Here is a 56,898-nt window from a genome sequence, read left to right on the forward strand (position 1 = left end):
CGTCACCCGGCCCTCCTCGGCCCGCTCACGGGCCGGTCCGCCCCGCGGCGGGCCGACCCATCCCCGAACAACCGGCGTCCCCCGCGGGAGGTGCCCGCGGGGGAGAGCCGTCACTCAGACATTCTTCACTTACACAGCTCCGTGCGTCACGATCCCGGGCCGTTCGCCGGGTCGATCTCCCGGAGCAGACCCGTGGTGACGTCGAAGACGAAGCCCCGTACGTCGCCGGTGTGCAGCAGGAACGGTGAAGTACGTACCCGCTCCATCGACTGTCGCACGTCCTGGTCGGCGTCCCTGAAGGACTCGACGGCCCACGACGGGCGCTGGCCGACCTCCAGCTCCAGTTCGTGCCGGAAGTCCTCGGTCAGATTCAGCAGGCCGCAGCCGGTGTGGTGGATCAGCACGACGGCGCGCGTACCCAGGGCGCGCTGGCTGATGGTCAGCGAGCGGATGACGTCGTCGGTGACCACGCCGCCGGCGTTGCGGATGGTGTGGCAGTCGCCGAGTTCGAGGCCGAGGGCGGCGTGGAGGTCCAGCCGGGCGTCCATACAGGCGACGACGGCGACCTTCAGCACCGGCCGGGCGTCCATTCCCGGGTCGGTGAACTCGGCTGCGTAACGCTGGTTGGCTGCGACGAGGCGGTCGATGACCGGCCCTTCGGAGGAAGACGATGGCATGCCTATGACCGTAACCGCCCCGTCCGGGTCCGGCTCGGAGGGGGGCAGGGCAAAGCCGGTCAACGCGCACGGTGTGTGAGGTAACCCACACGGGTGGTGCGTGGCCCCCGTGCGGGTGGAACCGGCCGCCGGGATCCGCGGCACGCCTGTGCGGGGAATGCGGCCGGGACGCGCCTGACCAGTTGGTTGACCGGGGGGACGAGTGGGCTAAAGTGACGCGAAGCGGGAGCCGGGCAAGCGCCGGGCTCCCCCTGTCGAACCCCAGAATCCCATGTGCGCGGGCGCGCGTACGGCCGCGTACGGCCCGGCCTCCTCCCGCTCCCGGCCGGCCGGTGCCCCTTCCCCGGCGCCGGCCGCCGGTCTTCCCCTTCAAGAGCGGGCGGGGACCAGGCCGTACGGGCCCGCTCAAGGAGAGTCCAGTGAGCACCAACGAGCGGCACGTCCCGGTCATGCTCGGACGCTGTCTGGACCTGCTCGCCCCCGCCCTGCGCGAGCCCGGCGCCACCGTCGTGGACTGCACCCTCGGGCTGGGCGGGCACAGCGAGGCGATGCTGTCGGAGTTCCCGGACGTCCGGCTGGTCGGCCTGGACCGGGACCCGGCCGCGCTGGAACTGGCCGGCGAGCGCCTGGCCCGCTTCGGCGACCGGGCCACCCTGGTGCACGCCGTCTACGACGAACTGCCCGAGGTGCTGGGGCGGCTCGGCGTGCCGCGCGTCCAGGGGGTCCTGTTCGACCTCGGTGTGTCCTCCATGCAGCTCGACGAGGCCGAGCGCGGTTTCGCGTACTCCAGGGACGCGCCGCTGGACATGCGGATGGACCAGAGCAGGGGCGTCGGCGCCGCGGAGGTCCTCAACACCTACCCGCCCGGCGAGCTGGTGCGCATCCTGCGCGCCTACGGCGAGGAGAAGCAGGCCAGGCGGATCGTCTCCGCGATCGTGCGCGAGCGCGAGAGGGAGCCGTTCGCCGGCAGTGCCCGGCTGGTCGAGCTGATCCGCGAGGCGCTGCCGCAGGCGGCCAAGCGGACCGGGGGCAATCCCGCCAAGCGCACCTTCCAGGCGCTGCGCATCGAGGTCAACGGCGAACTGGCCGTGCTGGAGCGGGCGCTGCCGGCTGCCGTCGCCGCGCTGGCGGTGGGCGGCCGGATCGCCGTCCTGTCCTACCACTCGCTGGAGGACCGCCTGGTCAAGCAGGTGCTCGCCGCGGGCGCCACCAGCACCGCGCCGCCGGGGCTGCCGGTGGTCCCCGAGCGCTACCAGCCCCGGCTGCGGCTGCTGACCCGGGGCGCGGAACTCCCCGCCGAGGAAGAGGTCGCCGAGAACCGCCGCGCCGCCCCCGCCCGGCTGCGCGGCGCCGAGCGCATCCGGGAGGAGCCCTGAAGGACACGCCGAAGGCCGTACCCCGGGCCACCGGAGGACCGGCCTACCCGACACCCCAGCAGCGGCTGGCGAGGCTGGCGCGACTGGTCCCCGCGGGCGGCCCCTCCGCGCCGGCCCGCGCTCCCTTCGTGCTGCTGGTGGTCCTGCTGCTCGGCTCCGGGCTGCTGGCCCTGCTGCTGCTCAACGCGTCCGTCAACCAGGGGTCCTTCGAACTGAGGGAGCTGGAGAAACGGGCCGGTGAGCTGGCCGACGAGGAGCAGGCGCTCCAGCAGGAGCTGGACTCCTTCTCCGCGCCGGACGCACTGGCCGAACGGGCCCGGGAGCTGGACATGGTGCCCGGCGGGAACCCCGCCTTCATCCTCCCGGACGGCACCGTCCGGGGCGCGCCCGAACCGGCCCCCGCCGCACCCGGGGGGCCCGAGGGGGAGGACACCCCGTGAGCGAGCGCCCCCGGCGCCCCCGCCGTACGCAGCCCGCCCCGCGTTCCGCCGCGTCCCGTTCCGCCGCGCCCCGCTCCGCCCGTGAGCCACGGCCCGCCGCCCGCGCGCCCAGGCCCAGGCCCAGGCCGAGGCCCCGGTCCGGGCCGGACACCGTACGGCTGGGCAGTCCCCGCCCCCGGCTGAGGCTTCTCGGTGTCCTGCTGGCCCTGGTGATGCTGGCCTTCACCGTGCGGCTGTTCCAGGTGCAGGCCGTGGACGCGAGCACCTACGCCGCCAAGGCCGACGTCAACCGCTACATCACCGTCCCGCTCGCCGCCGAGCGCGGCACCGTCACCGACCGCGACGGCGTCGCCCTGGCCACCACGGTCGACGCGTACGACATCACCGCCGACCCCTACCTGTTCACCCCCGAGCAGACGAAGGTCCCCGACGCGCCGGCCCAGGCGGCCGAACTGCTCGCCCCCGTCCTCGGCGTGGACGAGGCGACGCTCACCGAGCGGCTCTCCCGGAAGGAGACCCGCTACGTCCTCCTGGCCCGGCAGCAGTCCCCGCAGGTCTGGCGGCAGATCACCGATCTCAAGCGTGTGCTGGCCGGACGGCAGCGCGCCGGCGGGGGCCACCACGTGCTGGCCGGGGTGTACTCCGAGGAGCACGCCAAACGGGTCTACCCGGGAGGAGAGCTCGCGGCCGCCGTGCTCGGCTTCGTCAACTCCGAGGGCAGGGGCCGCGGCGGTCTGGAGGCGAAGTTCGACAAGGTGCTGGCCGGGAAGGACGGCAAGATCACCTACGCCCAGTCCGGCGGCCGCCAGGTGCCCACAGCCGGCGAGCACGAGCAGCCCGCGCGCCCCGGCTCGGACGTGGAGCTCACCCTCGACCGCGACATCCAGTGGGCCGCGCAGAGCGCCATCGAGGAGCAGGTCGAGAAGTCCGACGCCGACAGCGGCTACGTGATCGTCCAGGACGTCCGCAGCGGCGAGATCCTCGCCATGGCCGACGCGCCCGGCTACGACCCGGGCGACCTGTCCACGGCCAGCGCCTCCGCACTGCGCAACGGCGCCGTGGAGGACGCCTACGAGCCCGGCTCCACCAGCAAGGTGATGTCCATGGCCGCGGTCCTGGAGGAGGGCGCGGCCACCCCGGGCACCCATGTCGTGGTGCCCAACCGGCTGCCGCGCGCGGACCGCAGCTTCGCCGACGACGTCGACCACCCCACCTGGTACCTCACCCTCAACGGGGTGCTCGCCAAGTCCAGCAACATCGGCACCATCCTGGCCGTCGAGCAGCTCGGCGACACCCAGGCGGAGGCCAACCGGGTGCTCCACTCCTACCTGCGCAAGTTCGGGCTCGGGCAGAAGACCGGTCTGGACTTCCCCGGCGAGACCCCCGGCATCCTCGCCGACCCAGGGGACTGGAACGCCTCGCAGCAGTACACCATCCCCTTCGGACAGGGCCTGTCGATCAACGCCGTCCAGGCGGCCTCGGTCTACTCCACCGTCGCCAACGGGGGCGTGCGCGTCGAACCGTCCCTGGTGCGCGGCACCACCGGGCCCGACGGGGAGTGGAGGCCCGCGCCGAAGCCGCAGCGGACCCGTGTCGTCAGCGAGAGGACCGCCACGACGCTCGCCACCATGCTGGAGTCGGTGGTGGCGGACATGGAGGGCACCGGCACCACCGCGCGCATCCCCGGCTACCGGGTGGCGGGCAAGACCGGCACGGCCAACCGGGTGGACCCCGAAACGGGCCGCTACAACGGCTACACCTCCTCCTTCGCCGGGTTCGCCCCCGCCGACGCGCCCCGCGTCACCGTCTACTGCGCCGTGCAGAACCCCAAGAAGGGCAGCTACTTCGGCAGCCAGGTGTGCGGCCCGGTGTACCAGCAGGTCATGAAGTACGCGCTCAAGGCCCTGCGGATCCCCCCGACCGGCGCCGAGCCCCCGCGACTGCCCGTCACCTTCGACCCCCGGGACTGACCCGGGAACCGACCGGAAAGCGACCGTGAGAACCATCGACGACCTCCCCCGCAACAGCCCCGCCGCCGCCGACGGCGCGCCCGGCACACCCGGCCCCTCGCTTCGCGGCGGCCCCGGCACGGCGGGTACGCTCACCGCCGTGCCACACGCTGATCAGACCCCATCCCTGCCCGCCCCGCCCCGCCCGGAGCGGGTCCGTCCCGTGCCGCTGGCGGAGCTGGCCCGGCGGCTGGGGGTCGCGGCCCCCGAGGGCGACGCGGCCGTCACCGGCATCACCCACGACTCGCGCGCCGTACTCCCCGGCGACATCTACATCGCACGTCCCGGCGCCCGCTTCCACGGCGCGGACTTCGCCGTCCAGGCGGCCCGCCTGGGCGCCGTCGCGGTGCTCACCGACCCCACGGGCACCGAGCGGGCCGCCGCCACCGGTCTGCCGGTGCTGACGGTGGACGAGCCGCGCGAGGTGACGGGCGACCTGGCCGCCGCCATCTACGGCGAGCCGGGCCGGGACCTGCTGCAGATCGGCATCACCGGCACCTCCGGCAAGACCACCACCGCCTACCTCATCGAGGGCGGGCTGCGCGCGGCGGCGAAGGAGGGAGAGCCGACCGGGCTGATCGGCACGGTCGAGTCCCGCATCGGCGACGAGCGGATCAAGTCCGAGCGCACCACCCCCGAGGCCACCGAGCTCCAGGCGCTGTTCGCCGTGATGCGCGAGCGCGGGGTGCGCTCCGTGGCCATGGAGGTCTCCAGCCACGCGCTGGTGCTGGGCCGGGTGGACGGCTGCGTCTTCGACATCGCCGTCTTCAACAACCTCAGCCCCGAGCACCTGGACTTCCACCCGGACATGGAGGACTACTTCCGGGCGAAGGCGCAGCTGTTCACCAAGGCCCGCTCCCGCGCCGGAGTGGTCAACATCGACGACGAGTACGGGCAGCGGCTGGCCGCCGGCGTCAGCGAGGTCCCCGTCACCACCTTCTCCGCCGAGGGCCACCCGGACGCCGACTGGCGCGCGAGCGACGTGGAGATCGGCCCGCTGGGCTCCACCTTCACCGTCATCGGACCGGACGGTGAGACGGCCCGCGCCAGTGCCCCCCTGCCCGGCCCGTTCAACGTCGCCAACGCGCTCGCGGCCATCACCGCCCTGGTCGCCGCCGGAATCGACCTGAAGACCGCGGCCGAGGGCGTCGCGGCGGTGCCCGGCGTGCCGGGCCGCCTGGAGCGCGTGGACGCCGGCCAGCCGTACCTGGCGGTCGTGGACTACGCGCACAAGCCCGACGCCGTCGACTCCGTGCTGCGCGCCCTGCGCAAGGTCACCGAGGGCCGGGTGCACGCGGTGCTCGGCTGCGGCGGCGACCGCGACCCGCACAAGCGCCCCGCCATGGGCGCGGCGCTGGCCCGGCTGGCCGACACCGCCGTCCTGACCTCCGACAACCCGCGCTCGGAGGATCCGCTGGCCATTCTCGCCGCCATGCTCGCGGGCGCGGCCGAGGTCCCGATCCACGAGCGCGGCACCGTGCTGGTGGAGGAGGACCGGGCCGCGGCCATCGCGGCGGCCGTCGCCCGGGCCGAGCCCGGGGACACGGTGCTGGTGGCCGGCAAGGGCCACGAGGTGGGCCAGGACATCGCCGGGGTGGTCCGTCCCTTCGACGACCGCGAGGTGCTGCGCGAGGCCGTCGAGCAGGCCACGGCCGCCCGGCGGAACACGGCGGGCGCCGCGGACGCGGCGGGCGACGGGGACAGCGGGGAGAGCGCGCCGTGATCCCGCTGACCCCCACGGAGATCGCCGGCATCGTCTCCGGCCGGGTCCACGACATACCGGACCCGGAGCCGACCGTCACCGGTCCCGTGGTCAAGGACTCCCGGGAGGTGCGCCCCGGCGCGCTCTTCGTCGCCTTCGACGGGGCCCGGGTGGACGGCCACGACTTCGCCGCCCGCGCCGTCGCCGACGGTGCGGCGGCCGTGCTGGCCGCCCGGCCCGTCGGTGTGCCCGCGGTCGTCGTCGACGACGTGGAGACCGCCCTGGGAGCCCTGGCCCGCCACGTGGTGCGGCGGCTGGGTACCGCCGTCGTCGCCCTCACCGGCTCCGCCGGCAAGACCAGCACCAAGGACCTGATCGCCCAGCTCCTGCGGCGGCTGGGCCCGACCGTCTTCCCCCCCGGCTCGCTCAACAACGAGATCGGCCTGCCGCTGACCGCGCTGAGCGCCGAGGAGGGCACCCGCCACCTCGTGCTGGAGATGGGCGCCCGAGGCATCGGCCACATCCGCTACCTGACCGGACTGACCCCGCCGCGCATCGGCGTGGTCCTCAACGTCGGGTCCGCGCACATCGGCGAGTTCGGCGGCCGGGAGCAGATCGCCCGGGCCAAGGGCGAGCTGGTGGAGTCCCTCCCCCCGGCGGACGAGGGCGGCGTGGCCGTCCTCAACGCCGACGACCCCCTGGTGCGCGCCATGCGCGCCCGCACCGAGGCACGCGTCCTCCTCTTCGGCGAGGCCGAGGAGGCCGACATCCGTGCCGAGAATGTCCGTCTCACCCCGAAGGGGCAGCCCGCCTTCACCCTCCACACCCCCACCGGGTGCAGCGATGTGACCATGCGCCTGTACGGTGAGCACCACGTGTCGAACGCGCTCGCCGCGGCCGCCGTAGCCCACGAGTTGGGCATGCCCGCCGACGGGATCGCCACCGCGCTCTCCGAGGCCGGCACGCTCTCCCGCTGGCGGATGGAGGTCACCGAGCGCTCGGACGGCGTGACCGTCGTCAACGACGCCTACAACGCGAACCCCGAATCCGTGCGGGCCGCGCTCCGTGCGCTCGCCGCCATGGGCAAGGGGCGTCGCACGTGGGCGGTGCTCGGCGAGATGGCCGAGCTCGGCGAGGAGTCGCTCGCCGAGCACGACGCGGTCGGACGGATGGCCGTCCGGCTCAACGTCAGCAAGCTCGTGGCGGTCGGCGGCCGGGAGGCCCGCTGGATCGACATGGGCGCCAAGAACGAGGGTTCGTGGGGTGAGGAGTCGGTGCACGTGTCCGACGCGCAGGCGGCAATCGACCTGTTGCGCGACGATCTGCGGCCGGGGGATGTCGTGCTGGTGAAGGCCTCCAGGTCGGCCGGCCTGGAGAAGGTGGCGCTCGCGCTGGTCGAGGGCCGGGGTCTGTCCGCCGAAGGCAGGGGAGAGGTCGCCGGCCGATGATGAGGCAGATCCTCTTCTCCGGGGTCATCGGGCTCTTCCTGACCCTGATCGGCACTCCGCTGCTGATCAAGCTGCTGGCCCGCAAGGGCTACGGGCAGTACATCCGCGACGACGGGCCGCGGGACCACCACAGCAAGCGCGGCACCCCCACCATGGGCGGCATCGCCTTCATCCTGGCGACGCTGATCGCCTACGCGCTCACCAAGGTCGTCACCGGCGAGCAGCCGTCCTTCTCCGGCGTGCTGGTGCTCTTCCTGATGGCCGGCATGGGCCTGGTCGGCTTCCTCGACGACTACATCAAGATCGTCAAGCAGCGCAGCCTGGGCCTGCGGGCCAAGGCCAAGATGCTCGGCCAGCTCATCGTCGGCGTCGCCTTCGCGGTCCTGTCGCTGAACTTCGCCGACGCCCGCGGCCAGACCCCGGCGTCCACCAAGCTCTCCTTCACCGAGGACTTCGGTTGGTCGATCGGGCCGGTGCTCTTCGTGATCTGGGCGCTGTTCATGATCCTGGCGATGTCCAACGGCGTGAACCTCACCGACGGTCTGGACGGTCTGGCCACCGGCGCCTCGGTGATGGTCTTCGGCGCCTACACCTTCATCGGGGTGTGGCAGTACCAGGACTCCTGCGCCATCACCGGCAGCCCGAGCTGCTTCGAGGTGCGCGACCCGCTCGACCTCGCGGTCGTCGCCTCGGCCCTGATGGGCGCCTGCTTCGGCTTCCTGTGGTGGAACACCTCGCCCGCCAAGATCTTCATGGGCGACACCGGCTCGCTGGCCCTGGGCGGCGCGCTGGCCGGCCTGGCCATCGTCTCCCGCACCGAGCTGCTGCTCGCCCTGCTCGGCGGCCTGTTCGTCCTCATCACCATGTCCGTCGTCATCCAGGTCGGCTCGTTCCGGCTGACGGGCAAGCGGGTCTTCAGAATGGCGCCGCTCCAGCACCACTTCGAGCTCAAGGGCTGGAGCGAGGTGCTGGTCGTGGTCCGCTTCTGGATCATCCAGGGCATGTGCGTGATCGTCGGAATCGGCCTGTTCTACGCCGGCTGGGCGGCCGGGAAATGACGCGCGGCCCCGTCGGCGAGGAGTTCGCCGGGAAGCACGTCACCGTCGCCGGCCTCGGCGTCTCCGGGATCCCCGCCGCGCGCGTACTGCGGTCCCTGGGAGCGGAGGTGACGGTCGTCAACGACGGCGACGACGAACGCGCCCGGCGGCAGGCCGCCGAACTGGAGGAGCTGGGGGCCGCGGTGCGCCTCGGCGACGGGGCCACCCTGCCCGAGGGCACCGAACTGGTCGTCACCACGCCCGGCTGGCGGCCGGACAAGCCGCTGTTCGCGGCGGCCGCGGCCGCGGGCGTACCGGTGTGGGGCGACGTGGAGCTGGCCTGGCGGCTGCGCGGCCCCGGCGCCGCGCCCTGGCTGGCCGTCACCGGCACCAACGGCAAGACCACCACGGTGCGGATGCTCGCCTCCGTCCTGGAGGCCGCCGGGCTGCGCACCGCGGCGGTCGGCAACATCGGCGTCTCGCTGCTGGACGCGGTCCTGGGCGGCGAACCGTACGACGTGCTCGCGGTGGAGCTGTCCAGCTACCAGCTCCACTGGTCCCCCTCGGTGCGCCCCCACTCGGCCGCGGTGCTCAACCTGGCGCCCGACCACCTCGACTGGCACGGCTCGATGGAGGCGTACGCCGCCGACAAGGGCCGGATCTACGAGGGCAACGAGGTCGCCTGCGTCTACAACACCGCCGACCCCCGCACCGAGGAACTGGTGCGCCGCGCCGACGTGGTGGAGGGCTGCCGGGCCATCGGCTTCACCCTCGGCGCCCCCGCACCGTCCCAACTGGGCGTCGTGGACGGCGTACTGGTGGACCGGGCCTTCGTCCCCGACCGGCGCAGGCAGGCCCAGGAGCTGGCCGGGGTCGCGGACGTCGACCCGCCCGCCCCGCACAACATCGCCAACGCCCTGGCCGCCGCGGCCCTGGCCCGCGCCTACGGCGTGGAGCCGGGGGCGGTACGCGAGGGCCTGCGCGCCTTCCGGCCCGACCCGCACCGCATCGAGCATGTCGCCGACGTGGAGGAGGTGGCCTACGTCGACGACTCCAAGGCCACCAACACCCATGCCGCCCAGGCGTCGCTGAACGCCTACGACCCGGTGGTGTGGATCGCCGGAGGGCTGGCCAAGGGAGCCGTCTTCGACGAACTGGTCGCCGGGTCCGCGAAGCGGCTGCGCGCGGCGGTGCTGATCGGCGCGGACCGTCACCTGATCCGTGAAGCGCTGGCGCGACACGCCCCGGATGTCCCGGTCGTCGATCTCGGCCGGACCGACACTGGGGCGATGGCGGCGGCGGTCGGCGAGGCCGCCCGGCTGGCCCGCCCGGGGGACACCGTCCTGCTGGCTCCGGCCTGCGCCTCGATGGACATGTTCACCAACTACCACGCGCGCGGGGACGCCTTCGCCGCCGCGGTCCGCGACCTGGCCGCGGACCGCCCCGCGGCGCGGGAGCGATAACCCGCCGGTCCCCGCGCCGCGGGCCGGCGGCCGGGGAGACAGGAGGGGACGGATGAGGGCCGAGCGACCCGTACCGCCGGCGGCGACCGCCACCGGCCCGGTGGGCCGCTTCCTGGCGGCCGTCGCCGCGGCCGTACCGGCCGTATCCGTACGGGCCGCCCCGGCGGTGGCGGGTACGGCCGTGACGCCGCCGGCGCCATCGGCGCGTCCGGGGCACGGCGCCGCGCTGCGCGAGACCCAGCGCTCCCGCCCCGGCCCCCGTACGGCGCGCCCGGGCACCCCGCGCGCCCCCCGCCCGGCCTCCGCGCCCCGGACGCCCGGCACCGGACGGCCCACGCCCCGGGGCGCTCCGGCGCGCCCGGGACCCCCGGGGCGCGGCCCGCGCCGTGCCGCGGACGGTGCCCGCGGGCTGTACCTGCGGGCGAAGCACGCCTGGGACCGGCCGCTGACCGCCTACTACCTGATCCTCGGCGGCAGCCTGATGATCCTCGGCCTCGGCCTGGTGATGGTCTTCTCCGCCTCGCAGATCGAGGCGCTGGGCTCCGGGCTGCCCTCCACCTACTACTTCCGCAAACAGCTGCTGGCCGCCGTCCTGGGCGGCGTTCTGCTGCTGGCGGCCGCCCGGATGCCGGTGGCCCTCCAGCGCGGGCTGGCGTACCCGCTGCTGGCCGTCTCCGTCGCCCTGCTCTGCCTGGTCCAGGTGCCGGGGATCGGGCATGAGGTCAAGGGCAACCAGAACTGGATCCAGCTCGGCGGTCCCTTCCAGTTCCAGCCCAGCGAGTTCGCCAAGCTCGCCCTGGTGCTGTGGGGGGCGGACCTGCTGGCGCGCAAGGGCGACAGACGGCTGCTGAACCAGTGGAAGCACATGCTGGTGCCGCTCGTCCCCGTGGCCTTCCTGCTGCTCGGCCTGATCATGCTGGGCCGGGACATGGGCACCTCGCTCATCCTCGCCGCGATCCTCGTCGGACTGCTCTGGCTGGCCGGCGCGCCGCTGCGGCTGTTCGCCGGGGTGCTCGCCGTCGCCGGGGCGCTGGGAGGCCTGCTGATCGCGACCAGCGGCAACCGGATGGCCCGGTTCGCCTGCCTGGGCGCCACCGATCCCGGCCCGAACGACCAGTGCTGGCAGGCCGTCCACGGCATCTACGCCCTGGCGTCGGGCGGATGGTTCGGTACGGGACTGGGCGACAGCATGGAGAAATGGGGACAACTGCCCGAACCGCACACCGACTTCATCTTCGCCGTGACCGGGGAGGAACTCGGCCTGGCGGGGACGCTGCCGGTGCTCGCCCTTTTCGCCGCTCTAGGCTATGCGGGTATCCGCGTGGCCGGACGCACGGAGGACCCCTTCGTCAGGTACGCCGCGGGAGGTGTGACCACCTGGATCACGGCCCAGGCCGTGGTCAACATCGGTGCGGTGCTCGGCCTGCTGCCGATCGCCGGTGTCCCGCTCCCGCTGTTCTCCTACGGAGGTTCCGCCCTGCTGCCGACGATGTTCGCCGTCGGGCTGCTGATCTCCGCCGCGAGATCGGAACCCGCCGCGAAGGCGGCACTGGCCATGCGGCAGCCTGCTGTGAGAAAGAAGCTGGCTGGGGTGAGACGGAAGACGATGGGACGGAGCGCCGTACGGCGCCCGTCCGGAGAGCGGTGAAATTCGGTGCATGTCGTACTCGCCGGTGGGGGGACCGCCGGCCACATCGAGCCCGCGCTCGCCCTCGCGGACGCCCTGCGCAGGCAGGACCCGACCGTGGGGATCACGGCACTCGGCACGGAGCGCGGACTCGAGACCCGGCTCGTCCCGGAGAGGGGTTACGAGCTGGAGCTGATCCCGGCCGTGCCCCTGCCGCGCAAACCCACTCCCGAACTGATCACCGTGCCGGGGAGGCTGCGCGGCACCATCAAGGCCGCGGAGCAGGTCCTGGAGCGGACCAAGGCCGACTGCGTGGTCGGCTTCGGCGGCTACGTGGCGCTGCCCGGCTACCTCGCGGCCAAGCGGCTCGGCGTGCCGATCGTCATCCACGAGGCCAACGCCCGCCCGGGGCTGGCCAACAAGATCGGCTCCCGCTACACCGGCTACGTCGCCGTCTCCACCCCGGACAGCAAGCTGCGCAACGCCCGCTACGTCGGCATCCCGCTGCGCCGCTCGATCGCCACCCTGGACCGGGCGGCGATGCGCGCCGAGGGGCGGGCCGCCTTCGGCCTCGACCCCGGCCTGCCCACCCTGCTGGTCACCGGCGGCTCCCAGGGCGCCCGGCGGCTCAACGAGGTCGTCCAGGCCATCGCCCCCAACCTCCAGCGCTCCGGCGTCCAGATCCTGCACGCGGTCGGGCCGAAGAACGAGCTGCCGCAGGTGGACAACATGCCCGGGATGCCGCCCTACGTTCCGGTGCCGTACCTGGACCGGATGGACCTGGCGTACGCCGCGGCGGACATGATGCTCTGCCGCGCGGGCGCGATGACGGTCGCCGAACTGTCGGCCGTCGGACTGCCGGCCGCCTACGTCCCGCTGCCGATCGGCAACGGCGAACAGCGGCTGAACGCCCAGCCGGTGGTCAAGGCGGGCGGCGGACTCCTCGTCGACGACGCCGAGCTGTCGCCGGAGTGGATCCAGTCCAACGTCCTGCCGGTGCTCACCGACCCGCACCGGCTGTACGACATGTCGCGGGCCGCCGCCGAGTTCGGGCGCCGGGACGCCGACGAACTGCTGGTCGGCATGGTGTACGAGGCGATCGCGGCACACCGCCGGGGCTGAGGCCGCAGGCGGGACGCGGGAGAGCGGGGAGCGTGGCCGGAAGGACGGCGGCCGCCGGGCGAGGCGGCCGCGACCAGCGTGACCGGCACGGACCGTCGGCGGGCTCGGCCCCGCCGACGGGCCGGTGGCCGCGGCGTTTCCGCGCGCCCCGCCTTCCGGAGGGCCGCGGGCGCCGCCGTCTGCTGCTCGCCCTCGCCCTCGGCCCGGCGCTGCTGATCGGCGGCCTCGCCCTGTGGCTGCTCTACGGCTCCGCGTGGCTGCGGGTGGAGGGCGTCACGGTCTCCGGCCGGAGCGTGCTGACGGAGCGGCAGATCCTCGACGCCGCCGACATCCCCCTCGGCGACCCCCTGGTCTCGGTCGATCCCGGCGAGGTGGAGCGGCGGCTGCTGGAGGCGCTGCCGCGGATCGACTCCGTGGAGGCGGCCCGTTCCTGGCCGCACGGCGTGGAGTTGACGGTCAGGGAGAGGAAAGCCGTGGTCGTGATGGTGCAAGACGCCCGGAACGGGGAAGGCGAGGGGGACGAGGACGGCAAGAGGGGGCGGCGCTATGCCGAGGTGGACGACGAGGGGGTGCTGTTCGGCACGGTCGCCGAACGGCCCGCGGGCGTCCCCCTCCTCGCGCTGGACCTCGCCGGATCCCCCAGCGGGCACCGCTTCGGGCCCGAGCGGATGCGCCGGGAGGCGGTCGGGGTCGCCGCGGCCCTCCCCGAGCGGGTACGCCGCGACACCCGGACCATCCGGGTCCGCTCCTACGACTCCATCACCCTGGAGATGAGCGGCGGGCGCACGGTGGTGTGGGGGAGCGGTGAGGACAGCGACGCGAAGGCCGGATCGCTCACCCTGCTGATGAAAGCCGCCGACGGCGCGGAGAGATTCGACGTGAGCGTTCCCGGCGCACCTGCGGCGTCAGGGAGTTGACGCACGTACGTGCAGGCCAGCACCCTGGTTGGCTACCGCGTTGCCTGATCACATAGGGTGAGAAGAAAAACGGGAGGTTCGGCGTGTTCATTGAACGCGAACCACTTGTCGACCTAGTGTCCGTTCCAAAGAATCCGAGGAACGACAGACATTGGTAACCCTAAACTTGAACGTTAGGGTTCGGGTCGGCGTCCGAACCGTCCCACTCGGCATAGGTCGGCGCACCGCAACCATCGTGGAGCGGCGACACGTAACTCGAGGCGAGAGGCCTTCGACGTGGCAGCACCGCAGAACTACCTCGCAGTCATCAAGGTCGTCGGTATCGGCGGCGGTGGCGTCAACGCCATCAACCGGATGATCGAGGTCGGTCTCAAGGGCGTCGAGTTCATCGCGATCAACACCGACGCACAGGCCCTGCTGATGAGCGACGCCGACGTCAAACTCGACGTCGGCCGCGAGCTCACCCGCGGCCTCGGCGCCGGCGCCAACCCCGATGTCGGACGCAAGGCAGCCGAGGATCACCGGGAGGAGATCGAGGAGGTCCTCAAGGGCGCCGACATGGTCTTCGTCACCGCCGGAGAGGGCGGCGGCACCGGCACCGGCGGCGCGCCCGTCGTCGCGAACATCGCACGTTCTCTGGGCGCCCTCACCATCGGCGTCGTCACCCGCCCGTTCACCTTCGAGGGCCGCCGCCGGGCCAACCAGGCCGAGGACGGCATCGCGGCCCTGCGCGACGAGGTCGACACCCTCATCGTCATCCCCAACGACCGGCTGCTGTCCATCTCGGACCGCCAGGTGAGCGTGCTCGACGCGTTCAAGTCCGCGGACCAGGTGCTGCTGTCGGGTGTCCAGGGCATCACCGACCTCATCACCACCCCCGGCCTGATCAACCTGGACTTCGCGGACGTCAAGTCCGTGATGTCCGAGGCCGGCTCGGCACTCATGGGCATCGGCTCGGCGCGCGGCGACGACCGCGCGGTGGCCGCGGCCGAGATGGCGATCTCCTCGCCGCTGCTGGAGGCGTCCATCGACGGCGCCCGCGGCGTGCTGCTCTCCATCTCCGGCGGTTCCGACCTCGGCCTGTTCGAGATCAACGAGGCCGCCCAGCTGGTGAGCGAGGCCGCGCACCCCGAGGCGAACATCATCTTCGGCGCGGTCATCGACGACGCCCTCGGCGACGAGGTCCGGGTCACGGTCATCGCGGCGGGCTTCGACGGCGGGCAGCCGCCGGCCAAGAACCGCGACAAGGTGCTCGGTTCGTACGCCGGGGGCAAGGAGGAGGCCCCGGCCGCTCCGCGTCCGGTGCCCTCCGAGCCCGACCGCCCGTCCTTCGGCGGGCTCGGCTCGGTCACCCCGCGCGAGGAGGAGCCCTCCCCGGCCGTCCCGCTGACGGACTCCCCGTCCGCCTACGGCTCGGGGTCCTCCTCGCCGCTGCCCGGTGAGACCGGCCCGTCCACCGCCCCGCAGGTTCCCCCGGCCCGTCCCTACCAGGACGGTTCGGCCGAGGAGCTCGACGTGCCCGACTTCCTCAAGTAGGCACCACGAGCGTGATAGGACAGCACGACATCGTCAGCGGCGCGCACTTCGCCACCACCGACAGGTGGGGCGGGGTGAGCGCCGCTCCGTATGGCGAACTCAACCTCGGCGGCGCGGTCGGGGACGACCCCGGCGCCGTACGGACCAACCGGGGACTGGCGGCGAGGGCGCTCGGCCTCGACCCGGCCGCGGTGGTCTGGATGAACCAGGTGCACGGGCGCGACGCGGCAGTCGTCACCGGGCCGTGGCGCGGCGGCGAAGCGCCGTGCGTGGACGCGGTCGTGACCGCTCGTCGGGGCCTGGCTCTGGCCGTGCTGACCGCCGACTGCGTCCCCGTGCTCCTCGCCGACCCCGTCGCGGGAGTGGTGGGAGCCGCGCACGCCGGGCGGCCCGGGCTGGTCGCCGGGGTCGTCCCGGCGGTGGTCGAGGCGATGGGCTCTCTCGGCGCGGACCCGGCCCGCACGGCCGTCCGCGTCGGCCCCTCGGTGTGCGGGGGCTGCTACGAGGTGCCGGAACGGATGCGCGAGGAGGTCGCGGCCGCGGTGCCCGAGGCGTACGCCACCACCAGGCGGGGCACCCCGGCGGTCGACGTCGCGGCCGGGGTGCGCGCCCAACTGGCCCGCCTCGGTGTGCCGGAGCCGCCGGCGCAGCAGGTCTGCACGATGGAGTCCCCGGACCACTACTCGTACCGCCGGGAGAGGACCACCGGACGGCTGGCCGGTTACGTATGGCTGGAGGCTCCCGCCGGCGGGGCGGGAGAGGCTGACGGGGAGGCCGCCGCGTGACAGATCGCAGAACCGGCCACGGCGCGGACCGCAGAGCCGAACTGGCCGCGAACCTCGCCCGGGTGGAGGAGCGCATCGCCCGCGCTTGTGTCACCGCGGGGCGCGCGCGCGAGGACGTGACCCTGGTCGTCGTCACCAAGACCCGCCCCGCCGACGATGTGCGGCTGCTGGCCGGGCTCGGGGTGCGGCATGTGGCGGAGAACCGGGACCAGGAGGCGGCGCCCAAGGCCGAGGCCTGTGCGGACCTCCCCCTCACCTGGCACTTCGTGGGGCAGTTGCAGACCAACAAGGTCCGGTCCGTCGCCCGCTACGCCGACTTCGTGCACTCGGTCGACCGGCCCCGGCTGGTCGGCGCGCTCTCCTCGGCCGCCGAGCGCGAGGGCCGGCGGATCGGCTGCCTGCTGCAGGTCGCGCTCGACCGGGAGGCGGGTTCGGCCGGGGGACGCGGCGGCGCGGCGCCGGAGGAGGTGGGGGAGTTGGCCGACAAGGTGGCCGCCGCCCCCGGCCTCCGGCTCGCGGGTGTGATGACGGTCGCACCCCTGTCCGGACCGTACGCCGGAAGACCGGGGGCCGCTTTCGAGCGGCTGGGGGAGATCTCGGCCGCCCTGCGGGCGAACCACCCCGCCGCGGACATGGTCTCGGCGGGGATGAGCGGGGACTTGGAGGAGGCGGTGGCGGCCGGGGCGACACATGTGCGTATCGGCAGTGCGGTACTCGGAGTACGACCCGGGCTCCGGTAACGTCGCCAAGCAAGTCGGACCACAGCAGAAAATATGGTCATTCCCGCCCAGTGTGGATGACCGCGTGGGCTCAGGGGCACCGGTGACGGAGTCTTGGGTTTGGGGGCCTCCCCGTCGGAGGCACCGGAGGCAGAATGGGGTCTCCCCGCCGCAGGCAGGAGACGGGGCCTCCCCGCCGATGGCCGGGGAACCACCACAGAGCGGAGGACGCAGAGAATGGCCGGCGCGATGCGCAAGATGGCGGTCTACCTCGGCCTCGTGGAGGACGATGGGTACGACGGCCCGGGGTTCGACCCCGACGACGAGTTCGAGCCCGAGTCGGAGCCCGACAGGGACCGGCGGCACCAGGCGCACCAGCCTGTGGCAGCCCCCGCGGCGAAGGCCGACGGGGAGCAGGAGCCCGAGGAGCCGGTGCGGGTCGTCCACCCCCCTGCCCACCGGGAGCGGGAGCAGGCTCCTGCGCTCGCCGCCGAAAACGGACGGCACGGGAGGATTGCCCCCGTGTCATCCATCACACCCGAACGCCAGAACCTGGAGAAGAACGCACCGGTGATCATGCCCAAGGTCGTGTCCGAGAGGGAGCCCTACCGGATCACCACACTGCACCCCCGGACGTACAACGAAGCCCGTACCATCGGGGAACACTTCCGGGAGGGCACTCCGGTGATCATGAATCTGACCGAGATGGACGACACGGACGCGAAGCGTCTGGTCGACTTCGCGGCAGGTCTGGTGTTCGGTCTCCATGGGAGTATCGAGCGGGTGACACAGAAGGTCTTCCTCCTGTCTCCTGCTAACGTCGATGTCACGGCGGAGGACAAGGCCCGCATCGCAGAGGGCGGGTTCTTCAACCAGAGCTGAGAGTCAGTGCAACCGGACGGGACGGCCGACGGGCCGGACGCGACCAAAGGGGAGAGGGAAGCGCACGATGGGCGTCGTACAGCAGGTGGTCCTCATTGTGCTGCAGGTCTTCCTGGTCGTACTGATCTTCCGCCTGGTGATGGACTACGTCTTCATGTTCGCCCGCTCATGGCAGCCCGGCAAGGCGATGGTGGTCGTCCTGGAGGCCACCTACACTGTCACTGATCCGCCACTCAAGCTGCTGCGGAGGTTCATACCGCCGCTGCGCTTCGGGGGCGTGGCGCTCGACCTGTCCTTCTTCGTACTGATGATCATCGTCTACATCCTGATCAGTGTCGTGGCCAGGCTGTGAGCGATACGGTCTTGCCGATATGCCGATGACTTACGTTGAGGTGAAGAGATGCCGCTGACCCCCGAGGACGTGCGGAACAAGCAGTTCACAACCGTCCGCCTGCGAGAGGGCTACGACGAGGACGAGGTCGATGCCTTCCTCGACGAGGTCGAGGCCGAACTGACGCGCCTGCTCCGGGAGAACGAGGATCTGCGCGCCAAGCTGGCCGCCGCGACGCGGGCCGCCGCGCAGAACCAGCAGCAGGGCATGCGCAAACCCGAGCCCCAGCAGCAGCAGGAACGGCCGGGTCCCGTCCCAGCCGCCATATCAGGACCGCAGCCGGTCCCGCCGGGGCAGATGGGCGGTCCGCCCCAGCTGCCCGGCGGTGCGCCGCAGCTGCCGGCAGGTCCCGGCGGGCACGGCCCGCAGGGCGGTCCGATGGGCCCCGGTCCGATGGGCCCCGGCGGTCCCGGCGGCCCGGGTGGTCCCGGCCCGATGGGCGGTCACGGCGGTCCTGGTGGTCCCGGCGGCCCCGGCGGCCCCGGCGGTCCGGGCATGCACCAGCAGGGCCAGGGGCCGGGCGGTGACAGCGCGGCCCGCGTGCTGTCGTTGGCGCAGCAGACCGCGGACCAGGCGATCGCGGAGGCCCGTTCGGAGGCCAACAAGATCGTCGGCGAGGCGCGCAGCCGCGCCGAGGGCCTGGAGCGGGACGCCCGCGCCAAGGCCGACGCACTGGAGCGGGACGCACAGGAGAAGCACCGCGTCGCGATGGGCTCGCTGGAGTCCGCCCGCGCCACGCTGGAGCGCAAGGTCGAGGATCTGCGCGGCTTCGAGCGTGAGTACCGCACCCGCCTGAAGTCGTACCTGGAGAGCCAGCTCCGCCAGCTGGAGAACCAGGCCGACGACTCCCTGGCCCCGCCGCGCACCCCGGCCACGGCCTCGCTGCCGCCGTCCCCCTCGATGGCATCGGCGGGCGCGCCGGGCGGCGGCACCATGGGTGGCCACCAGTCCATGGGCGGCCCGGGCGGCGGTCACGGCGGGCATGGCGGCCACAACCAGGGCGGTGGTCAGACCTACGGCGGGCAGCAGCAGATGTCCCCGGCGATGACCCAGCCGATGGCCCCCGTACGGCCGCAGGGTCCGCAGCCGATGCAGCAGGCGCCCTCGCCGATGCGCGGCTTCCTCATCGACGAGGACGACAACTGACGCAGCCGCCGTAGGCGGCGGGCGAATCGGATCGGCATATCGCGCAGGGCCGGGCCCGGGATCTCAGATCCCGGGCCCGGCCCTGCGGTGTTCCCGTCTCGTCCGGCTGCTTCGTCCGGCCCGGCCCGGGGCCCCGGACCGGCAGGCGGTCCGGGGCCCCGGCCACGGCCGGGCGGTCACACGCGGCGCAGCCGGAAGACCAGGGACAGCGACTCGTCCTCGAACGGCTCCCCGAAGGACTCGTCTCCCGCACCCTCCGCGTAGTCCGTCGCCAGGACCTCGTCCGCGATCAGGGCCTGGTGCTCGGCCAGCGCCCGGGCGACATCCTCGTCGTCCGACCGCCACCGCAGGGCGATCCGGTCGGCGACGTCCAGGCCGCTGTTCTTGCGCGCCTCCTGGATCAGCCGGATCGCGTCCCGGGCGAGTCCCGCCCGCCGCAGCTCCGGGGTGATCTCCAGGTCCAGGGCGACCGTGGCGCCGGTGTCGGAGGCCACCGACCAGCCCTCGCGCGGGGTCTCGGTGATGATGACCTCCTCCGGGGAGAGCGCGATGGTCTCGCCGTCGACCTCCACCGCCGCCGTACCGGCGCGCAGCGCCGCCGACAGGGCCGCCGCGTCCGCCTCGGCGATGGCCTTGGCGACCGGCTGGGTGCGCTTGCCGAACCGCCGGCCCAGCGCCCGGAAGTTGGCCTTGGCGGTGGTGTCCACCAGAGAGCCGCCGACCTCGGACAGGGAGGCGAGCGAGGTGACGTTCAGCTCCTCGGCGATCTGCTCGCGCAGATCGTCGCTGAGCAGCTCGAAACCCTGCGCCGCCAGCAGCGCACGGGACAGCGGCTGCCGGGTCTTGACCCCCGACTCCGCGCGCGTGGCCCGGCCCAGCTCCACCAGCCGTCGCACCAGCAGCATGTCGCGGGACAGGTCCGGGTCGACGGCGGACAGATCGGCCTCGGGCCAGTCGGCCAGGTGCACGGAGTCCGGCGCACCGGGGGTGACGGGGACGACCAGGTCCTGCCAGACCCGCTCGGTGATGAACGGCACCAGCGGGGCCATCAGCCGGGTGACGGTCTCCAGCACGTCGTGCAGGGTGCGCAGCGCCGCCGCGTCGCCCTGCCAGAAGCGGCGCCGGGAGCGGCGCACGTACCAGTTGGACAGATCGTCCACGAAGGTGGACAGCAGCTTGCCGGTGCGCTGGGTGTCGTAGGCCTCCATGGCCTGGGTGCACTGGTCGACCAGGGCGTGCAGTTCGCTGAGCAGCCAGCGGTCCAGCAGCGGGCGGTCGGCGGGGGCCGGGTCGGACCCGGACGGCGCCCAGTTCGAGGTGCGGGCGTACAGGGCCTGGAAGGCGACGGTGTTCCAGTAGGTCAGCAGGGTCTTGCGGACGACCTCCTGGATCGTGCCGTGCCCGACGCGCCGCGCGCTCCACGGGGAGCCGCCGGCGGCCATGAACCAGCGCACCGCGTCCGCGCCGTGCCGGTCCATCAGCGGGATGGGCTCCAGGATGTTGCCCAGGTGCTTGGACATCTTCCGGCCGTCCTCGGCGAGGATGTGGCCCAGGCAGACGACGTTCTCGTAGGAGGAGCGGTCGAAGACGAGCGTGCCGACCGCCATCAGGGTGTAGAACCAGCCGCGGGTCTGGTCGATGGCCTCGGAGATGAACTGCGCCGGGTAGCGCTTCTCGAAGACCTCCTTGTTGCGGTACGGGTAGCCCCACTGCGCGAAGGGCATCGAGCCCGAGTCGTACCAGGCGTCGATGACCTCCGGGACGCGGACGGCCGTCAGCGAGCAGCCCTCGGCGGTGCAGCCGAAGACGACGTCGTCGATGTACGGGCGGTGCGGGTCCAGGCCGGACTGGTCGGTGCCGGTCAGTTCCGACAGCTCCGCCAGCGAGCCGACGCAGGTGAGGTGGCCCTCCTCGCAGCGCCAGACGGGCAGCGGGGTGCCCCAGTAGCGGTTGCGGGACAGTGCCCAGTCGATGTTGTTGTCCAGCCAGTCGCCGTAGCGGCCGTGCTTGACAGACTCCGGGAACCAGTTGGTCCGCTCGTTCTCCCGCAGCAGCTCGTCCTTGATCGCGGTGGTACGGATGTACCAGGACGGCTGGGCGTAGTAGAGCAGTGCGGTGTGGCAGCGCCAGCAGTGCGGGTAGCTGTGCTCGTAGGGCAGGTGGCGGAAGAGCAGGCCGCGGGCGTCGAGGTCGGCGACCAGCGCTTCGTCGGCCTTCTTGAAGAACTGCCCGCCGACCAGCTCCAGGCCATCCTCGAAGGTGCCGTCGGGCCGGACGGGGTTGACCACCGGAAGCCCGTAGGCCCGGCAGGTGAGCAGGTCGTCCTCGCCGAAGGCGGGGGACTGGTGGACCAGACCGGTGCCGTCCTCGGTGGTGACGTACTCGGCGTTCAGGACGAAGTGGGCGCCCTCGATCTCCACCAGGTCGAACGGGCGGCGGTAGGTCCAGCGCTCCATCTCGCGGCCGGTGAAGGTGTGCCCGGTCGCGCTCCAGCCCTCCCCGAGGGCCTTGGCCAGCAGCGGCTCGGCCACCACCAGCTTCTCGGCGCCGTCGGTGGCCACCACGTAGGTGACCTCGGGGTGGGCGGCCACGGCGGTGTTGGACACCAGCGTCCAGGGCGTGGTCGTCCACACCAGCAGCGAGGCCTCGCCGGCCAGCGGGCCGGAGGTCAGCGGGAAGCGGACGTAGACCGAGGGGTCCACGACGGTCTCGTAGCCCTGTGCCAGCTCGTGGTCGGACAGGCCGGTGCCGCAGCGCGGGCACCAGGGCGCCACGCGGTGGTCCTGGACGAGCAGGCCCTTGCCGAAGATCTCCTTCAGCGACCACCACACGGACTCGATGTAGCCCGGGTCCATCGTCCGGTAGGCCTCGTCCATGTCGACCCAGTAGCCCATCCGGGTCGTCAGCTCGGCGAACGCGTCGGTGTGCCGGGTCACCGACTCGCGGCACTTCGCGTTGAACTCCGCGATGCCGTAGGCCTCGATGTCCTGCTTGCCGTTGAAGCCCAGCTCCTTCTCCACCGCCAGCTCCACGGGCAGGCCGTGGCAGTCCCAGCCGGCCTTGCGCGCCACGTGGTAGCCGCGCATGGTGCGGAAGCGGGGGAAGACGTCCTTGAAGACGCGGGCCTCGATGTGGTGGGCGCCGGGCATGCCGTTCGCGGTCGGCGGGCCCTCGTAGAACACCCACTCGGGGCGGCCCTCGGACTGCTCCAGGCTGCGGGCGAAGACCTTGTTCTCGTGCCAGAAGTCCAGCACGGCGCGCTCCAGGGCGGGGAGATCGACCTGGGCGGGCACCGGACGGTACCGGGGCGGGGGCTGCGGGCTCATGGTGAGCTTCCTCCAACGGACGTGGTGACTTCCGCCGGAGGGACGAGACCGCCGCCAGTCGGCGCCGGTGCCCGCGGTACCACCCTCCTTGGCGCCGGACGCGTACGCGGGTACGTGTCCACCGCCCTCTCATTGGTGCGGCGATGCCGGTTCTACTCGCCGCCCGTCGCACCGCGTGCTGTCGCCGCGTGTGCGCGGGGGCTTTCTTCCGGCGGCTCCGGGGTGATCTTCACGCCGCGCTCGCCCCCGGGCTCACACCGTCCCCGGGTCGCTCGTGGCCGCATACGGACGCTACTCGTCCCCTTCGACGCCTCTCGCTCAGCCCAAGTGTAAGGGTGCCTCCCAATGGGGGCTGACCGGTTTTCGGCCCGCGGTGCAGGGCAGAACGCTTCGCGAGGGCGCGGCGCCGCGCCCCGGGAAGCGGGAGCGGACCGGCGTGCCCTGTTGCCGCACGATCGGTGCCGATTTATCGTTCCGGTCACGATTCATACACAAGATCACAATATGTGAAGGGGTCGCGGCCATGGTGGCGAGGGAGTCCGCAGGGAGGAGAGCACGGGCCGCGCGGGAGCCCGCCGGGGACGCCGAGAACCCCGAGAACCCCGAGAACCCCGAGAACCCCGAGAACCCCGCGAGCGCCGAAGACCCCGAAGCCGCCGTGAGCGCCGGGGACGCCGCGAGCGCCGGGAAGAAGCACTCCGGAGGAAAGTCCGCCGCGAAGAGGGCGGCGGCGAGCACGGGCGCCGCAAGGGCGGCCGGCAGGAAGACAGGAGCCGAGACGGTGGTTGCCAAGAAGTCCACGACGGGAGCGCGGGCCGCCGGGCACGCCGCCCCGGTCCCCCCGGCGCGTACGGCCGCGGCCACCGCCGCCCCCGACGAGCTGGCCGTACGGCCCGGAGAGGAGCCCTGGACCGCGCAGGAGGTGGAGGAGGCGCGCGCGGAGCTGTCCTCGGAGTCCGAGCGGCTGCGTGTGGAGATCCACGCCGCGGAGGAGGCCCTCGAGGGCCTGATGCGGGACTCGGCCGACGGGGCCGGGGACGACCAGGCCGACACGGGGACGAAGAACATCACGCGCGAGCACGAGATGGCCCTGGCGGAGAACGCCCGCGAGATGCTCTACCAGACCGAGCGCGCCCTGGACCGCCTGGAGGCCGGGACGTACGGCGTCTGCGAGAACTGCGGCAAGCCGATCGGCAAGGCGCGGATGCAGGCGTTCCCCCGGGCCACGCTCTGCGTCGAGTGCAAGCAGCGGCAGGAACGCCGCTGACCGCCGCCGCTCGCTGCCGCCCGCCGCCCCCCTGGCGTGACGTACCCTGCATCACGTGACAGAGGTGGAACGGGCCGGCGAGCAGCCGGGCGAGGCGCAGACCGAGACCGAGACCGTGGACACAGCCGCCGGCCGGGCCGCGACCGAGGCCGGCGGGCCCGGGAGCGACGACGTGCCGGCCCCCCGCGGCCGGCGGCGGACCGTGGAACTCGCCATCGTGGCGGCCGTCGCCTACGCCCTGGACCTGATCACCAAGATTCTCGTGGTCGAGAAGCTGGAGGGCCACGACCCGATCGAGGTGATCGGCACCTGGCTGCGGTTCCAGGCCGTGCGCAACCCGGGCGCGGCCTTCGGCATCGGCGAGGCCCTCACCATCGTCTTCACCGTCATCGCGGCGGCCGTGATCGTGGTGATCGCGCGGATCGCCCGCAAGCTCTACAGCACCCCCTGGGCCATCGCGCTCGGACTGCTGCTGGGCGGGGCCCTGGGCAACCTCACCGACCGGGTCTTCCGCTCGCCCGGGGTCTTCCAGGGCCATGTGGTGGACTTCATCGCGCCCGCCCACTTCGCCGTCTTCAACCTGGCCGACTCGGCGATCGTCTGCGGCGGGGTGCTGATCGTACTGCTGTCCTTCCGGGGCCTGGACCCCGACGGGACCGTCCACAAGGACTGACCGGAGCCGGCCGCGGCGGGCCTCTCCCGGCCCGCCGGGAGGGGCCCGCCGGATGCGTGCCCCGGCCCGCCGGGCGGGGGCGCCGTGCGCTTCCGGCATACTCGACCGGGTGAGCCAGCTTCCCGAGATCCGCACCCTGCCCGTACCCGACGGCCTGGAGGGCGAGCGCATAGACGCGGCCCTGGCCAGGATGTTCGGCTTCTCCCGTACGAAGGCGGCCGAGCTGGCCGCCACGGGGAAGGTCCGGCTCGACGGCGGCGAGGTCGGCAAGTCCGAGCGTGTGCGCGGCGGAGCCTGGATCGAGGTCGAGATGCCCGCGCCGCCCGCACCGGTCCAGGTGGTGGCCGAGCCCGTGGCGGGCATGGAGATCGTGCACGACGACGACGACATCGTGGTCGTCGCCAAGCCGATCGGCGTGGCCGCCCACCCCAGCCCCGGCTGGAGCGGCCCCACCGTGATCGGTGGGCTGGCCGCCGCCGGCTTCCGCGTCTCCACCTCGGGCGCGGCCGAGCGGCAGGGCATCGTGCACCGGCTGGACGTGGGCACGTCCGGCCTGATGGTGGTCGCCAAGTCCGAGCGCGCCTACACCCTGCTCAAGCAGCAGTTCCGCGAGCGCACGGTCGACAAGCGCTACCACGCGCTCGTCCAGGGCCACCCCGACCCGCTCAGCGGCACGATCGACGCGCCCATCGGGCGGCACCCCGTCCACGACTACAAGTGGGCCGTCACCGCCGACGGCAAGCCGTCGGTCACCCACTACGACCTCATCGAGGCGTTCCGGGCCGCCAGCCTGCTCGACATCAAGCTGGAGACCGGCCGCACCCACCAGATCCGCGTCCACATGGCCGCCCACCGGCACCCGTGCGTCGGCGACACCACCTACGGAGCCGATCCGACGCTGGCCGGGCGCCTGGGACTGACCCGGCAGTGGCTGCACGCGGTACGGCTGGGCTTCGAGCACCCGGCGGACGGCCGCTGGACGGAGTTCTCCAGCGACTACCCCGACGACCTGCAGACCGCCCTGGACCGGATCCGGGCCGAGAGCGCGTAGCACGTACGCCGCGGGGCCGCGGCGTACGTGCGAGGCGTACACCCCGCGGCCCCGCGGGCCCCCGCCGGGCCGGCCGCCCGGCCTGTGTCTCAGCCGGGCTTGCGCGCGTCCGGTATCCCCGGCCGCCCGCCGTTCGCCCGGCCGTCCACACCCGTCCCCTCCCGCTCCGGTCCCCCCTCGAAGGCCGGGGCGGGGGCCGCCTGCGCGGTGGTGACGCGGGGCAGGGCGTAGGGGTGCTCCCGGTGGAGCCAGGTGATCAGCCCCTCGCGGACCTGGCAGCGCAGCGTCCAGATGTCGTCGGGGGTGCGCGCCGTCATCGTCGCGCGGACCTCGACCGTGGTGGGCGTGGAGTCGGTCACCACCAGGCCGTGGCCGCGGCCGTCCCAGGCATCGCTGGCACGCACGATCTCCTCGGTCTTCCGCCGGATCTCGGCGATCGGCGCCGAGTGGTCGAGGTGGAGGTAGACGGTGCCGGTCATCTGCGGATTGCCGCGGGTCCAGTTCTCGAAGGGCTTGCTGGTGAAGTAGGACACCGGCATGGTGATCCTGCGCTCGTCCCAGGTGAGGACCACCAGGTAGGAGGTGGTGATCTCCTCGACCGTCCCCCACTCGCCGTCCACGATCACCGTGTCGCCGATGCGCACCATGTCGCCGAAGGCGATCTGCAGGCCGGCGAAGAGGTTGCCCAGCGTGGACTGGGCGGCGATACCGGCGACGATGCCCAGCACACCGGCGGAGGCCAGCATGGAGGCGCCCAGCTTCTCCATCGTGGGGAACTGCAGCAGCATCGCCGCGCCGGCGATCACGGTGACCACCGCCGTGGCCAGCCGCTTGATCAGCGTCAGCTGGGTGCGCACCCGCCGCACCCGCGCCGCGTCATGGGCGATTCCGGCGTACCGGGAGTAGGCCGTCTCCACGACGGCGGTCAGCACCCGCAGCATCAGCCACGCGGCGGCCCCGATCATTATCAGGTTCAGCCACAGGTCGACGGCCTTCTGGTGGTCCCTGGCCAGGTGCGTCTCGTCCGAGAAGGCGTTGAGCAGACCGACGAAGACCACCGCCTGAAGCGGGACCCGGCCGCTGCGCAGCAGACCCCACAGCGGAGTCTCCGGATGCCGGGCGTCCATGCGCCGCAGCGCGCGGTCCACCGCCCAGCCGACGGCGAACGCCAGGGCGATGGCGCCGCCGAAGACGATCAGCGGTCGCAGCACGTTCTCCATGGTGGTGTGAACTCCTCGGAAGACTCCAGGGGATGGAAAAAGAACCCCACCGACCGTACCTGGCACCATGGGAGGACTCCGCCTCCCGGCACGGCGCCGTGACGTGGATCATGAGGCTGACCTGCTAAGGAAGTGACACCGTGCCCACCGTTGTGATGTTCCACTCCGCCTACGGGCCGCGCCCCGCCGTCGAGGAGGCGGCCGTCAGGCTGAGGGAGGCCGGGCACGAGGTCCACACCCCCGACCTGTACGGCGGGCGGACGGCCCGGACGGTCGAGGAGGGTATGGCGATCAAGGACGGGATCGGCCGCGACGAACTGCTGAGGAGGGCCGTCGCCGCCACCGCCGCCCTCTCCGAGCGCGGGGTGGTGTACGCCGGATTCTCCCTGGGCGGTGCGATCGCCCAGACCCTCGCGCTCGCCGACACCCGCGCCCGCGGACTGCTGCTCCTGCACGGCACCTCCGACATCCCCGAGGACGCGGCCGTCGACGACCTGCCCGTGCAGCTCCACGTCGCCGACCCCGACCCGTTCGAGCCGCACGACTGGCTGAACGCCTGGTACCTGCGGATGCGGCGGGCGGGCGCGGACGTCGAGGTGCACCGCTACCCCGGGGCCGGGCACCTGTTCACCGACCCCGGCCTGCCGGACCACGACGAGGAGGCGGCCGAGCGGACCTGGCGGACCGCACTCGGCTTCCTGGCGGAGCTGGAGGAGACGGCGGGCCGCTGACCCCCACCGGCCGCCGGCCGCCGGCCGCCGGACCGGGTGCGGGAGGCCCGCGCCCCGGGCCTCCCGCACGAGGAGAGCCTCAGCGCACGGGGTCCTCCGCGCGCTCCACCCGCTGCGTACCCGAGCGGGTCCGGTAGGAGCGCACATGGACGGCGGACGCCCGCGGGTCGGTCTTGTCCGACAGCGCGTAGTAGTCCATCTGGGTCCGCTCGGCGTCCACGTCGAGGACGCCGTAGCCGTGCGAGTCCATGTCGAGCCACTTGGTGTGCCGGTTGGCGGCGCGTATGGCGGTCTCCGCGACGGAGGAGACGGTGTGCGGCGGCACCCTGAGGATGTCGTCGATGTTGTCGGAGGTGACGGAGGTGACCACGAACTCCGTGGCCACCGGACGCTGGAGCGGGTAGGTCGCGGCCCGCAGGGGCACGTCGTTGGCGAAGGCCATGTGGATGTCGCCGGTGAGGAAGACGGTGTTGCCGATGCCGCGGTCGCGCAGATGCGTCAGCAGCTCGCTGCGGTCGTCGGTGTAGCCGTCCCACTGGTCGACGTTGACGGCCAGGCCCTCGCGGGGCACGCCGAGCAGTTCGGCCAGCGGCCCGAGCAGGTACGCCGGCACGGAGCCGAAGGCCATCGGGGAGATCATCACCGAGGTGCCCACCAGGTGCCACCGGGCGCCGGAGGAGGCCAGGGAGGACTTCAGCCAGTCCAGCTGCGCGCGGCCGGTGATGGTGCGGTCGGGATCGTCCACCTCGCCGCTGCCGATGCCCGCCTGGCGGTCGCGGAAGGAGCGCAGGTCGAGCAGGTGGAGGTCGGCGAGGTCGCCGAAGCGCAGCCGCCGGTAGACGGTGCCCTCGACGGAGGGGCGCACGGGCATCCACTCGAAGTACGCCCGGCGCGCGGCCGCGACTCGCGCCGCCCAGTCGCCCTCCGCGCCGGGGGTGTGGTTCTCCGCGCCGCCGGACCAGGCGTCGTTGGCCGTCTCGTGGTCGTCCCAGATCGCGATCACCGGGTGCGCGGCGTGCAGCGCCTGGAGATCGGCATCGCCCTTGTAGTGGGCGTGGCGCTGCCGGTAGTCGGCCAGGGTGACCGTCTCGTGGGCGGGGCGCATCTCGCGGACGACCCCGTCCTTGAGCGGGTACTCGCCCTTGCCGTACTCGTAGATGTAGTCGCCCAGGTGGAGGACGGCGTCCAGGTCGGCACGGGCGGCGAGGTGGCGGTAGGCGGAGAAGAAGCCGCTCTCGTAGTGGGAGCAGGAGACCACCCCGAAGCGGACGCGGTCCGCGGCCGATCCGTCGGCGGGCGCGGTGCGGGTGCGGCCGGCCGGGGAGAGGACGCCCCCGGCCGAGAAGCGGTAGTGGTACCCGGTGGCCGGGCGCAGCCCGCGCACATCGGCCTTGACGGTGTGGTCGGCCTCCGCGGTGGCGGTGGTGCGGCCGGAGGCGACGACGCGGGTGAAGGCGCGGTCCTCGGCGACCTCCCAGGAGACCTCCACGGGCGCGCCCACTCCGGATCCGGGCGTCGCGTCGGGGGAGGGGGTGACCCGGGTCCACAGCAGGACGCCGTCGGGCAGCGGGTCGCCGGAGGCGACGCCGTGGGCGAAGGCCGGGCCGTCCGCGGCCCGGGCGCGCTGCGGGGTGCTCAGCGGCAGCAGCGCGGCGCCGGCGGCGGTCGCGGCGGTGGCCGCGACGACCGTGCGCCGCGTGGGGGCAGGGGTGTGGGATGCGGTGTGGGTGTCGGTCACGGCCGCAGATGCTACGTGCCGGTAGGGCTACGGGACAGGGCGCCGGAAAGAGTTCGCCAACCGGTCGAACGGTGTTGTCCTGAAAGCGCTGTGAGCCGGACCGGGCCGTGCCGGGCCGCATCGGCGGCCCGGCGCCGGCGGCACCGGGAGCGGTGCCGCCGGACTGCCGGCCGACTCACTTGACGCCGAGCTTCTCCAGTTCGGCGGGCAGCGTGCCGACCACGACGTCCTTGCCGTCGATCCGGACGGCCGGGGTCCCGTGGCCCGGCGTCACCGGAGCAGTGGACCGACTGCTCCGGGGCCCGTCGCGGCCGATGGTGCTCAGACGCGCGCTACCCCCGGACGGCCCGTCAGGCCACACCGTCCTTGCGGTTGCAGAGGTGCGGCTCACCGGAGGCGCCGTCCTGCAGGCAGACCGTCAGCCGCACCTTGCTGCCCTCGGGGAACGACTCGTTCACCGCGACGCACTGATTGCCGCTGCCGTTGGCGTCCTGCAGGCTGCCGAAACGGGTCTGCGACGGAGTGAAGGCGATCCAGTCCGCCACGACGCGCTTGCCGTCCGAGCGGGTGTCACAGACCCCGAAGTGCTCTCCTTCGGCGGTGAAAGTGGCGTAGCCTCCCTACCCCGCGTCGTTGGTGTAGACGAGGATGTCGGTCTGGGCGGCGGCAGGCGTAGTACCCACGGCCATCGCGGCCGCGGCGGTTGCGGCGATGATTCCGGCCGAGTACCTGCGCTTCATATCAGGGTTCCCCTCTTTTGGTGATCAACATCGGCTATGGAACGAGAGGGTTCATGTCCCTGTCAAGTAATTAAGGATATTGGCTTGATCTGCACCTGTGGGTACGGTGCCGGTGTCTCAAACGATCGGGCCGGACGAACGGGGCGCACCCTGTTCGTCCGGCCCGTGAGACGGTGCCGCTTCGGGGCCTACTTCTTCAGCGCCCTGTCCACAGCCGCGTTGAGCTGGTCCGGCGTGATGATCGGGGCACCCTCCTGGGCGCCCTCGACCGTCAGCTTCTCGCCGTTCATCTTGAACGTCGGGGTGCCGGTGACGCCGCTCTCGTCGAACTTCTTCGACATCTCCAGGGCCCACCGGTCGAAGGTGCCGTTGGTGACGTCCTTCTCGAACTCGGTGTTCCCCTTGAGCTCCTTGACCTCCTCGGCGACCTCGAGGAGGTAGTCGTCGTCGGCGAACTTGTCCTCGGACTCGGCCGGGTGGTTCTCCTCCGAGTACAGGGCCTTCTTGTACTCCAGGAAGGCGTCCGGGCTGACGTTCAGGGCCGCGCCGAGAGCACTCAGGGAGTTCTTCGAACCGTTGCCCCTGGCCATGTTGTCGATGAAGGTGGCCATCGTGTAGGACGCCCGGTACTTGCCGTCCTCGACGTCCTTGATCACGGTCTCGCCCGAGGCCTGCTCGAAGGCGGCGCACGTCGGGCAGCGCATGTCCTCGTAGATCTCGAGGACCGGAGCGCCCTTCTCGCCGATCATGATCGTGGTGCCCTTGTCGCCGGAGGTGTTCGCCGGCTTGACGAGCTTCTTCTCGGCGGCCGCGCTCCAGTCGGTGCCACTGCCGCCGTCGTCCATGTTGGCGACGGCGAAGCCGACGCCGCCCGCGACCGCGAGGATCGCCAGCACCGAGCCGCCGACGACCGCCTGGCGGCGCAGCTTGTCCTTCTTGGCCTGCTTCTCCCGCTCGGCCCGCAGCCGCTCGCGGGCGGCGCGCTTGGCTTCCTGGCTGTTGCGCTTGCTCATGGGGGTGTGTTCTCCGTGTCCGGTTCGTATTGGGTGGGGACGGTGGTGCTCAGGCGGCGAGGGCCGCGGAGCACGGAGGTCCGCGCCGTACGACGGAGTGGGTCAGCACAGGGAGCGCGCGGTGCGCGCGGGTGCGGTGGGCGGGGCGCGGCACACGGCCGCAGGCCTCGCCGGCCGAACTTCGGGCTCCCACCGCCCGCAGCAGCGGCCGGAAGACGGCCGCCGCGGCGGCGCGCAGCAGCCGGGAGAGCGCCGCGTCGCCCCGGTGCAGCCACGCGGCCGCCGTCAGGCCGACGGCCACATGCGCGGCCAGCAGCAGCCACGGGGCGGCCGGGTGGGCGGCCACGGACAGCGGGGACGCGCCGGAGGCGGTCATCCGCGCCAGCGGCGTGCCGAAGTCGCCTCCCGCGCACAGCAGGTCCAGGCCGACCGCGCGCAGCGGCCCGGCCACCGGGCCGCCGGCCTGCCCGTAGCAGGCGTGCTGGCCGGTGGTGAAGACGGTGTCGGCGGCCAGTTCCAGCGGTACCAGCAGCGCGGCGATAGCCCGGAAGCCCCGCTCGCGTCCGGCGAGGGCGAAGGCGATCACGAACACCGTCGCGCCGACCGCCAGGAGCGGCGGATACGGCAGGGGGCCGGCCGAGAGCAGCACATGGGCGCCCGCGGACAGCACGAGGCACACCGCGGTGAAGACCGCGGCGCGCACCGCCCGGATGCCTGTGTCGGTGAAGCCGGTCCTGCCCATCGCAGCCGAGTGTGCCACGGGCTCCGCTAAGAAGTGCCTAAAGAACGGGCGCCGGGTGAGGATCGCAACACGACCGAAGCCCGCGGCCGCGGGTGTGGGCGGTGTGACCTGTGTGGCACCGGAGGTCGCACGGCGGGGGCGCACGGGATCCCGGGAGGGCTCACGGGGGCGTGGCGGCGGCCCGGCGCGGGGCCGCCCGGCGGGACACGCGGCGGGGACACGCGGCGGGGCCCGGCGCACCCGCCGTGCGACGGCTCCCACCGGCCCCGGGACGTAGACTTCGGACCCGTTCAGGGAACCGCCGCACGCCCGCTCGTTGGAGGACATCCGCCGTGGCAAAACCGCCGTTCACACACCTGCACGTACACACGCAGTACTCCCTGCTGGACGGTGCGGCGCGGCTGAAGGACATGTTCGAGGCGTGTCAGGAGATGGGCATGACGCACATCGCCATGACCGACCACGGCAACCTCCACGGGGCCTACGACTTCTTCCAGCACGCCACCAAGGCCGGCGTCACGCCGATCATCGGCATCGAGTCCTACGTCGCCCCGCAGTCGCGGCGGTACAAGCGGCGCGTCCAGTGGGGCCAGCCCCACCAGAAGCGCGACGACGTCTCCGGCTCCGGCGGTTACACCCACAAGACGATCTGGGCCTCGAACAAGGCGGGCCTGCACAACCTCTTCCGGCTCTCCTCGGACGCCTACATGGAGGGCTTCTTCGTCAAGTGGCCCAGGACCGACCGGGAGATGATCGCCGAGTTCTCCGAGGGCCTGATCGCCTCCACCGGCTGCCCCTCGGGCGAGGTGCAGACCAGGCTGCGGCTCGGCCAGTTCGACGAGGCGCTCAAGGCCGCCTCCGAGTACCAGGACATCTTCGGCAAGGACCGCTACTTCCTGGAGCTGATGGACCACGGCATCGACATCGAGCGCCAGGTCCGCGACGGGCTGCTGGAGATCGGCAGGAAGCTGGGCATCCCCCCGCTGGTCACCAACGACAGCCACTACACCTACTCCCACGAGGCCGAGGCGCACGACGCGCTGCTGTGCATCCAGACCGGCAAGAACCTCTCCGACCCCGACCGCTTCCGGTTCAACGGCGCCGGCTACTACCTGAAGTCCACGGAGGAGATGTACGCCATCGACTCCTCCGACGCCTGGCAGGAGGGCTGCCGCAACACCCTCCTGGTCGCCGAGCAGATCGACACCGACGGGTGGTTCGAGAAGCAGGACCTGATGCCCCGCTTCCCCGTCCCCGAGGGCCACACCGAGGAGTCCTGGTTCCGCGAGGAGGTCCGCCGGGGCATGGCCCGCCGGTACTCCGGCAACGTCCCCGAGGACCGGCAGAAGCAGGCCGACTACGAGATGGACGTCATCGTCCAGATGGGGTTCCCCGGCTACTTCCTGGTCGTCGCCGACTTCATCATGTGGGCCAAGAACAACGGCATCGCCGTCGGCCCCGGCCGAGGCTCCGCGGCCGGCTCGATCGTGGCGTACGCCATGGGCATCACCGACCTCGACCCGATCGAGCACGGGCTGATCTTCGAGCGGTTCCTCAACCCCGAGCGCGTCTCCATGCCCGATGTCGACATCGACTTCGACGAGCGCAGGCGCGGTGAGGTCATCCGTTACGTGACCGAGAAGTACGGCGCCGACAAGGTCGCCCAGATCGGCACCTACGGCACCATCAAGGCGAAGGCCGCGATCAAGGACTCCGCCCGGGTGCTGGGCTACCCGTACGCGATGGGCGACCGCATCACCAAGGCGATGCCCGCCGACGTCCTGGGCAAGGGCATCCCCCTGTCGGGCATCACCGACCCCAAGCACCCCCGCTACAACGAGGCGGGCGAGATCCGGGGGATGTACGAGAACGAGCCGGACGTGAAGAAGGTCATCGACGCAGCCCGCGGTATCGAGGGCCTGGTGCGGCAGATGGGCGTGCACGCCGCGGGCGTGATCATGTCCAGCGAGCCGCTGATCGACCACGTGCCGGTCTTCAGCCCCAAGAACGACGGTGCGGTGGTCACCCAGTGGGACTACCCCACCTGCGAGTCGCTCGGCCTGCTGAAGATGGACTTCCTGGGCCTGCGCAACCTCACGATCATGGACGACGCCGTCAAGCTGGTGAAGGCCAACAAGGGCGTCGACATCACCCTGCTCGATCTCACGCTGGACGACCCCAAGACCTTCGAGCTGCTCCAGCGCGGCGACACCCTGGGCGTCTTCCAGTTCGACGGCGGCCCCATGCGCTCCCTGCTGCGCATGATGAAGCCCGACAACTTCGAGGACATCTCCGCGGTCTCGGCCCTGTACCGGCCCGGCCCGATGGGCATGAACTCCCACATCAACTACGCGCTGCGCAAGAACGGGCAGCAGGAGATCACCCCGATCCACCCGGAGCTGGAGGAGCCTCTCAAGGAGGTCCTCGACATCACCTACGGCCTGATCGTCTACCAGGAGCAGGTGCAGAAAGCCGCCCAGGTGCTCGCCGGGTACAGCCTCGGGCAGGCCGACCTGCTGCGCCGGGCGATGGGCAAGAAGAAGAAGGAGGTCCTGGACGCCGAGTTCGTCAACTTCCAGAAGGGCGCCCGGGAGAAGGGCTACTCCGACGAGGCCATCCAGGCCGTGTGGGACGTGCTGGTGCCCTTCGCCGGATACGCCTTCAACAAGGCGCACTCCTCGGCGTACGGACTGGTCTCCTACTGGACGGCCTACCTCAAGGCGAACTACCCGGCCGAGTACATGGCCGCCCTGCTGACCTCGGTGCGCGATGACAAGGACAAGTCGGCGGTCTACCTCAACGAGTGCCGCCGCATGGGCATCAAGGTGCTGCCGCCGGACGTCAACGAGTCCGAGGCGAACTTCACCCCGCGCGGCGACGACACGATCGTCTTCGGACTGACCGCCGTGCGCAACGTCGGCCAGAACGTGGTGGACTCGATCGTCGCCTGCCGCAGGGCCAAGGGGAAGTACACCTCCTTCCCCGACTTCCTCGACAAGGTCGACGCGGTGGTCTGTAACAAGCGCACCGTCGAGTCGCTGATCAAGGCCGGCGCCTTCGACGAACTGGGCCACACCCGCAAGGGCCTGACCGCGCACTTCGAGACCATGATCGACAACGTGGTGCAGGTCAAGCGGAAGGAGGCCGAGGGACAGTTCGACCTCTTCGGCGGGATGGGGGAGGAGTCCTCCGACAGCGGCCCCGGCTTCGGCATGGACGTGGAGTTCTCCCCCGAGGAGTGGGACAAGAGCTACCTGCTCGCACAGGAGCGGGAGATGCTCGGCCTCTACGTCTCCGACCACCCGCTGTTCGGGCTCGAACACGTGCTGTCCGACAAGACGGACGCGGCGATCTCCCAGCTCACCGGCGGTGACTTCGCCGACGGCTCGATCGTCACCATCGGCGGGATCATCTCCGGCCTCCAGCGGAAGATGACCAAGCAGGGCAACGCCTGGGCGATCGCCACCGTGGAGGACCTGGCGGGCTCGATCGACTGCATGTTCTTCCCCGCCACCTACCAGCTCGTCTCCACCCAGCTCGTGGAGGACGCGGTGGTCTTCGTCAAGGGACGCCTGGACAAGCGCGAGGACGTCCCCCGGCTGGTCGCCATGGAGCTGATGGTCCCCGACCTGTCGGACGCCGCCTCCGACGCGCCCGTCACCATCACCATCCCCACCGTCAAGGTCACCCCGCCGCTGGTGGAGAAGCTGGGGGAGGTGCTCACCCACCACCGCGGCTCCACCGAGGTGCGGGTCAGGCTCCAGGGCGGCCGCAAGACGACGGTGCTGCGCCTGGACCGGCACCGGGTCACCGCCGACCCCGCGCTCTTCGGCGACCTCAAGGCGCTGCTCGGCCCCTCCTGCCTGGCAGGCTGAGGCGGGCCGCAGACGCGACGGGGCGCCCCGGTCCTTGCCGGGGCGCCCCGTGCGGTGGCCGCCGCCGTGCCGTGCGCGGCGGCCGGTGTCAGTTGTGGCCGAAGCGCCTGCGGTGCCTGCGTGCCACGTCGGCGGGGGTGCCCTGCGCGGCCGGCTGCGTCCGCGCCATCCGCTCGGCGGTGGTCCTCGACTGCTCCTGGGTCTCCTCTGCGGCGGTGCGCCCGCCGCGCCGCTCACGAGCTTCCTTCTTGTGCTTGCCCATGGTCGCCTCCTGTGCGGATCACAAAACGCTGGGCCGTGCCCAGCGTCGCACGCGTCCGCACAGCGCGCATGTCGGGCGACAGCCCTCGGTAGCCGCCCCTTCCGGCGGGAAAGCGGTGCCTCCCGCACGGTGGACACCGGCCTCCCGCCACGCCGAAGATCGAGCCGGAGCCCATAAGCCCTGTACGGTCGGGCAGACTCGAAACAGACTCGAAGGAGTGGGGCCGGGGCGAACGCGCCGCGGCCGCACCAGACGTCACCGGCCCCGGCGGCCGTACCGGTCGTGCCGGTCGTACCGAGAGTGGGTGGAGCGTGGACCGCTGCGTCGTCCTGGTGGACGCCGGATATCTTCTGGGCGCCGCCGCGAGCCTCCTGGCGGGCGAGCCCGCGCGCTCCCGGATCACCGTGGACCACTCCGTGCTCATCCAGGGGCTGCGTGAGCGCGCCGAGCTGGACACCGGCTGCCGGCTGCTGCGCATCTACTGGTTCGACGGCGCCCCCGACCGGGTGCCCCAGCCCGAACACCGGCGGCTGCGGGTGATGCCGCGTGTGACGGTACGGCTCGGCGCTCTCACCCGCAGCGAGGGGCGGTGGGCGCAGAAGGGCGTGGACGCCGCCATGCACGCCGAGCTGACGGAGCTGGCCCGCAACCGCGCCTGCTCCGACATCGTGCTGGTCACCGGGGACGGCGACCTGCTGCCCGGGCTGATGTCCGCCAAGGAGCACGGCGTGGCCGTCCACCTGTGGGCGGTCCAGGCCGCCGACGGCGACTACAACCAGTCCGAGGACCTGGTGGCCGAGGCCGACGAGCGGCGCGTTCTGGACCGCGCCTGGATCACCCGGGCCGTACGGGCCAGGGACCTGACCGGGGTCTGCCCGCCACAGCAGCCCGAGATCGCCGCCATCCTCTCCGCCCCGCTGCCCGAGCCCGCCCCCTCCGGCGGGAGCGCCCCGGCCACCGCCTCCGGCGGCAGCGGCGTCCCCGCGCCGGACACCACGGGCACGGCGGGTACGGCGGGTACGGCGGGTACCGCGGGCGCCGGGAGCGGTGCCGCTCCGGTCCCGGCACCCGGCGGGAACGGTGCCGCGGCCCCCGTCGCCGGGGAGTTCGGCGAGAAGGCGCCCCGGGAACCCGCGGAGGGGCTCACCGCCGGCCCCGGCGACGGCCTCGCGGAAGACCTCGGCGACGGCCTCGGGGACGGCCTCGGGGGAGGGGAGGGGCGGGCCGCCGACACCGGCCACGGCCGCGGCGTTCCCACCCCCAAGGACCTCGCCGGACTCGGCCGGCCCGCCGCGCACCCCCACAACGCCTCCTCCGCACCCGCCGGCGCCACCCTGCGCTGGTCCTCCGACAAGGGCTGGATCGACCGGGGCGCCGTCCCCGAGTCCACCGAGGCCGCCGCCCTGCCGATGCTGGCCCAGCTCACCACCGCCGAGCAGCGGTGGGCCGACCGCGAGGAGGACATCACCACCGTCAGCGGCGACCCCTTCGAGGTCGGCCAGGTCTTCGCCCGCCGCTGGATCGAGCGGCTGGGGTCCACCGCCCGGCTGAGGACGCTGTCGGGGGAGTACCCCCGCATCCCGCACCGCATCGACGGCGAGCTGCTGCGCTACGCCGCCCGCTTCGGCCTGCTGGCGCACAAGGACGACCAGATCGACGAGCAGGACCGCTACGCGATCCGCGCGGGCTTCTGGCGCGAGGTCGACGCCCGCACCGCGGGCGAACGCGCACCCGCCGCGGAATGAGCCCGCGCCGGGCGCGTACCCTCGTAGCTCGTGAGTACGGGCACTGGGCAGGCGGTGGGCGACACGGTGGAGAGCGTGGAGACGCCGGGGGAGACCGCCGTACGCGTCCACGACCTGGTCAAGACCTACCCCGCCCGGCGCGGCCGCCGCGGCGCCCCCGCCACTGCCGCCGTACGGGCCAGCGACAACGTCAGCCTGACCGTCCGGCGGGGCGAGGTCTTCGGCCTGCTCGGCCCGAACGGCGCCGGGAAGACCACCCTGGTGCGGCAGCTCACCGGGCTGCTGCGCCCCGACTCCGGGCGCGTCGACGTCCTCGGCCACGATCTGGTCCGCCATCCGCGGCGGGCCGCGCGGCTGCTGGCCTACCTCGGCCAGGAGTCCACCGCGCTGGACGAGCTGACCGTGGCGCTGGCCGCCGAGACCACCGGGCGGCTGCGCGGTCTGGACGCGGCGGCCGCGCGGCGCGAGAGCGGCGAGGTCCTGGAGGAACTGGGACTCGGCGCGATCGCCTCACGCCCCCTGAAACGGCTCTCCGGCGGCCAGCGGCGGCTGGCCTGTGTGGCGGCGGCGCTGGTGGGGGAGCGGCCCCTGCTGGTGCTGGACGAGCCGACCACCGGCATGGACCCCGTCGCGCGGCGCGCGGTGTGGGCGGCGGTCGACCGGCGGCGGGCCGAGCGCGGGGCCACGGTGGTCCTGGTGACCCACAACGTCATCGAGGCCGAGCTGGTGCTGGACCGGGTCGCGGTGATGGACCGCGGCCGGGCGGTCGCCTGCGGCACCCCGGCCGGCCTGAAGTCCATGGTCGGCGAGGACGTACGGCTGGAGCTGGTGTGGCGCGACCGGCCGCCGCTGGAGGTCCCCGAGGTCGCCGCGCTGTGCCCGGACGCCGCGGAGACGGGCCGCCGCTGGACGCTGCGGCTGCCCCCCGAGGAGGCGCGCGCGGCGGTCGCCGCCGTCACCGGCGGCCCGGCGTTCGCCGCACTGGACGACTTCACCCTCGCCACACCGAGTCTGGAGGACGTCTACCTGGCACTGGGAGGACACACGGAAGGTCTGGTGAAGGCGTGAGCACGGCCGTGGCGAGGACCCGGCGGGAGGCCCCGGAAGCGGCCGGAACCCACGAGGAGGCGGAAGGGGCGAAGGCCGCCCCGCTCGCCCCGGGCGCGAGGCTGTGGCCCGCCCTGGGCGCCGTCTACCGGGCGCAGCTGTCCAGGGCCCGGGTGGCCCGCATCCCGCTGCTGTTCGTGGCGACCTTCCAGTCGGTCGGGATCATGGTCCTGATGCGCGGGGTCGTCGACGGCGGCCCCGGACAGGAGGCGCGGGCGGTGGTGGCCGGCTCCAGCGTGCTGGTGGTCGCCTTCGTCGCGCTCAACCTCCTCGCCCAGTACTTCGGCCAGCTGCGCGCCTCCGGGGGCCTGGACCACTACGCCACCCTGCCGGTGCCGCCCGCCGCGGTGGTGCTGGGCACGGCGGGCGCGTACGCCTCCTTCACGGCGCCCGGCACGGCGGTCACCGCGGTGGCCGGCTGCCTGCTCTACGGGCTTCCGCTGGACGGACTGTGGCTGCTGGCGGCGGTGGTGCCGCTGGCCGGAGCGGCGCTTGCCGGACTCGGCGCGGCTCTCGGCCTGCTCGCGCCCCGCCAGGAACTCGCCACGCTCTGCGGACAGCTGGGGATGTCGGCGGCCCTGCTGCTGGGCGTGCTTCCGGCCGGAGGCCTGCCGGAACCGGTCCGGCTGCTGCGGGACCTGCTGCCCTCGACGTACGGCGTGGAGGCGCTGGCCGCAGTCCTCGGGCCCCGGCCGGACTGGGACCGGGTGGTCCTCGACCTGGGAGTGTGCGCCGCCGTCGGAGCCGTGGCACTGGCCGCCGCCGCCTGGGCGTACCGCCGGGCCGCGGTGCGCTGACCGCCGCCCCGGCCGGGTGATCGCCGTGTGCGGTACCGCCCGGCGGGCCGGGGGCCGGACCTGGCACGATGGCAGGGTGACCGCACCGACGCCTTCCTCCCCGGACCACGGCTCGTCCCAGTCGCCCCCGCCCTACGACCCGTGGGGGAGTGCCCCGCGCGGCAAGGACCCCGGCGAGAACCCCGCGGAGGGCGGGGACGGCGGCGCCCCGGCCGGACGGGAGGTCCTCGAAGCCGCGGCGGTGGCGGCGGCCGTGGCGGTCCTGGGAGTGGCGCTCGGGCTGCTGTGGCTGTGGCTGGCCCCCAGGGTTCCGCTGATCTCGGACGGCACGGCCGTCTACCTCAAGAACTCCGAGGGCGAGGAGACGGTCGGCGCCGACGGCACGTTCGTCCTGCTGGCCCTGGGCATCGGCGCGCTGAGCGGGGCCGCGGTCTTCCTCGCCCGGCGTCGCGGCGGCGTCGGCGTGGTGATCGGCCTGGCGGCCGGCGCGCTGGCCGGCTCGTTGCTGGCCTGGTGGCTGGGCGTACAGCTCGGCCCGGACCAGGACGTGGTCGCCCAGGCCAGGGCCGTGGGCAAGGGCAGGGTCTTCGACGCCCCGCTGGAACTCCAGGCCAAGGGGGCGCTGCTGGCGTGGCCGCTGGCCGCGCTGGGCGTCCATCTGGCGCTCACGTCCCTGTTCACCCCCCGGGAGCCCGAGCCGACACACCCGCTCCACCCCGGGTGGGGGCCGCCGCCGGGCGGCGCGGAGGACCGGCCGGGGGCGTGAGGCCCTGCCCCCGGCGGCCGGTGCGGTTTCGGAGCGGCTACCGGGAGCGGGCGATCGGCGCCGTCACCGCACCGGTGAGCTTCACCAGGTCGGCGGGGGTCAGCTCGATCTCCAGTCCCCGGCGTCCGGCCGAGACGCAGACGGTGGGGTGCCCCTCGGCCGAGGCGTCCACCACCGTCGGCAGCGCCCTGCGCTGGCCCAGTGGGGAGATCCCGCCGCGCACATAGCCCGTGGCGCGCTCGGCGGCGGCCGGGTCCGCCATCGCGGCCCGCTTGCCGCCGGCCGCCGCCGCCAGCGCCTTGAGGTCCAGCGATCCGGAGACGGGGACGACAGCCACGGTCAGCGTGCCGTCGACGTCCGCGACGAGCGTCTTGAACACCTGCTCCGGGTCGAGCCCGAGGGCCTCGGCGGCCTCCTCCCCGTAGGAGGGAGCGGCCGGATCGTGCTCGTAGGAGTGGAGGGTGAAGTCCACGCCCGCCCTCGTGGCGGCCACCGTCGCCGGGGTGCCCCCGGAACCCGTCTTCTGCTTCTTCCTGGCCATTCTCGCCGTGCCTCGCGTCGGTCGGTACTGGTGTGCGGTCGCCGTTCCCCGGCGGCGCGCCGGTTTCCGGGCGGCGTCAGTTCGGGCTGGTCGGTACGCGGGTGAGGTCCGCCGCGGGAACGGACGGGAGCCTGCCGATCAGCGCCGTCTCGCGCCTGAGGATCCTCAGCTCCTCGGCCAGCCGCGTGGCGGTGTCCGGAGCCTGCAGCAGCCGCTGCCTGGTCGGGGTGTCCAGGACGGTGGCGGCGGCCACCAGGTACGACACCACCGACGGCTCGTCCGGCAGCTCCTGACCGCCGGCCAGGGTCCTCTCCCGCGCGCCGGCGAGCTGCTTCTGGTAGGCGCGGAAGGCCCGCAGCACGCCGGAGGCGAGCGCACCCGCCCCCTCGCCGCCGTCCTCCGCCAGCTCCTCGACCTCGCCGACCAGATACGGCCCCGAGGCGTCGACGGACAGCAGCCGGAAGCGGGTGGTGCCGGTGGCGAGCACCTCGTAGCCGGCCCCGTTCCCGCCGGCCCGCTCCCCGTCGTCGTCCCCGTCCTCGCCGGCCTCCTCGCCGTCGCCGGAGCGCTCGCGGATGGACGTGGCGTCGGCGACGCAGCCCACCGTGTGGAAGGCGCGCATCGGGTCGGGGCCGAAGCCCGCGGCCGGCCCGGCGGCGGCCTGCGCCGTGGGGTCCGGCATCCCGACCGCGGTGGGGGCGACCTCCCGGCCGTCCCGGATGGCGACCACCCCGAAGCGGCGCGGTGCGTCCTCGGGGATCTCCAGCAGGTCGCGCATGAGGGCGCGGTACCGCTGCTCGAAGACGTTCAGCGGCAGCACCAGCCCCGGGAACAGCACGGTGTTGAGGGGGAAGATCGGTAGGCGCGTGGTGGTCACAGCCGCAGCCTACGGCCTCCCCGCGGTGGGGCGCCCCGTCACCCGTCACCCGCCCGCCGCACGCGCCCCGCGTCCGGCCGCCGGGCGCGCTCACTGACGCCTCAGCAGCCGGGTGGCCCCGGCCGCGACCGTGGTGGCCAGCACCCAGCCGAGCATGATCAGCGCCGCGGCCGTCCACTGGTAGGCCCCCGCGGGCTTCCAGTGGCTGTCCTGCCCCAGGTCGATCACCGGCAGCAGCAGGTCCAGGACGTACAGCGGGGCGTTCCAGTGCGGCGACTCCCCCGGTTTGAGCGGGGCCGGCGGCCGCCGGGCGAACAGCACCGCGCCCGAGGCCCACAGCACCGCCATCCACAGGGCGGCCTGGCCCGGCCGGTAGCCGTAGGCGACCGTCCAGTCCTGCAGATAGCCCCACAGCTTGGCGGCCAGCGGCAGGGTCTCGCGGCGGCGGCGCTGCTTGGCCAGCAGTACCGCGCGCGCGTCCGCGTCCTCCCCGCTGTTGCGCATCACCGCCGCGAGCTGCTCGTACGGCTCCGGGGCGTACTCCGGCGTCGCCGTCTCCAGCCACCGCAGCCGCTGGGCGAGGGTGAACCGGCCGCGCGGGATCAGGTTCTGGTAGGTGAACCCGGCCATCCACAGCCCCTCGTCCACCGGCCAGCTCTCCACCCTGTCCACCAGGTTGTCCACGGTCGCCCCGGCGAGCACCACCCGGCCGCCGCCCGGCCGCTCGGGGGTGAAGCACAGCTCCGGGGTCTGGATGCGGCGCAGCGACAGCTCCTGGTCGCGCCGGAGGTCGAAGCGGGCGTCGTCCAGCACCAGCGAGTCCCCGAACTTCCCGTCGTCCAGCTTCACCCCGCCGGTGCACTCGAAGCGCTTGACGCGCCGCACCATGTGGCTGTGCTCGTCCGGAGGCGGCCAGGAGGTGCCGCCCGGCGGAGTGGTGCCGTGGACCACCGGCAGCCGACGCGGCCCGGAGGAGGCGAAGTGGGCGAAGTGCTCCACGGTCATCTGCGGCGCGTACAGCGCGTACTGTCCGTTGCCGCCGCGCAGGACGCTGCCGTACATGAACAGCGAGCCGCCGATCTCCGCGCCGCGCAGGCTCACCTCCCCCTGGGCGAGCATCAGGCTGGCCTGGAGGTCCTGGGCGACCTGGATCCCGTCGGCGGACAGCGACCGCACGCGCTCCCCCCGGCCGACCGTCATCTCGTTGAGCATCAGGTCCGTGCCTATGGAGGCGTCGGTGAGCCGGACGCCACCGGGAATGGTGCAGCGCGGCAGGTGGAGATCGCCCTCGGTGCTCATCCGGGCGGCCTCCAGCCTGGGTATGTGGCAGTCGATCATGCGGGCGGTGACCAGCCGGCACTCGTGCAGCAGCACCTCCTGCTCGAAACGGCACTGCCGGAACTCGAAGTACGGCTCGACCGTCCCGCCGGACAGGTCCAGCTTCCCCGTCACATACACACCGGTCAGCTGCAGGGACGCGACACGCCCGAGCAGCGGCGGCGGACCGTGCAGCAGGAGCAGGGCGACGACGCGGGCCCGCACCGTCCGCTGCGGCCCCCACTCGTGGTCGCCGTTCGGGTCGTCCAGCTCCGCCTCGCCCGAGCGCAGATCGTGCTCGCTGCCGTTGCGGAAGGCCTGCCACATGCCCCACTCCGCGGTGGTCAGCCGGATACCGGGCGGCGGATCCCCGTTGTTCGGAACATCACTCACGACGTGTCCCCCAAGTCACAGATGGCGCTGCGTGACGATCAAGACGCTATCGGTCAGCACTGACATCTGAATGCCCTCTCCAGGCCCACCCGTACCGCGTATCACGCACTGATACGGAGCGCCGGGCACCGGATCGCGTCTGAGACACTGGGACACGTGCTTCGATCCGTATCCATGACCCGACTCGACCTGCGCGGACGCGATCTCGCCGCCGCCGGGGTCGAGCGGGAGCTGCTGCCCCGAGCCGAACTCGACGTCGAGGCCGCCCTGGAGAAGGTGCGGCCGATCTGCGACGCGGTGCACCATCGCGGCACGGCCGCGGTGATCGAGTACAACGAGCGCTTCGACGGCGTGCGGCTGGAGCGCGTACGGGTTCCGGCCGAGGCACTGGACAAGGCGCTGGCCGACCTCGACCCCGCGGTGCGGGCGGCGCTGGAGGAGTCCATCCGCCGCGCCCGGATCGTCCACCGCGACCAGCGGCGCACCGACTCCACCGTCCGCGTCGTCCCCGGCGGCACCGTCACCGAGCGGTGGGTGCCGGTCGAGCGGGTGGGCCTGTACGTGCCCGGCGGCCGGGCCGTCTACCCGTCGTCCGTGGTGATGAACGTCGTGCCCGCGCAGGAGGCCGAGGTCGGATCGCTGGCCGTCGCCTCGCCGCCGCAGAAAGGCGTCCCCGGACACTGGGCGGCGGGGCTGCCGCACCCCACGATCCTGGCCGCCTGCGCCCTGCTGGGCGTCGACGAGGTGTACGCCGCCGGCGGCGCCCAGGCGATCGCCATGTTCGCCTACGGCACCGAGGAGTGCGCGCCCGTCCAGCTGGTCACCGGCCCCGGCAACATCTGGGTCGCCGCGGCCAAGCGCCTGCTCAAGGGCCGCATCGGCATCGACTCCGAGGCCGGCCCCACCGAGATCGCCATCCTCGCCGACGACACCGCCGACGCCCGCCACGTCGCCGCCGACCTGATCAGCCAGGCCGAGCACGACACCCTGGCCGCCGCCGTCCTGGTCACCCCCTCCGAGGCGCTGGCCGACGCCGTCGACGCCGAGCTGACCAGTCAGGTGGCCTCCACCAGGCACCAGGAACGCATCGCCGAGGCGCTGGCCGGGAGGCAGTCCGGCACCATCCTGGTGGACGACCTGGACCAGGGCCTGGCGGTGGTGGACGCCTACGCCGCCGAGCACCTGGAGATCCAGACCGAGGACGCCGCCGCCGTCGCCGCCCGGGTCCGCAACGCGGGCGCGGTCTTCGTCGGCCCCTGGGCCCCGGTCTCGCTGGGCGACTACTGCGCCGGCTCCAACCACGTGCTGCCCACCGGCGGCTGCGCCTGCCACTCCTCCGGGCTGTCCGTGCAGTCCTTCCTGCGCGGCATCCACGTCGTGGACTACACCCGCGACGCGCTGGCCGACGTGGCCCACCACGTGGTCACCCTGGCGGAGGCCGAGGACCTGCCCGCTCACGGGGCGGCCCTCAAGGCGAGGTTCGACTGGAAGGTGCCACAGGGGAAGTGACCGGCATCGACGACCTGCCCATCCGGGACGAACTGCGCGGCAAGTCCCCCTACGGGGCGCCGCAGCTGGACGTGCCCGTACGGCTGAACACCAACGAGAACCCCCACCCGCTGCCCGAGGCGCTGGTGGCCCGCATCGCCGAGCGCGTCGCCGAGGCCGCCCGCGATCTCAACCGCTACCCCGACCGCGACGCGGTGGAGCTGCGCGGCGAGCTGGCCCGCTATCTGACCCGCACCGCCGGGCACGAGGTCACCGCGGGGAACGTCTGGGCCGCCAACGGTTCCAACGAGGTGCTCCAGCAGCTCCTCCAGGCCTTCGGCGGCCCGGGGCGCACCGCGATCGGCTTCGAGCCCTCGTACTCGATGCACGCCCTGATCGCCCGCGGCACCGGCACCGGCTGGATCTCCGGGCCGCGCAACGACGACTTCACCATCGACGTGGAGGCGGCGAAGGCGGTCATCGCCGAGCGCCGACCGCACGTGGTCTTCGTCTGCTCGCCCAACAACCCCACCGGCACGGCCGTCGACGCCGAGACCGTGCTGGCCCTGTACGAAGCCGCCCAGGCCGCCCGGCCCGCCATGGTGATCGTCGACGAGGCGTACGGCGAGTTCAGCCACCGGCCCTCGCTGCTGCCGCTGATCGAGGGCCGCCCGAACCTGGTGGTCTCGCGCACCATGTCCAAGGCGTTCGGCGCCGCCGGGCTGCGGCTGGGCTACCTCGCCGCCCACCCGGCCGTCGTCGACGCCGTCCAGCTGGTGCGCCTGCCCTACCACCTGTCCGCCGTCACCCAGGCCACCGCGCTCGCCGCGCTGGAACACACCGACACACTCCTCGGTTATGTCCGGCAGCTCAAGGACGAGCGGGACCGGCTGGTGGCCGAGCTGCGGGCGATGGGCTGCGAGGTCACCGACTCCGACGCCAACTTCGTGCAGTTCGGGAACTTCGACGGCCCCGGCGGCGCCCACGCGGTGTGGCAGGCGCTGCTGGAGCGCGGCGTGCTGGTCCGGGACAACGGAGTGCCGGGCCGGCTGCGGGTCACCGCCGGCACCCCGGCCGAGAACGACGCGTTCCTCGACGCGGTACGCGCAGTACTGAAGGAGAACAACCGATGAGCCGTGTGGGTCGCGTCGAGCGCACCACCAAGGAGACCTCCGTCGTCGTCGAGATCGACCTCGACGGCACCGGGAAGGTCGACGTGTCGACCGGGGTCGGCTTCTACGACCACATGCTCGACCAGCTCGGCCGCCACGGGCTGTTCGACCTCACGGTCAAGACCGAGGGCGACCTGCACATCGACAGCCACCACACCATCGAGGACAGCTCGCTGGCGCTGGGCGCCGCCTTCCGGCAGGCGCTGGGCGACAAGCGGGGCATCGTCCGCTTCGCAAACGCCTCGGTGCCGCTGGACGAGTCCCTCGCCCAGGTGACCGTGGACCTGTCGGGGCGGCCGTACCTGGTGCACAGCGAGCCGGAGAACATGGCGCCGATGATCGGCAGCTACGACACCACGATGACCCGGCACATCCTGGAGTCCTTCGTCGCCCAGGCGCAGATCGCCCTGCACGTCCACGTCCCCTACGGGCGCAACGCGCACCACATCGTGGAGTGCCAGTTCAAGGCGCTGGCCCGCGCGCTGCGCTATGCCAGCGAGATCGACCCGCGCCAGACGGGCATCCCCTCCACCAAGGGCGCCCTGTGAGCGTCGCGCGCGCGGCTGCCGGGCCGCTGCCGACGATGATGCGTGTGCTGTGCCGTGCGGGCGGAGAAGCGAACGGGGAAGGTGCTGTGAGCGTCGCGCGCGCGGCTGCCGGGCCGCGGTCGGCGATGCGTGTGCTGTGCCGTGCGGGCGGAGAAGCTCACGGAGAAGCTCACGGAGGAGCGCTGTGAACGGTGTCTCCATTCTGCTGATCTTCGTGGGGCTCTTCCTGCTCGGCGGCGCCATCTCCTTCTGGAAGCAGCGGATGCCCAAGGGGGTCGTCACCCTGCTCGGCATCGGCGCCGCCCTGTCCCTGATCGCCGGAATCCTGCGCCTGGAGGTGTGGTCATGACGGAGAGGAAGAAGGTCGTCGTCTTCGACTACGGCTTCGGCAACGTGCGCTCGGCCGAGCGCGCCCTGGCCCGGGCCGGCGCGGAGGTGGAGATCACCGGCGACTACGACACCGCGATGAACGCCGACGGGCTGCTCGTGCCCGGCGTCGGCGCCTTCGCCGCCTGCATGACGGGTCTGCGCAAGGCCCGCGGCGACTGGGTCGTCGAGCGCCGGCTCGCCGGCGGGCGTCCGGTGATGGGCATCTGCGTCGGCATGCAGATCCTGTTCGGCCGGGGCATCGAGCACGGGGTCGAGGCCGAGGGCCTGGACGAGTGGCCCGGCACGGTCGGCCCGCTCAAGGCGGACGTCGTACCGCACATGGGCTGGAACACCGTCGAGGCGCCCGGGGACTCCAGGCTGTTCGCGGGCCTGCCCGCCGACGCCCGCTACTACTTCGTGCACTCCTACGCCGTGCACGACTGGGAGCTTGAGATCACCAACCCCGCCATGGCCGCCCCCAGGGTCACCTGGGCCACCCACGGCGAGCGGTTCGTCGCGGCCGTGGAGAACGGCCCGCTGTGGGCCACCCAGTTCCACCCCGAGAAGTCCGGCGACGCCGGCGCGCAGCTGCTGACCAACTGGATCAGCACCCTCTAGCCCCACCCGCCACCACCCCGATCCCCAGGACCTTAGGACCGCCAGCTGATGAGCACCCACCGTCTCGAACTCCTCCCCGCCGTCGACGTCCGCGACGGACAGGCCGTCCGCCTCGTCCACGGCGAGTCCGGCACCGAGACCTCCTACGGCGACCCGCTGGAGGCCGCCCTGGCCTGGCAGCGGGCGGGGGCGCAGTGGCTGCATCTGGTGGACCTGGACGCCGCGTTCGGCACCGGCGACAACCGCGAGCGGATCGCCGAGGTCGTCCGCACCATGGACATCAGGGTCGAGCTCTCCGGCGGCATCCGCGACGACGCCTCCCTGGCCGCCGCGCTGGCCACCGGCTGCACCCGGGTGAACCTGGGCACCGCCGCACTGGAGAGCCCCGAGTGGGTGGCCAAGGTGATCGCCGAGCACGGTGACAGGATCGCCGTCGGCCTCGACGTGCGCGGCACAACCCTGCGCGGGCGCGGCTGGACCCGCGACGGCGGCGACCTCTACGAGACGCTGGAGCGCCTGAACTCCGAGGGCTGCGCCCGCTACGTCGTCACCGACATCGCCAAGGACGGCACCCTCAAGGGCCCCAACCTCCAGCTGCTGAAGGACGTCTGCGCCGCCACCGACCGCCCGGTCGTCGCCTCCGGCGGCGTCTCCTCCCTTGACGACCTGCGTGCGATCGCCACCCTGGTACCCGAGGGCGTCGAGGGAGCCATCGTGGGCAAGGCCCTCTACGCCAAGGCGTTCACCCTGGAAGAGGCCCTGGAGGCAGTGTCCCGATGACGGAGTCCGCGGCGGTGGGACGGGAAAGCGACGCAGAGGGGGAGGCGGCCGGAGACGGCCGGCGCCTCCGGCGCGTGCGCAGCGACAGCCACTGGGAGGAGACCATCGGCTCCGCCCGGGCCGTCGAGATCGGCGACCGGATCCTCGTCGCGGGCACGATGCCCCTGGCCGACGGGGCGATCCAGGGCGAGGGCGACCCTTACGTCCAGGCCCGGACCGCCTTCGAGCGGGCCGTGGCGGCTCTGGAGCCGTTCGGCCTGGACGTCCGCTCCGTCGTCCGTACCCGCATGTACATAACCCACGCGCGCGACGTGGAGGACGTGGGCCGCGCCCACCGTGAGGTCTTCGGCTCCGTCCGCCCCGTCGCGACGCTCGTGGTCGTCTCCGGCTTCGTCGACTCGCGCGTACTGGTCGAGGCGGAGATCGAAGCCTTCCGCACCCCGAAGGAGCACGCCTAAGTGTCCCTGGCCGTACGAGTCATCCCCTGCCTGGACGTGGACGGCGGCCGGGTCGTCAAGGGGGTCAACTTCCAGAATCTGCGCGACGCCGGCGACCCGGTCGAGATGGCCAAGGTGTACGACGCGGAGGGCGCCGACGAGCTGACCTTCCTCGACATCACCGCCTCCTCCGGCGACCGCGAGACCACCTACGACGTGGTGCGCCGCACCGCCGAGCAGGTCTTCATCCCGCTGACGGTGGGCGGCGGCGTGCGCACCACCGAGGACGTGGACAAGCTGCTGCGCGCGGGCGCCGACAAGGTGGGCGTCAACACCGCCGCCATCGCCCGACCGGAGCTGATCCGGGAGATCGCCGAGCGCTTCGGCAGCCAGGTGCTGGTGCTGTCGGTGGACGCCCGCCGCTGCCCGGAGGGGACGGTGACGCCGTCCGGCTTCGAGGTCACCACGCACGGCGGCCGGCGCGGCACCGGCATCGACGCGGTCCAGTGGGCGCACCGGGCCGCCGAGCTGGGGGCCGGGGAGATCCTGCTCAACTCCATGGACGCCGACGGCACCAAGGACGGCTACGACATCGCCATGGTCGGCGCCGTCCGCAAGCACGTCACCATCCCCGTCATCGCCTCCGGCGGAGCGGGGAAGCTCGCCGACTTCGCCCCGGCGGTGGAGGCGGGCGCGGACGCGGTGCTGGCCGCGAGCGTCTTCCACTTCGGTGATCTGCGCATCGGACAGGTCAAGAACGCCCTGCGCGAGGCCGGGCACCCGGTGCGCTGACCCGGCGGCCCGGCGGCCGTCCGGGACGCCGGGTCACACGCTGTCACGGACGGCGGCCCGCGCGGCCCCGCGCAGGGCCGCGCCCGCCTCCCGGGGAATCGGGTCGCCGTGCCCGAAGCAGGCGGTCTCCGTCTCCAGGGCGGCCAGCCGGTGGAACGACTCCAGTGCGCGGGCGCGGTCGAGGTTGAACACTCCCAGTATGGTGCGGCCCTCCACGTTCGCGATCGCGTCCCCCGTGAACAGCACCCCGTGTGCGGGCAGGTGGAGCGCGATGCTGCCGTCGGTGTGACCGGGCGCGGCCACGACCCGCGCCCCGCCGCCGAAGTCGACCATGTCGCCGTCGGCCAGCTCGCGGTCGACCCGGCACGGCGGGGCCGCGGGCAGCGGGGGCAGGCTCTCGTACAGCTCGCGCTCCCAGCCGGGCGCGTCGGTGAAGTCCGGCGGCGGACCGGGCAGCTCGCCCCGGACGACCGGCGCGTCCAGCCGGTGCGCCATGACGGTCGCGCCGGTCAGTTCGGCGAGTTCGGCGGCGCCTCCGGCGTGGTCCTCGTGGAAGTGGGTCAGGATGATGCGGTCGATGTCCTCCGGCTCGTGGCCCAGTTCCCGGACGGCCTCGGCGCCGACGGCCCAGGAGCCGGCGGTCCCGGTGTCCACCAGGGTCAGTGAACCGGGATCGCGCCACAGATACGCCTGGCCGACGGTGAAGGCGAACATGTGCAGTCCGGGCAGTACCCGGGTGGTCTCCATGACGCGCATCCGAACACGCGGACCGCCGGGCCGTGCCGCGCCGCGCCGTCGGCTCGACCGGAAGAGAGCCTTACGGGGGACCCGGGGCCCGGGCCCCGGGGATCCGGCCCCCGGGCGTCAGAGGCCGAGCTTCGCCTCGCGTACGCGCGCCACGGACTTCTCGTCGCCCTCCAGTTCCACCCGTGCCGAGTCCTGCCGGCCGGAGACGAAGAGGAGCAGCTCACCGGGCTCGCCGGTGACGGTGACCACCGGGGCGCCTTTGCGGGCCACCGCCACCTGGCCGTTGGGGCGGCGCAGCACCAGGCCGACCGGGCACCGGCGGCCGTAGGCGCGGGCGGTGGTCTCCAGCCGCCGCCACAGGGCGTCGGCGAGCACCGGGTCGATCTCGCGCGGCGTCCAGTCCGGCCGGGCCCGCCGGATGTCCTCACCGTGGACGAAGAACTCCACGGTGTTGGCCGCCTCGTCGACCTGCTTGAGGGAGAAGGGCGACATCCGCGGTGGCCCGGTGCGGATGAGCTGGATCAGCTCCTCGTACGGCTTGGCCGCGAACTCCTGCTGCACACGCTCCAGCCGGGGCTGCAGTGCCTTGACCAGTATCCCGCCGGCGGCGTCCGCGCGGCGCTCGCGTACCACGACGTGAGCCGCCAGCTCCCTGGTCCGCCACCCCTCGCACAGGGTGGGCGCCTCGGGTCCGTAGGTCTCCAACAGATCGGCGAGCAGAAGGCGTTCGCGCCGGGCGTGGGTCGACATACGGCCACCCTACGGCCGTGTGCCGGCCCACGCCACGCACCGCGCCCGGGGTCAGCCCGGCAGCGGCGCGTCCAGATCCGGGCCGTCCACCTTGTTGCTGAGCGTCAGGGAGCAGGTGACCTGGTCCTCACCGCGCTCGTAGGTCAGGAGCGTCGGATAGATGGCGTAGTAGTAGTAGGTCCTGTCCTGCGGCATCCGGGCCAGCCGCTTCTTCACGTCCGCCCTGCACAGCGACATGACCTCCTTCTGCAGCTCCGCCTGGGTGTCGAAGTCGCCGGTGATCGTCTCGTTGGCGATCACCTCGCCGTCGTGGGGCTCGTCGCAGGGCCGCTCCTCGACCTCGGTGACATCGCTGCTCAGCGACGGGTGGTCGAAGCAGGTGCCCGGGTCGAGCACCACGTACAGCACCAGGTCGCTGGGCATCGCCGTCACGTCGGGCGTGGGCGCGCCGGTGGTCGGAGCCTCCGTCGGCTCCTCGCTCACCTCGGGTGAGGTGGGGGAGGGCTCGGGGGAGGGCGGGTCGCTGGGTGTGACGCCCGGCTTCGCCCGTTGGTCCTCACCGCTTCCGCCGTCGGCGGCCAGCAGCACGCCCCCGACGATCAGCCCCGCGACGACCACCGCGGCGATGATGATCGCGGCGATCTTCCCGCCGTTGCCCCCGCCGCCCCCGCCCGGCGGGGGCGGGTAGGGGCCGGGCGCGCCGGGGCCGCCGGGCGCGCCCGGGTAGCCGTACCCTCCGGGCCCGCCCGGGGCCCCGGGCGGGCCCGGAGGGCCTCCTGGAGTCGGATAGCCGTAACCGCCCGCGGGCGGACCGGGCTGCTCGGGCGGACCGAAGCCCTGCGGCGGACCGAAACCGCCGCCTGGACCGGGGTTGTGCGCGCCGCCACGCGGCGGTGGATAGCTCATGCCGGAAGGATGCCGTACCGCACGGACATGCCAAGTCCCGGGTGCGTCACAACCCTGCCACAGGGCCGTACGGCCCTGTGGCGCGTACCGCGAACCCCGTCCGTCCCGGTCCTCGGGCGGGGTTCGCGGCGGGTGCCGCGGCGACGGCACAATGACCCCATGCCCCGATCCCCACTCGACCCCGCCGTCGCCGCCCGCCTCAAGCGCAACGCCGACGGCCTGGTGCCCGCCATCGCCCAGCAGTACGACACCGGTGAGGTGCTGATGCTCGGCTGGATGGACGACGAGGCACTGCACCGCACCCTCACCACCGGCCGCTGCACCTACTGGAGCCGCAGCCGCGGCGAGTACTGGGTCAAGGGCGACACCTCCGGGCACGTCCAGCACGTGAAGTCCGTGGCCCTGGACTGCGACGGGGACACCGTGCTGGTGAGGGTCGACCAGGTGGGCGCCGCCTGCCACACCGGGGACCGCACCTGCTTCGACGCCGGTGAGCTGCCGCTGGGCGGCCCCGCGTCGGCGCGGGAGGGGAGCCCGGCATGACCGCCCAGACCACTTCCCGGACCACCTCCCACGGCACCTGCCCGGACCTGGAGACCTTCCGTACGCTGGCCAGGGACCGCCGCGTCATCCCGGTCACCCGGCGCCTGCTCGCCGACGGCGACACCCCCATCGCGCTGTACCGCAAACTCGCCGCCGAGCGCCCCGGCACCTTCCTGCTGGAGTCGGCCGAGAACGGGCGCACCTGGTCGCGCTACTCCTTCGTCGGCGTGCGCACCTCCGCCACCCTCACCGTCCGCGACGGGCGGGCCCACTGGCTGGGCGCCCCGCCGGCCGGCGTCCCCGCGGACGGGGACCCGCTGGACGTCCTGCGCGCCACCGTCGAGGCCCTGCACACCCCCCGCGACCTGCACCGCGACGCCGATCTGCCGCCCTTCACCGGCGGCATGGTCGGCTACCTCGGCTACGACGTCGTGCGGCGTCTGGAGCGCATCGGCGACAGCACCCGCGACGACCTGGGACTGCCCGAGCTGACCATGATGCTCACCTCCGACCTCGCGGTGCTCGACCACCGCGACGGCACGGTGCTGCTGATCGCCAACGCCATCAACCACAACGACCTCGACACCGGAGTGGACGAGGCCCACGCCGACGCCGTGCGCCGTCTGGACGCCATGGCCGCCGACCTCGCCCGGCCCGCGCCCGCCATGGCCGCCCCGCTGCCGGCGCCCGAGCTGCCCGAGTACGCGGCCCTGTGGGGCGGAGCGGTCTACCGGGAAGCGGTGGAGGAGATCAAGGAGCGCATCCGAGCGGGCGAGGCGTTCCAGGTGGTGCCCTCGCAGCGCTTCCAGGCGCCCTGCCCGGCGAGCGCGCTGGACGTCTACCGCGTGCTGCGCGCCACCAACCCCAGCCCGTACATGTACCTGCTGCGCCTGGACGGCTTCGACGTCGTCGGCTCCAGCCCCGAGGCCCTGGTGAAGGTCGAGGACGGGCACGCGATGATGCACCCCATCGCCGGGACCCGCCCGCGCGGCGCGACCCCGCAGGAGGACGCGGCCCTGGCCGAGGAACTGCTGGCCGACTCCAAGGAGCGCGCCGAGCACCTGATGCTCGTCGACCTGGGCCGCAACGACCTGGGCCGGGTCTGCGAGCCCGGCAGCGTCGAGGTCGTGGACTTCATGTCCGTCGAGCGCTACAGCCATGTGATGCACATCGTCTCCACGGTCACCGGACGGCTGGCGAAGGGCCGCACCGCCTTCGACGCGCTCACCGCCTGCTTCCCGGCCGGCACCCTCTCCGGCGCGCCCAAACCGCGCGCGATGCAGATCATCGAGGAGCTGGAGCCGACCCGGCGCGGCCTGTACGGCGGCTGCGTGGGCTATCTGGACTTCGCCGGCGACGCCGACACCGCCATCGCCATCCGCACCGCGCTGCTGCGCGACGGGACGGCGTACGTCCAGGCGGGCGCCGGGGTCGTGGCCGACTCCGACCCCGCGGCGGAGGACACCGAGTGCCGCAACAAGGCCGCGGCGGTGCTCAGGGCGGTGCACACCGCCGGACGGCTCGGCGGTAGCGTGGTGGAGTGATTTCCCCGCACACGCCCCCTTCCTCCCCCGAGCCCGCCCCTCGTCCCGCGGACTCCCCGAGAGCGCGTCGCGCGCTCGGCGCCGCGCTGACCGCCGGCGCGCTGGGCGCCACCGCGGTGCTCGTGGCCGCCGGGCAGGTCTGGGGCGAGGGCACCGCCGTCCTGGCCCGCGGCGAGGTGCCCGTCCGGGTCGAGGGCGGCGAGGTGACCGGGTTGCCCAGCGCCCTGGCGCTGGTCGGCCTCGCCGCGCTGGTCGCCGTCTTCGCCGTACGCCGTGCCGGCCGCGCGCTGGTCGCCGCGCTGCTGGCGCTGTGCGGCGCGGGCACCGTCGCCGCCGCCCTCCTGGGGGCGGGCGACCGGAGCGCGCTGGAGGCGAAGGCGGCCGAGGCCGGCGGGCTGACCCGGGGCGTGGTCGAGGCCGTCTCCTTCGGCCCGTGGCCCTATGTCGCCGCCCTGGGCGGCGCCGGGCTGCTGGCCGCCGGGCTGCTGGCCCTGCGCCACGGGAGCCGCTGGCCCGCGATGTCGGGCCGCCACGAGCGCGCGGGCGGCGCCGGGCCGGCCGCGGGCCGCCGCGCGGCCCCCGATCCGGACCGTCCCGAGGAGCTGTGGAAGGCCCTGGACCGCGGAGAGGACCCCACCACCGGGAGCGGCGGAAACCGCTCCTGACACAATGGCCGGTGAGCGAGCCCAGATCGGACCTACGAGGAGCACTCAATGGCGGGCAACAACCACGGACACACCCCTGCCGCCTGGACCGGCGTCACCATCGCGTTCATCGGCTTCTGCGTCGCCTCGGTCTTCACCGTGATGGCCGAGCCGGTGTGGTTCTGGGTCGGTGTGGCCATCACCCTCCTCGGCGGTGTCGCCGGCCTGGTCATGCGCTCGATGGGCATGGGTCAGCCGGAGGAGTCGCACGGCCGCCGCCTGGACCAGTCCAAGGAGCGGGTGGAGGCCTGACGGGCCGCCGGCGGGCCGCCCCGGGCGGCTCGTCCCGGCGCGGCGCCGCCCCGGGCGGCACCGCGCTTGTCCGTGTCCGGCCGCTCCGGGCGGCGGCACGGCGATACCGCCCGGTATGTGGGACCGGTCCGCCCGGATGCGGGTTCCGCGTCCCGGGCCGGATACCATCGCAGTGCGTGACCGTGTGTCCGGACAAGCCCCGCGCCCGCCGCAGGGGCCCGAGCCAGCCAGGAAGGGGGCCGCTCGCGTGAGCGTGCTCGACGAGATCATCGACGGGGTCCGCGCCGACCTCGCCGAGCGGCAGGCGCGTGTGGGCCTCGACGAGCTCAAGGAGCGCGCGGCCCGTGCGCCGCGCCCGCGCGACGGCGTGGCCGCCCTCAAGGGCGAGGGCGTCAAGGTCATCTGCGAGGTCAAGCGCTCCAGCCCCTCCAAGGGGGCGCTGGCCGCCATCGCGGACCCGGCCGCCCTCGCCGCCGACTACGAGGCGGGCGGCGCCGCGGTCATCTCGGTGCTGACCGAGCAGCGGCGCTTCGGAGGCTCGCTGGCCGACCTGGAGGCGGTGCGCGGACGGGTGGACGTCCCCGTGCTGCGCAAGGACTTCATCGTCACCTCCTACCAGCTGTGGGAGGCCCGGGCCCACGGAGCCGACCTCGCCCTGCTGATCGTCGCCGCGCTCGACCAGGACGCGCTGGTGTCGCTGGTGGAGCGTGCCGAGTCCATCGGGCTGACCCCGCTGGTCGAGGTGCACGACGAGGAGGAGATCGAGCGCGCGGTGGACGCCGGGGCCAAGGTCATCGGCGTGAACGCGCGCAACCTCAAGACCCTGGAGGTCGACCGCGGCACCTTCGCCCGGGTCGCCCCCGAGATCCCCGAGGGCGTCGTGAGGGTCGCCGAGTCGGGAGTGCGCGGCCCGCACGACCTGATCGCCTACGCCAACGAGGGCGCCGACGCGGTGCTCGTCGGCGAGTCCCTGGTCACCGGCAAGGATCCGAGGGCGGCCGTGGCCGACCTGGTCGCCGCCGGCGCCCACCCCGCCCTGCGGCACGGGAACTGAGACGGCAGCGACCGCGATGGCCCTGTCCGCCCGCCTCGCCCCCGGCTGCCGCCCCCGCGGCTGCCGCGCGCCCGCTCGCCGGGTGCTGGGGCGGCGTGTGCGCTACCACATCGGCTGCGAGCCGGGCCAGATCAACGGCAGGCGATGGCCTGCCCGGGCCGGGCGCTGAGCGGCGTACCCCGCCCCGGCCGCCCGCCGGGCCGCCGACGGTCCGCGACCGCACCCGCGGCCGCGGCCGCGTACCCCGCGCCCCGGCCGCACCGCCGCACCCGCTCCTCCGGGCCCTCCCGGCTCCTCCGGGCCGGTGCGGCACACCGTCTCCCGTGACCATCCCTTTCTGGGGCGTGCGCCCCGACAAGGAGCATGTCGGATGTCCACCGACTTCTTCGTTCCCGACCCCGAGGGCCGGGTGCCGACCGCCGAGGGCTACTTCGGCGCCTTCGGCGGCAAGTTCATCCCGGAGGCGCTCGTCGCCGCCGTGGACGAGGTCGCCGCCGAGTACGAGAAGGCCAAGGCCGATCCCGCCTTCGCCGCCGAGCTGGAGGACCTGCTCGTCAACTACACCGGCCGGCCCAGTGCGCTGACCGAGGTGCGGAGGTTCGCCGAGCACGCGGGCGGAGCCCGGGTCTTCCTCAAGCGCGAGGACCTCAACCACACCGGCTCGCACAAGATCAACAACGTGCTGGGGCAGGCGCTGCTGACCCGGCGCATGGGCAAGACCCGCGTCATCGCCGAG

The 56,898-nt window shown here is 73.2% G+C and carries 55 protein-coding genes (2 of these 55 running past the window's edge); 40 read left to right on the forward strand and 15 right to left on the reverse strand.

The window, feature by feature from the left end; translation table 11 throughout:
- Both CUT83_RS22525 and CUT83_RS22530 read right to left on the reverse strand, forming a co-directional pair.
- Positions 1–6 carry the 5' end (the start) of an AAA family ATPase gene (locus CUT83_RS22525; protein ID WP_101257658.1) on the reverse strand. It extends 1,020 nt beyond the left edge of the window, so only the first 6 of its 1,026 coding nucleotides appear in the window; it begins with the start codon at positions 4–6; its stop codon lies off the left edge, out of view.
- Between the two features lie 140 nt (positions 7–146).
- Entirely contained in the window at positions 147–677 is a 531-nt protein-coding gene (locus CUT83_RS22530; protein ID WP_101257659.1) for a beta-class carbonic anhydrase, read from the reverse strand.
- A 419-nt stretch (positions 678–1,096) separates the two neighbouring features.
- On the opposite strand from CUT83_RS22530, the gene rsmH reads away from it, so the two are divergent.
- The 16 genes from rsmH to CUT83_RS22610 all read left to right on the forward strand — a co-directional run bounded on the left by rsmH (position 1,097) and on the right by CUT83_RS22610 (position 19,277).
- Complete coding sequence (gene rsmH / locus CUT83_RS22535) at positions 1,097–2,053, forward strand: 16S rRNA (cytosine(1402)-N(4))-methyltransferase RsmH (protein WP_101257660.1); 957 nt, start codon at positions 1,097–1,099, stop codon at positions 2,051–2,053.
- Between the two features lie 128 nt (positions 2,054–2,181).
- Complete coding sequence (ftsL, locus tag CUT83_RS22540; RefSeq protein WP_338104179.1) at positions 2,182–2,493, forward strand: cell division protein FtsL; 312 nt, start codon at positions 2,182–2,184, stop codon at positions 2,491–2,493.
- Positions 2,490–4,463: a peptidoglycan D,D-transpeptidase FtsI family protein gene (locus tag CUT83_RS22545; protein WP_158239047.1), complete on the forward strand. Its 1,974-nt coding sequence runs from the start codon at positions 2,490–2,492 to the stop codon at positions 4,461–4,463. Before ftsL ends, CUT83_RS22545 begins: the two co-directional genes overlap by 4 nt.
- 25 nt (positions 4,464–4,488) lie before the next feature.
- Positions 4,489–6,225, forward strand: coding sequence for a UDP-N-acetylmuramoyl-L-alanyl-D-glutamate--2,6-diaminopimelate ligase (locus CUT83_RS22550; protein ID WP_420882431.1), 1,737 nt, complete (start codon positions 4,489–4,491; stop codon positions 6,223–6,225).
- Complete coding sequence (locus CUT83_RS22555; protein ID WP_101257662.1) at positions 6,222–7,652, forward strand: UDP-N-acetylmuramoyl-tripeptide--D-alanyl-D-alanine ligase; 1,431 nt, start codon at positions 6,222–6,224, stop codon at positions 7,650–7,652. The genes CUT83_RS22550 and CUT83_RS22555 overlap by 4 nt, the downstream gene beginning before the upstream one ends.
- Positions 7,652–8,710 (forward strand): phospho-N-acetylmuramoyl-pentapeptide-transferase, encoded by a 1,059-nt coding sequence (gene mraY, locus CUT83_RS22560; protein ID WP_101257663.1) that lies wholly within the window; start codon positions 7,652–7,654, stop codon positions 8,708–8,710. Before CUT83_RS22555 ends, mraY begins: the two co-directional genes overlap by 1 nt.
- A complete protein-coding gene (gene murD / locus CUT83_RS22565; RefSeq protein ID WP_101257664.1) occupies positions 8,707–10,152 on the forward strand; it encodes a UDP-N-acetylmuramoyl-L-alanine--D-glutamate ligase in 1,446 nt (481 codons plus the stop codon). Before mraY ends, murD begins: the two co-directional genes overlap by 4 nt.
- Before the next feature lie 52 nt (positions 10,153–10,204).
- On the forward strand, positions 10,205–11,800 hold the full coding sequence (ftsW, locus tag CUT83_RS22570) for a putative lipid II flippase FtsW (RefSeq protein ID WP_241524823.1): 1,596 nt from the start codon (positions 10,205–10,207) through the stop codon (positions 11,798–11,800).
- A 6-nt stretch (positions 11,801–11,806) separates the two neighbouring features.
- Positions 11,807–12,901 carry an undecaprenyldiphospho-muramoylpentapeptide beta-N-acetylglucosaminyltransferase gene (gene murG / locus CUT83_RS22575; RefSeq protein WP_093848418.1) on the forward strand — a complete coding sequence of 365 codons (1,095 nt, stop codon included), beginning with the start codon at positions 11,807–11,809 and terminating at the stop codon, positions 12,899–12,901.
- A 32-nt stretch (positions 12,902–12,933) separates the two neighbouring features.
- Complete coding sequence (locus tag CUT83_RS22580; protein ID WP_101257665.1) at positions 12,934–13,818, forward strand: cell division protein FtsQ/DivIB; 885 nt, start codon at positions 12,934–12,936, stop codon at positions 13,816–13,818.
- Positions 13,819–14,094: 276 nt separating this feature from the next.
- Positions 14,095–15,354 (forward strand): cell division protein FtsZ, encoded by a 1,260-nt coding sequence (ftsZ, locus tag CUT83_RS22585; protein ID WP_101257666.1) that lies wholly within the window; start codon positions 14,095–14,097, stop codon positions 15,352–15,354.
- Between the two features lie 11 nt (positions 15,355–15,365).
- Positions 15,366–16,139 (forward strand): peptidoglycan editing factor PgeF, encoded by a 774-nt coding sequence (gene pgeF, locus CUT83_RS22590; RefSeq protein WP_101257667.1) that lies wholly within the window; start codon positions 15,366–15,368, stop codon positions 16,137–16,139.
- Positions 16,136–16,879 (forward strand): YggS family pyridoxal phosphate-dependent enzyme, encoded by a 744-nt coding sequence (locus CUT83_RS22595; protein ID WP_101257668.1) that lies wholly within the window; start codon positions 16,136–16,138, stop codon positions 16,877–16,879. The genes pgeF and CUT83_RS22595 overlap by 4 nt, the downstream gene beginning before the upstream one ends.
- A gap of 216 nt (positions 16,880–17,095) precedes the next feature.
- A complete protein-coding gene (locus tag CUT83_RS22600; RefSeq protein WP_101257669.1) occupies positions 17,096–17,740 on the forward strand; it encodes a cell division protein SepF in 645 nt (214 codons plus the stop codon).
- A gap of 67 nt (positions 17,741–17,807) precedes the next feature.
- Entirely contained in the window at positions 17,808–18,092 is a 285-nt protein-coding gene (locus tag CUT83_RS22605; RefSeq protein ID WP_093655225.1) for a YggT family protein, read from the forward strand.
- 48 nt (positions 18,093–18,140) lie between these two features.
- A complete protein-coding gene (locus CUT83_RS22610) occupies positions 18,141–19,277 on the forward strand; it encodes a DivIVA domain-containing protein (RefSeq protein WP_101257670.1) in 1,137 nt (378 codons plus the stop codon).
- A gap of 176 nt (positions 19,278–19,453) precedes the next feature.
- On the opposite strand, the gene ileS is transcribed toward CUT83_RS22610, so the two are convergent.
- Positions 19,454–22,603 carry an isoleucine--tRNA ligase gene (gene ileS / locus CUT83_RS22615; protein ID WP_101257671.1) on the reverse strand — a complete coding sequence of 1,050 codons (3,150 nt, stop codon included), beginning with the start codon at positions 22,601–22,603 and terminating at the stop codon, positions 19,454–19,456.
- A 523-nt stretch (positions 22,604–23,126) separates the two neighbouring features.
- On the opposite strand from ileS, the gene CUT83_RS22620 reads away from it, so the two are divergent.
- The 3 genes from CUT83_RS22620 (at position 23,127) to CUT83_RS22630 (ending at position 25,594) form a co-directional block, all read left to right on the forward strand.
- Positions 23,127–23,870 carry a TraR/DksA family transcriptional regulator gene (locus tag CUT83_RS22620; RefSeq protein WP_101257672.1) on the forward strand — a complete coding sequence of 248 codons (744 nt, stop codon included), beginning with the start codon at positions 23,127–23,129 and terminating at the stop codon, positions 23,868–23,870.
- Positions 23,871–23,985: 115 nt separating this feature from the next.
- Positions 23,986–24,543 (forward strand): signal peptidase II, encoded by a 558-nt coding sequence (gene lspA, locus CUT83_RS22625; protein ID WP_101257791.1) that lies wholly within the window; start codon positions 23,986–23,988, stop codon positions 24,541–24,543.
- Between the two features lie 109 nt (positions 24,544–24,652).
- Positions 24,653–25,594, forward strand: a complete 942-nt coding sequence (locus CUT83_RS22630; protein ID WP_101257792.1) for an RluA family pseudouridine synthase — start codon at positions 24,653–24,655, stop codon at positions 25,592–25,594.
- 89 nt (positions 25,595–25,683) lie between these two features.
- On the opposite strand, the gene CUT83_RS22635 is transcribed toward CUT83_RS22630, so the two are convergent.
- Positions 25,684–26,814: a mechanosensitive ion channel family protein gene (locus CUT83_RS22635; protein WP_101257673.1), complete on the reverse strand. Its 1,131-nt coding sequence runs from the start codon at positions 26,812–26,814 to the stop codon at positions 25,684–25,686.
- Between the two features lie 140 nt (positions 26,815–26,954).
- Between CUT83_RS22635 and CUT83_RS22640 the strand changes: the two genes are divergently transcribed.
- Entirely contained in the window at positions 26,955–27,545 is a 591-nt protein-coding gene (locus tag CUT83_RS22640; protein WP_277347722.1) for a dienelactone hydrolase family protein, read from the forward strand.
- Between the two features lie 79 nt (positions 27,546–27,624).
- Here the strand turns inward: CUT83_RS22640 and CUT83_RS22645 are convergent, their stop codons facing one another.
- The 4 genes from CUT83_RS22645 to CUT83_RS22660 all read right to left on the reverse strand — a co-directional run bounded on the left by CUT83_RS22645 (position 27,625) and on the right by CUT83_RS22660 (position 31,778).
- Complete coding sequence (locus tag CUT83_RS22645) at positions 27,625–29,283, reverse strand: alkaline phosphatase D family protein (protein ID WP_101257675.1); 1,659 nt, start codon at positions 29,281–29,283, stop codon at positions 27,625–27,627.
- Positions 29,284–29,633: 350 nt separating this feature from the next.
- Positions 29,634–29,828, reverse strand: a complete 195-nt coding sequence (locus CUT83_RS22650) for a hypothetical protein (protein ID WP_101257676.1) — start codon at positions 29,826–29,828, stop codon at positions 29,634–29,636.
- A gap of 383 nt (positions 29,829–30,211) precedes the next feature.
- Positions 30,212–31,036: a thioredoxin domain-containing protein gene (locus tag CUT83_RS22655; protein ID WP_101257677.1), complete on the reverse strand. Its 825-nt coding sequence runs from the start codon at positions 31,034–31,036 to the stop codon at positions 30,212–30,214.
- 49 nt (positions 31,037–31,085) lie between these two features.
- Positions 31,086–31,778 carry a hypothetical protein gene (locus tag CUT83_RS22660; RefSeq protein ID WP_101257678.1) on the reverse strand — a complete coding sequence of 231 codons (693 nt, stop codon included), beginning with the start codon at positions 31,776–31,778 and terminating at the stop codon, positions 31,086–31,088.
- A 332-nt stretch (positions 31,779–32,110) separates the two neighbouring features.
- Between CUT83_RS22660 and dnaE the strand changes: the two genes are divergently transcribed.
- Entirely contained in the window at positions 32,111–35,653 is a 3,543-nt protein-coding gene (gene dnaE, locus CUT83_RS22665; protein ID WP_101257679.1) for a DNA polymerase III subunit alpha, read from the forward strand.
- An 88-nt stretch (positions 35,654–35,741) separates the two neighbouring features.
- Here dnaE and CUT83_RS30395 read toward each other — a convergent pair whose 3' ends face one another.
- On the reverse strand, positions 35,742–35,915 hold the full coding sequence (locus tag CUT83_RS30395) for a hypothetical protein (RefSeq protein WP_165869512.1): 174 nt from the start codon (positions 35,913–35,915) through the stop codon (positions 35,742–35,744).
- 311 nt (positions 35,916–36,226) lie between these two features.
- Here CUT83_RS30395 and CUT83_RS22670 point away from each other — a divergent pair, with 311 nt between their 5' ends.
- From CUT83_RS22670 to CUT83_RS22685, 4 genes are all read left to right on the forward strand, one after another.
- The gene (locus CUT83_RS22670; RefSeq protein WP_101257680.1) at positions 36,227–37,660 is read left to right on the forward strand and encodes an NYN domain-containing protein; all 1,434 of its coding nucleotides are present in this window, start codon (positions 36,227–36,229) and stop codon (positions 37,658–37,660) included.
- A 30-nt stretch (positions 37,661–37,690) separates the two neighbouring features.
- Positions 37,691–38,728, forward strand: coding sequence for an ABC transporter ATP-binding protein (locus CUT83_RS22675; protein WP_420882432.1), 1,038 nt, complete (start codon positions 37,691–37,693; stop codon positions 38,726–38,728).
- A complete protein-coding gene (locus CUT83_RS22680) occupies positions 38,725–39,564 on the forward strand; it encodes an ABC transporter permease (protein WP_240958007.1) in 840 nt (279 codons plus the stop codon). Before CUT83_RS22675 ends, CUT83_RS22680 begins: the two co-directional genes overlap by 4 nt.
- A 76-nt stretch (positions 39,565–39,640) precedes the next feature.
- On the forward strand, positions 39,641–40,330 hold the full coding sequence (locus tag CUT83_RS22685) for a hypothetical protein (protein WP_240958008.1): 690 nt from the start codon (positions 39,641–39,643) through the stop codon (positions 40,328–40,330).
- A 37-nt stretch (positions 40,331–40,367) separates the two neighbouring features.
- Here the strand turns inward: CUT83_RS22685 and ybaK are convergent, their stop codons facing one another.
- From ybaK to CUT83_RS22700, 3 genes are all read right to left on the reverse strand, one after another.
- On the reverse strand, positions 40,368–40,871 hold the full coding sequence (gene ybaK / locus CUT83_RS22690; protein WP_101257681.1) for a Cys-tRNA(Pro) deacylase: 504 nt from the start codon (positions 40,869–40,871) through the stop codon (positions 40,368–40,370).
- Positions 40,872–40,947: 76 nt separating this feature from the next.
- Positions 40,948–41,748, reverse strand: coding sequence for an LON peptidase substrate-binding domain-containing protein (locus CUT83_RS22695; RefSeq protein ID WP_101257682.1), 801 nt, complete (start codon positions 41,746–41,748; stop codon positions 40,948–40,950).
- A 90-nt stretch (positions 41,749–41,838) separates the two neighbouring features.
- Positions 41,839–43,458, reverse strand: a complete 1,620-nt coding sequence (locus tag CUT83_RS22700; RefSeq protein WP_101257683.1) for an oxidoreductase — start codon at positions 43,456–43,458, stop codon at positions 41,839–41,841.
- Between the two features lie 174 nt (positions 43,459–43,632).
- On the opposite strand from CUT83_RS22700, the gene hisD reads away from it, so the two are divergent.
- The 8 genes from hisD to hisF all read left to right on the forward strand — a co-directional run bounded on the left by hisD (position 43,633) and on the right by hisF (position 49,662).
- Entirely contained in the window at positions 43,633–44,967 is a 1,335-nt protein-coding gene (hisD, locus tag CUT83_RS22705) for a histidinol dehydrogenase (protein ID WP_101257684.1), read from the forward strand.
- Complete coding sequence (locus CUT83_RS22710) at positions 44,964–46,079, forward strand: histidinol-phosphate transaminase (RefSeq protein ID WP_101257685.1); 1,116 nt, start codon at positions 44,964–44,966, stop codon at positions 46,077–46,079. Before hisD ends, CUT83_RS22710 begins: the two co-directional genes overlap by 4 nt.
- A complete protein-coding gene (gene hisB, locus CUT83_RS22715; RefSeq protein WP_093655257.1) occupies positions 46,076–46,666 on the forward strand; it encodes an imidazoleglycerol-phosphate dehydratase HisB in 591 nt (196 codons plus the stop codon). The genes CUT83_RS22710 and hisB overlap by 4 nt, the downstream gene beginning before the upstream one ends.
- Before the next feature lie 184 nt (positions 46,667–46,850).
- Positions 46,851–47,015 (forward strand): CG2302 family histidine operon protein, encoded by a 165-nt coding sequence (locus CUT83_RS30400; protein WP_165869513.1) that lies wholly within the window; start codon positions 46,851–46,853, stop codon positions 47,013–47,015.
- Positions 47,012–47,653 carry an imidazole glycerol phosphate synthase subunit HisH gene (gene hisH, locus CUT83_RS22720; RefSeq protein ID WP_101257686.1) on the forward strand — a complete coding sequence of 214 codons (642 nt, stop codon included), beginning with the start codon at positions 47,012–47,014 and terminating at the stop codon, positions 47,651–47,653. Before CUT83_RS30400 ends, hisH begins: the two co-directional genes overlap by 4 nt.
- 48 nt (positions 47,654–47,701) lie before the next feature.
- Complete coding sequence (gene priA / locus CUT83_RS22725) at positions 47,702–48,433, forward strand: bifunctional 1-(5-phosphoribosyl)-5-((5-phosphoribosylamino)methylideneamino)imidazole-4-carboxamide isomerase/phosphoribosylanthranilate isomerase PriA (RefSeq protein WP_093848396.1); 732 nt, start codon at positions 47,702–47,704, stop codon at positions 48,431–48,433.
- Positions 48,434–48,507: 74 nt separating this feature from the next.
- On the forward strand, positions 48,508–48,891 hold the full coding sequence (locus tag CUT83_RS22730) for a Rid family hydrolase (RefSeq protein ID WP_240958010.1): 384 nt from the start codon (positions 48,508–48,510) through the stop codon (positions 48,889–48,891).
- On the forward strand, positions 48,892–49,662 hold the full coding sequence (gene hisF / locus CUT83_RS22735; RefSeq protein ID WP_101257688.1) for an imidazole glycerol phosphate synthase subunit HisF: 771 nt from the start codon (positions 48,892–48,894) through the stop codon (positions 49,660–49,662).
- 33 nt (positions 49,663–49,695) lie between these two features.
- Here hisF and CUT83_RS22740 read toward each other — a convergent pair whose 3' ends face one another.
- The 3 genes from CUT83_RS22740 to CUT83_RS30405 form a co-directional block, all read right to left on the reverse strand.
- Positions 49,696–50,409 carry an MBL fold metallo-hydrolase gene (locus tag CUT83_RS22740; RefSeq protein WP_101257795.1) on the reverse strand — a complete coding sequence of 238 codons (714 nt, stop codon included), beginning with the start codon at positions 50,407–50,409 and terminating at the stop codon, positions 49,696–49,698.
- Positions 50,410–50,526: 117 nt separating this feature from the next.
- A complete protein-coding gene (locus CUT83_RS22745; RefSeq protein WP_101257689.1) occupies positions 50,527–51,159 on the reverse strand; it encodes a TIGR03085 family metal-binding protein in 633 nt (210 codons plus the stop codon).
- A gap of 51 nt (positions 51,160–51,210) precedes the next feature.
- Positions 51,211–52,065, reverse strand: coding sequence for a hypothetical protein (locus CUT83_RS30405; RefSeq protein WP_165869508.1), 855 nt, complete (start codon positions 52,063–52,065; stop codon positions 51,211–51,213).
- 159 nt (positions 52,066–52,224) lie between these two features.
- Here CUT83_RS30405 and hisI point away from each other — a divergent pair, with 159 nt between their 5' ends.
- From hisI to trpB, 7 genes are all read left to right on the forward strand, one after another.
- Complete coding sequence (gene hisI, locus CUT83_RS22755; RefSeq protein WP_101257690.1) at positions 52,225–52,608, forward strand: phosphoribosyl-AMP cyclohydrolase; 384 nt, start codon at positions 52,225–52,227, stop codon at positions 52,606–52,608.
- Positions 52,605–54,152: an anthranilate synthase component I gene (locus CUT83_RS22760; RefSeq protein ID WP_101257691.1), complete on the forward strand. Its 1,548-nt coding sequence runs from the start codon at positions 52,605–52,607 to the stop codon at positions 54,150–54,152. Before hisI ends, CUT83_RS22760 begins: the two co-directional genes overlap by 4 nt.
- Positions 54,149–54,817, forward strand: a complete 669-nt coding sequence (locus tag CUT83_RS22765; RefSeq protein WP_241524824.1) for a TIGR02234 family membrane protein — start codon at positions 54,149–54,151, stop codon at positions 54,815–54,817. The genes CUT83_RS22760 and CUT83_RS22765 overlap by 4 nt, the downstream gene beginning before the upstream one ends.
- A gap of 48 nt (positions 54,818–54,865) precedes the next feature.
- Positions 54,866–55,108: an HGxxPAAW family protein gene (locus tag CUT83_RS22770; RefSeq protein WP_101257692.1), complete on the forward strand. Its 243-nt coding sequence runs from the start codon at positions 54,866–54,868 to the stop codon at positions 55,106–55,108.
- Between the two features lie 247 nt (positions 55,109–55,355).
- A complete protein-coding gene (trpC, locus tag CUT83_RS22775; RefSeq protein ID WP_101257693.1) occupies positions 55,356–56,162 on the forward strand; it encodes an indole-3-glycerol phosphate synthase TrpC in 807 nt (268 codons plus the stop codon).
- 16 nt (positions 56,163–56,178) lie between these two features.
- On the forward strand, positions 56,179–56,331 hold the full coding sequence (trpM, locus tag CUT83_RS31635; protein ID WP_279556597.1) for a tryptophan biosynthesis modulator TrpM: 153 nt from the start codon (positions 56,179–56,181) through the stop codon (positions 56,329–56,331).
- Positions 56,332–56,532: 201 nt separating this feature from the next.
- Positions 56,533–56,898: the 5' end (the start) of a tryptophan synthase subunit beta gene (trpB, locus tag CUT83_RS22780; protein WP_101257694.1), read on the forward strand. Its footprint extends 885 nt past the window's final position; 366 of the gene's 1,251 nt are visible here — the first part of the coding sequence; the start codon lies at positions 56,533–56,535; its stop codon lies beyond the right edge, outside the window.

The organism is Streptomyces barkulensis, assembly GCF_002843305.1.
Lineage (GTDB): Bacteria > Actinomycetota > Actinomycetes > Streptomycetales > Streptomycetaceae > Streptomyces > Streptomyces barkulensis.

Excerpts from the sequence above, each read along its gene's own strand:
- CUT83_RS22530 (WP_101257659.1), bottom strand. The coding sequence starts at position 677 with ATGCCATCGTCTTCCTCCGAAGGGCCGGTCATCGACCGCCTCGTCGCA.
- mraY (WP_101257663.1), top strand. The coding sequence starts at position 7,652 with ATGAGGCAGATCCTCTTCTCCGGGGTCATCGGGCTCTTCCTGACCCTG.
- murD (WP_101257664.1), top strand. The coding sequence starts at position 8,707 with ATGACGCGCGGCCCCGTCGGCGAGGAGTTCGCCGGGAAGCACGTCACC.
- ftsW (WP_241524823.1), top strand. The coding sequence starts at position 10,205 with ATGAGGGCCGAGCGACCCGTACCGCCGGCGGCGACCGCCACCGGCCCG.
- CUT83_RS22600 (WP_101257669.1), top strand. The coding sequence starts at position 17,096 with ATGGCCGGCGCGATGCGCAAGATGGCGGTCTACCTCGGCCTCGTGGAG.
- CUT83_RS22605 (WP_093655225.1), top strand. The coding sequence starts at position 17,808 with ATGGGCGTCGTACAGCAGGTGGTCCTCATTGTGCTGCAGGTCTTCCTG.
- CUT83_RS22610 (WP_101257670.1), top strand. The coding sequence starts at position 18,141 with ATGCCGCTGACCCCCGAGGACGTGCGGAACAAGCAGTTCACAACCGTC.
- ileS (WP_101257671.1), bottom strand. The coding sequence starts at position 22,603 with ATGAGCCCGCAGCCCCCGCCCCGGTACCGTCCGGTGCCCGCCCAGGTC.
- CUT83_RS22620 (WP_101257672.1), top strand. The coding sequence starts at position 23,127 with ATGGTGGCGAGGGAGTCCGCAGGGAGGAGAGCACGGGCCGCGCGGGAG.
- CUT83_RS22635 (WP_101257673.1), bottom strand. The coding sequence starts at position 26,814 with ATGGAGAACGTGCTGCGACCGCTGATCGTCTTCGGCGGCGCCATCGCC.
- CUT83_RS22655 (WP_101257677.1), bottom strand. The coding sequence starts at position 31,036 with ATGAGCAAGCGCAACAGCCAGGAAGCCAAGCGCGCCGCCCGCGAGCGG.
- CUT83_RS22660 (WP_101257678.1), bottom strand. The coding sequence starts at position 31,778 with ATGGGCAGGACCGGCTTCACCGACACAGGCATCCGGGCGGTGCGCGCC.
- CUT83_RS30395 (WP_165869512.1), bottom strand. The coding sequence starts at position 35,915 with ATGGGCAAGCACAAGAAGGAAGCTCGTGAGCGGCGCGGCGGGCGCACC.
- ybaK (WP_101257681.1), bottom strand. The coding sequence starts at position 40,871 with ATGGCCAGGAAGAAGCAGAAGACGGGTTCCGGGGGCACCCCGGCGACG.
- hisD (WP_101257684.1), top strand. The coding sequence starts at position 43,633 with ATGACCCGACTCGACCTGCGCGGACGCGATCTCGCCGCCGCCGGGGTC.
- hisB (WP_093655257.1), top strand. The coding sequence starts at position 46,076 with ATGAGCCGTGTGGGTCGCGTCGAGCGCACCACCAAGGAGACCTCCGTC.
- hisH (WP_101257686.1), top strand. The coding sequence starts at position 47,012 with ATGACGGAGAGGAAGAAGGTCGTCGTCTTCGACTACGGCTTCGGCAAC.
- priA (WP_093848396.1), top strand. The coding sequence starts at position 47,702 with ATGAGCACCCACCGTCTCGAACTCCTCCCCGCCGTCGACGTCCGCGAC.
- CUT83_RS22740 (WP_101257795.1), bottom strand. The coding sequence starts at position 50,409 with ATGGAGACCACCCGGGTACTGCCCGGACTGCACATGTTCGCCTTCACC.
- CUT83_RS22745 (WP_101257689.1), bottom strand. The coding sequence starts at position 51,159 with ATGTCGACCCACGCCCGGCGCGAACGCCTTCTGCTCGCCGATCTGTTG.
- CUT83_RS30405 (WP_165869508.1), bottom strand. The coding sequence starts at position 52,065 with ATGAGCTATCCACCGCCGCGTGGCGGCGCGCACAACCCCGGTCCAGGC.
- hisI (WP_101257690.1), top strand. The coding sequence starts at position 52,225 with ATGCCCCGATCCCCACTCGACCCCGCCGTCGCCGCCCGCCTCAAGCGC.
- CUT83_RS22760 (WP_101257691.1), top strand. The coding sequence starts at position 52,605 with ATGACCGCCCAGACCACTTCCCGGACCACCTCCCACGGCACCTGCCCG.
- CUT83_RS22770 (WP_101257692.1), top strand. The coding sequence starts at position 54,866 with ATGGCGGGCAACAACCACGGACACACCCCTGCCGCCTGGACCGGCGTC.
- trpM (WP_279556597.1), top strand. The coding sequence starts at position 56,179 with ATGGCCCTGTCCGCCCGCCTCGCCCCCGGCTGCCGCCCCCGCGGCTGC.